The sequence below is a fragment of the Embleya sp. NPDC001921 genome (genome assembly GCF_053594475.1).
On sequence record NZ_JBSFEO010000015.1, the window covers coordinates 174,331 to 218,006 of the forward strand.

Sequence of the window (43,676 nt, forward strand, 5' to 3'; positions counted from 1 at the left end):
CAAGGGCGACGCGCTGTTCCTGCCGATGGGCGCGAGCAAGCCGATCCGCATGCAGGGCGCCTACGTCACCGAGGAGGAGATCGACGCGGTCGCCCGGCACTGCAAGGAGCAACTCCAGCCGGAGTACCGCGAGGAGGTCACCGCCGCGCCGGATCGCAAGAAGCAGGTGGACGAGGAGGTCGGCGACGACCTCGACCTGCTCTGCCAGGCGGTCGAACTGGTGGTCTCCACCCAGTTCGGCTCGACCTCGATGCTCCAGCGCAAGCTGCGGGTCGGCTTCGCGAAGGCCGGGCGGCTGATGGACCTGATGGAGAGCCGGGACATCGTCGGACCCAGCGAAGGCTCCAAGGCGCGCGAAGTGTTGATCAAACCGGATGAAATCGAGCAGATTATGGCCACGTTGCGCGGTGAATGATCTGACTTAAGTGATGATTGGTGTCAGTCGTGATGAATGACGCATAAGGGGCGAATCGTGTCGATCGGTCAGAGCCTCGCCGAGGCACGAGTGCGGGCCGGTCTCACTGTCGAACGGCTCAGTGAGGTCACCCGCATCCGGCAGGTCATCATCGAGGGCGTCGAACGGGACGACTTCGAACCGTGCGGCGGCGACTTCTACGCCCGCGGCCACATCCGCACCCTGGCCCGCGCGACCGGCCTGGATCCCGAGCCACTGATCGCCGAGTACAACCACACGGTCGGCGGCACCAGCACGCCCCGTCCGACCGAGATCTTCGACTCCCCCCGCAAATCGATCGAATACCGCCGGCCGAACTGGACCCTGGCCATGGGCGTCGCCGTGGTCATCGTGCTGATCTTCGCGTTCGTCCAGCTCGCCGGCGGTCGCGCCGACGACGACAAGAAGGAGACCGCGTCGCGGGTCGCGCCGCCCACGACCGCCCCCACCGCCCCGGCCCCGCCGCCCCCACCGCCTCCGGCCGAGCCGTCGACCAAGGCCCCCGAGTTCCCGGCCGAGGTGGTCGTCACGATCACCGCCGTCGACGGCCGTAGCTGGATTCGCGCGTTCGACGCCGACGACAAGCAGATCTTCGAGACGATCCTGGACAAGGGCGAGGCCAAGACGCTCACCGACCCCGAGCAGCTCAAGCTCCAGATCGGCAACTCCGGCGCCGCGCGACTGAACGTCAACGGCCGGGACCTGGGCCCGGCGGGCGAGGAGGGCGCCGTGGCCGAGCACACCTTCGTCCCCGGCGACCCCGTCCCGCAGATGCGGACGACCTCGTCGGCCGACCCCTCCCCGACGCGGGCGACCACGTCGGCCGACCCCTCCCCGACGCGCAGGAGTGCGTCGGCCGACCCTTCCCCGACGCGCAGGAGCGCGTCGGCCGACCCTTCCCCGGCCCGGACGACCTCGGCGGCCGGCGCTTCCCCTCGCTGACGAGCCATCGTGACCTCCCCGGAACCATCGGACGCTTCCCTGCGTCCGGTCCACGCCCGCGCCTGACGTAGGCTTTCCGGCATGCCCGCCCGCGATACCACCAGCCCCGCCGCCCCGGCCGAGAGCCCCTCCGCCCTGCGCACCGTCGCCCTGGTCACCCTCGGCTGCGCCCGCAACGAAGTGGACTCCGAGGAACTCGCCGGCCGGTTGGAGGCCGACGGCTGGTCCCTCGTCGAGGACGCCGCGGACGCGTCCGTCGTGATGGTCAACACCTGCGGTTTCGTCGAGTCCGCCAAGAAGGACTCGATCGACACCGTCCTGGAGGCCGCCGACCTCAAGGGCGAGGGCCGCACGCAGGCCGTCGTCGCGGTCGGCTGTCTGGCCGAGCGCTACGGCGACCAGCTCGCGGGCGCCCTGCCCGAGGCGGACGCGGTGCTCGGCTTCGACGACTACAGCGACATCTCCACCCGGCTGCGCTCGATCCTCGCGGGCGACGAGCACACCTCGCACGTGCCGCGCGACCGCCGCGCACTGCTGCCGATCACCCCGGTCGAGCGCCAGGCCGCCGACGTCGCGGTGCCCGGACACGGCGCACCCGAAGACCTCCCGGAAGGCGTCGCCCCGGCCTCCGGGCCGCGCGCGCTGCGCCGCCGGCTCGGCTCGGGCCCGGTCGCCTCGCTCAAGCTCGCCTCCGGCTGCGACCGGCGCTGCTCGTTCTGCGCGATCCCCTCCTTCCGCGGCTCGTTCCTCTCCCGCCGCCCCTCCGACGTGATCGCCGAGGCCCGCTGGCTGGCCGAGCAGGGCGTCCGCGAGATCGTCCTGGTCAGCGAGAACTCCACCTCCTACGGCAAGGACCTGGGCGACCTGCGCCTGCTCGAGACGCTGCTGCCGGAGCTGGCCGCCGTCGAGGGCATCGAGCGGGTCCGGGTCAACTACCTCCAGCCCGCGGAGATGCGGCCGACCCTGATCGACGTGCTCACCGGCACGCCCGGCGTCGCGCCGTACTTCGACCTGTCCTTCCAGCACGCCTCCGAGCCGGTGCTGCGCAGGATGCGCCGCTTCGGCTCGCGCGAGGCGTTCACCACCCTCCTGGAGCAGGCCCGGACCAAGGCTCCCGAGGCCGGCGCGCGCTCGAACTTCATCGTCGGCTTCCCGGGCGAGACCGAGGAGGACGTGGACGAGCTGGAGCGCTTCCTGATCGCCGCCCGACTGGACGCGATCGGCGTGTTCGGCTACTCGGACGAGGACGGCACCGAGGCGGCCGGCTACGCCGACAAGATCGATCCGGACGTGGTGGCCGCGCGCGTGGAGCGGATCTCCCGGCTGGCCGAGGAACTCGTCGCGCAACGCGCCGAGGACCGGATCGGCACCGAGGTGATCGTGCTGATCGAGGAACTCGGCGAGGACGGCACCGCCGAGGGCCACGCGCACCACCAGGCCCCCGAGACCGACGGCTCGACCACGGTGGTCGGCGAGGGCCTGCGGGTCGGCGACCTGGTCCGGGTCCGGGTCACCGACAGCGAGGGCGCCGACCTGCACGGCGAGGCGATCGACGTGATCGTGCCCGGGGGCGATCGGTGACGGCCGATCCGGCACCGCAGCGCCGGCGTCCGGCCGAGGCCGTCCGCGCCGCCGCGGCCAACCACCCGCCGAAGCCGGATCGACTCGGCGACCCCACCACCTCGGTGAGCGCGTGGAACGCGGCCAACGCGCTGACCATGATGCGGGTGGCCCTGGTGCCGGTCTTCGTCGTCCTGCTGCTCCAGGACGGCGGCCACGATCCCGCGTGGCGGGCCTGGGCCTGGGCCGCGTTCACCGTGGCCAGCATCAGCGACCTCTTCGACGGCAAGCTGGCCCGGATGCACAACCTGGTCACCGACTTCGGCAAACTGGTCGACCCGATCGCCGACAAGGCGCTGATGGGTGCCGCGCTGATCAGCCTGTCCGCGCTCGGCGACCTGCCGTGGTGGGTCACCCTCGTGGTGCTCGCCCGGGAGGTCGGCATCACCCTGCTGCGCTTTTGGGTGATCCGCCACGGCGTGATCCCGGCCAGCCGGGGAGGCAAGGCCAAGACCATGCTCCAGGGTGTCGCGATCGGCATGTACACACTGGTCATGACCGGCCCGCTGGCCAGCACGCGGGCCTGGGTGATGGCGGCCGCGGTGATCATCACCGTGGTGACCGGCCTGGACTACATCGTCAAGGCCGTACGACTGCGACGCGGCACGCCGGTGCCCGCCGGACAGGTCTGACGTCGGGACGGAACCCGACCACGGGGGGAGAGGGACCATGCGCGAATTGAAGGTCGAACTGGTCGCGGTGGGGGACGAGTTGCTCGTCGGCGACGTGGTCAACACGAACGCGGTCACCCTCGGCCGCCGGCTCACCGCGGCCGGGCTGCGAGTCACCGGCGTGTCCACCGTGGGCGACGGACTCGACGAGATGATCGACGTACTCGCCCAGGCGGTGCGGCGCGCCGACGCGGTGCTCGTCTCCGGCGGCCTCGGTCCCACCTCCGACGACCGCACGCGCGAGGCGATAGCCGCCGTCGCCGGGGTGGCGCTGCGCCGGGACCCGGCGATCGAGGACTGGCTGCGCCGCCGGTACCAGGGCCTGAACCGCACCCTCACCGCGCTCGGCCTGCAACAGGCGGACGTGCCCGAGGGCGGCCGCTCGCTGCCCAACCCCAACGGCAGCGCCCCGGGCGTGGCGATCGAGATCGGCGACGTGCAGGTGTACGCGGTGCCCGGCCCGCCGCACGAGATGATCGCGATGACCGAGGACCGGGTGCTGCCCGATCTGCTGCGCCGCGCGGGCAACCCGCCGATCCGGGCCCAGCGCCAGTTGCTCACCGCGTCGATCGGCGAGGGCGTGATCGCCGCGACACTGGAGCCGCTGGAGAAGGAACTCGCGGTCGCGGGCGCGGTCGAGGTGGCCTACCTCGCCACCGCCGGGCAGACCAGGGTCAAGCTCACCTCGACCGCTCCCGGCGGCGCGGACGCGGTCGACGCCGCCGCGGCACGGGCCCGCGAACTGCTCGGGAGCTGTGTGTACGGCGAGGCGGGCGACACGCCGGCCGGCGTCGTACTGGACCTGCTGCGCGAGCGCGGCGCCACCGTCGCGGTGGCCGAGTCGCTCACCGGCGGCCTGGTCGCCGCCGAACTGACCTCGGTGCCGGGCGCGTCCGCGAGCGTGCGCGGCTCGATCACCGCGTACGCCACCGACGTCAAGGCCGCGGTGCTCGGCGTGGACGCCGACCTGCTGGCCACCGAGGGCGCGGTTCACCCGGACGTGGCGGCGGGGATGGCCGAGGGTGTGCGGCGCCTGATGTCGGGTACCTACGGGGTGGCCACGACGGGGGTCGCCGGGCCGGACCCCCAGGACGGCAAGCCCGTGGGCACCGTGCACATCGCGGTGGCCGGACCCGAGGGAACAACCGTGCTTTCGTTGCTGTTCTCGGGCAGTCGGAGCAGGATTCGGGAGATGACCACCATCCGTGTCCTGGACCTGCTCCGGTGCGTCGTGGCGGGGCTGCCGGCCGAGCAGGACCCGTCGTGTACGGGGTGACCGGACTCCCCGACCGGCCGGGGAGAGCGCTCCGGTCGAGAACGCGCGGGACACGCGGAAGGCTGTGCGACGACGTCATGCGAATCGAGGTGGGAGTGGGCCGGAAACCCCATGGACCCTGGACACCCCCGCCGTCAAGGTTCCACGCCCTGAGTGAACAGGACCGTAAGGCGGGCACACCCGCGCGGTCGGGCAGGTACGGTGGGGCTGTGACCCCCCGAGCCGCCCTAGGAGGGAGCGACCGATGATCCTGCTCCGTCGCCTGCTGGGTGACGTGCTGCGGCGCCAGCGCCAGCGTCAGGGTCGCACCCTGCGCGAGGTGTCGTCCTCAGCCCGGGTATCCCTTGGCTACCTGTCCGAGGTCGAGCGCGGCCAGAAGGAAGCCTCGTCCGAACTGCTCGCCGCGATCTGCGACGCGCTGGACGTGCGCATGTCCGTGCTCATGCGGGAGGTCAGCGACGAGCTGGCCCTCGCCGAGCTGGCCTCGGCCGAGGCGATGCGTCCGGTCCTGGAACCGGTCGGCGCCGGCTTCACGCCGAACGAGCGCGCCGCCGCGGAACGTCAGAACAACGACCGGTCGTCGGGCACGGGCCCGATCTCCGCCGACAACGCGGTGAGCGTGGTGGTGGCGGCCTGACCACGACGACCCGTGGTGTGGTCTTTCCCACTCGGGAGCATCGATCGGCCGATTCGGGGCATCCGGTGTCAGGTACACCGGGTTCCCCGACCCGGTGGCGGATCGACACCAACCCGGAGGAGTCGCAGCACCATGGTCGTCGTCAAGAGCCCACTTTCCGAAGATGCGCGCAAGATCACCGGCGAGGCGCTTCAGGGTGCCCTCGTCGACCTGATAGACCTCTCGCTGGTCGCCAAGCAGACCCACTGGAACGTGGTGGGCCCGCGCTTCCGTTCGATCCACCTCCAGTTGGACGAGGTGGTCGCCTCGGCGCGCGCCTTCGCGGACACCGTCGCGGAGCGCGCCTCGGCGATCGGGTACAACCCGGACGGCCGGGCGGCGACGATCACGGCGGGCAGCGGTGTCCCGCAGCCCGACTCCGGCTGGATCAAGGACGCCGACGTGGTCGGCTACTTCGTCGGTGTGTACGGCGCGGTCATCGAGCGCATGCGCGAGCGGATCGCGGCCACCGAGGAACCGGACCCGGTCAGCCAGGACCTGTTCATCACGATCGCCGCGGATCTCGAGAAAATGAGTTGGATGTTCCAGGCCGAGAACCAGGCCTGAGCGACGCGCGGCCCCGGCCCCGTCTCCCGATCGTGGGAGGCGGGGCTTCGGCATGAGCGGGGTGCGGCGCGGGCGCGGGATCGTGGGTCGGACGGGGGCGGTTCGGGCCGCGGCCTACCAGGGCATCGCGATGCCGCCGTTGGGGCGCAGGATCTGGCCGGTGACGAACCTGGCGGCGTCCGAGGCGAGATAGGCCACCGCGTAGGAGATGTCGGTGGGCTCGCCGACCGTGCGCAGCGGGGCCATCCGGGCCATCGGCGCGGCCACGGCGGCCTTGCGCTCCTCGTCCTCGTTGCCGTCCGCGTCGGTCCAGTGCCGGCCGGTCATCCCGGTGACGATCCAGCCCGGCGCGACCGCGTTGACCCGCACGCCGCTGGGACCGACCTCGGTGGCCAGGGTCTTGGTCAACTGCACGACCGCGGCCTTGGCCGCGCCGTAGCACAGCAGGCCCGAGGTCGCGGTGTCCACGGCGCCGGAGGCCATGTTGACGATGCTGCCGAAGCCCTGCGCGGTCATCACGCGCGCCGCGGCCCGGCACCCGAAGAAGACTCCCTTGAAGTTGATCGCGAGGACCCGGTCGAGGTCGGCCTCCTCGGTCTCGATCACCGTGCTCGAGTGCATCACCCCGGCGATGTTGGCGAGCACGTCGAGCCGGCCGTGCGCGGCCACCGCGTCGCTGATCAGCGCGTCCACCCGGGCGGCCGAGGAGGTGTCCACGGCGGCGGCGGTCGCGGCGCCGCCGGCGGCCACGATCGCCTTCGCGGTCTCCTGCGCCCCGGCCTCGTGGATGTCCGCGCAGACCACGGTCGCGCCCAGGTCGGCCAGCACCTCGGCGCTGGAGCGGCCGATGCCCGAGGCCGCGCCGGTGACGACGGCGACCCGGCCGGTCAGATCGAGGGCTTCACGAAACACGGTTGGCCTCCCGGCGCTAGGCGTGCACAGCGCGCCGACCGTACGAGCCATCTGACGAACAGTCAATAAAGGCGTGGGGCAACGAGATCGGTGTCACCGCCGGCCCTCTTGGCGGTGGCACCAGCGGTGCGCGGCGCCGCCGCGGGGGAACACGCCGGCCGCCGCGAGGGCGTCGCACGGGTCGCTCTCGATCCGGTTGGACCGCCCGGTCGACGCACTCGTGCGGGCCGGCCGGGCCTCGCCCTTGTCGGCCCGCGGGCGTGGGCGGGCGGTCCGCGACGGGGGCGGCGGATCCGGATCCGGATCCTGCCCGGTCTCGGTGGGGGCCGCCGCCTCGGGCGGCTCGGACTCGGCCGAGCCGCCCGCCATCGCCGTGATCGCCGGCTCCGGCTCCACCGCGAACGGGGAGACCTCGGCGACGGGAGGGGGTTCCGGCACGGGCGCGAGCGGTGCGGCGGCGGTCGCGGCCGGGGGCGCCGGGCGCGGCGACGGGGTCGGCGCGGACACCGAGGTGCAGCCGACCGCGGCCACGAGCAGGACGGACAGCAGGACGGGCGACACCAGGGCGGGCACGATCCGGGGCGGGCTCATGCCCTGTACGACGAACCGCCCGGGCGTCGGTCACCGGGTGTACTCCCATCGGGTGACACCTGGCAGCGCGGGCACCAGAACGCGACCCGCGGCGGATCGCCCAGGTCCGCCCGACGGATCGAGGTGCCGCAGCGCGCGCACGGGCGACCGCCGCGCCCGTAGACCCAGTGCCGCCGGCCCGGTCGGGTGTCGCCGGTGGTGACGTGCCCGATCCGGTCGCGATTGGCGTACAGCAGGCGGTGCGCCAGGGCGACCCACGCGTGCGGGTCGCCGGCCGCCGCGACCGGGGTCCAGGGGGTGATGCCGCGCAGGAAGCACAGTTCGGCTCGGTAGACGTTGCCGATCCCGGCCAGGTTGCGCTGGTCCAGGAGCGCCTCGCCGATCGGCCGGTCCGGGCGTTCGGCCAGTCGGCGTGCGGCCTCGACCGGGTCCCAGTCCGGGCCCAGCAGATCCGGACCCAGCCCGCCGACCGCGGTCGCCTCGTCGGCGGTGCGCAGCAGTTCGACCACGGGCATCCGCATCCCGACGGCGGTCCGTGTCGCGTTGGCCAGCACCAGGCGGATCGCGTGCCAGGGCCGGGGGAGCGGGCGCGAGCCGGTGGGGTGGATCTCCCACGTGCCGTCCATCCGCAGATGGGTGTGCAGCGTGAGGTCGCCCTCGATCCGGGTCAGCAGGTGCTTGCCGCGCGGGACCACCGCCAGGACCGAGCGCCCGGTCAGGTCCACGGTCGCCAGGGCCGGCACGCGGAAGTCGGTCACGGTCAGCGGGCGGTCCACGAGGGCCGCGCGCAGCCGCCGCGCCACCTGATACACGCTGTCGCCTTCGGGCACCCCACCATTGTCCCCAACGGGCGGCGGCCGAGCCCGGGGCCGGCCTTCCGAGTCCCCCCGGACCCGTCGGTGCGGCCGAACCCCGGGGGTCGCGGCGCCGCGGGCGATGCCGCACAGGGACCGACGTCGCGAGCGCGCGGCCAGGAACACGTTCGCGACGCCGGATCCATGTGCTTCCGACCGTGACGCGTGCAGGGTCGCCACGGGCGGATGGTGCCGGTCGGCGTCACCGGGATCGCTCCCCGCGTCGCCTTCCGTGACCACGATCCTGCTGGACGTACATGACCGGGGTGTTTCGCGGACCGGGCGCTCGTGTAACGAAACGGTGTCACCCTCGCAGGCGCAGCCCCCTGGGGGTGGCATGGAACCCGGCCGCCTCCAGCGCCTTGCCCAGCGAGGAGGTGAGCACCTCGGCGCCGTCGGCCCGCTCCACCGTCAGCTTGCCCAGCGCGCCCGCGCGCACCGCGTGGGCCAGCGCCTCGGTGGCCGGGCCGACCCGGTCCGGGTCGTCGGTCCAGGACAACAACGTGCGCCCGCCGCGCTCGATGTACAGGATCGGCTCGCCGTCGAGCAGGATCACCAGCGCGCCCGCCTTGCGGCCCGGGCGGTGGCCGCCGCCGGTCTCGCCGGGACGGTCCGGCCACGCCAGCGCGGCGCCGTACGGGTTGGCCGGGTCGGCGGCGGCCAGCACCACCGCGCCGGGCACCTCGTGCGGCTCGCGGCGCTCGCTCGCGCCCTGGAGCGCGCGCAGCCGGTCCACCGCCCCGTCGGCGGCGAACTGGGCGGCGCCCAGGCCCTCCACGAAATAGCCCCGGCGGACCCGGCCGCCGTCCTCGAACACACTCAGCACCTTGTAGGCCGCGGCGAACCCGCCGGGACTGCCCTCGGCGACCACCGCGCCGCGGGTGACCACGCCGTGCCGGTCGAGCAGCGTCTCGGCCAGCGCGTGGGCGCGCCGGGTCGGGTCGGGCTCGGGTGCGGGGGCCAGCGACCAGCGGCCGGCCACGGTGGGCGGCCCGGTGCGCGCGGACGCGACCGGACGACCCCGGCTCAGTCCCGCGTACCGCCCGCGCGGGGTCGCCCGCCGGGCGCGATGCGCGGTGGAGCCGGACGTGCGCCCGGAGCCGAGCAGCGCGCGCAGCGGGGTGAGCGTGTCACCGGTGACCCGCCCGGACCACACCAGGTCCCACAGCGCCTCGGCGATCGCCGCCTCGGACGCCGGGGTCGGCAGGTCCAGCCGCTCGGTCAACTGCCGGAAGAACAGCGCGTAGCCGCCGGACAGCGCGGCCAGGATCGCGGTGTGCAGCGATGTCGTCTCCAGCGGCACCGGCGGCGGGAGCAGGTAGGGCGCGGCGTCCGCGAGGCAGAGCGAGAGCCAGCCGTCCTTGCCGGGCAGCGCGCCGTGTCCGGCCCACACCACCTCGCCGGCCGCGCACAACTCGTCCAGCATCGCCGGGTGGTAGTCGACCACGCGCGAGGGCAGCACCAGCTTCTCCAGCGCCGAAGCCGGCACGCTCGCGCCCTGGAGCTGCTCGATCACCCGGACCAGGCCGTCGGCGCCGCGCACCCCGCTCGCGCCGACGCCCTGCCACGCGGTCAGGAACCGGGCCAGCGCGACCGGCGGCACCGGTTCGACCTCGTGCCGCAGCGCCGCCAGCGAGCGCCGGCGCAACATCCGCAGCACCTCCGCGCCGCACCACTCCAGGCCGGATCCGCCCGGGCGGAACTCGCCGGAGACCACCTGCCCGCCCGCGGCCAGCCGCTCCAGCGTGCCCGTGGTCACCGCGACGCCCAGACCGAAGCGGGCGGCGGCCTCGCCCGCCCGGAACGGGCCGTGCGTGCGGGCGTGCCGGGCCAGCAGGTCGCCCAGCGGATCCTTGACCGGCTCGGTGAACGCCTCGGGGACGCCGACCGGCAGGGGAGTGCCCAGCGCGTCCCGCAGCCGGCCCGCGTCCTCGATGCCGGCCCAGCGCTCCTCGCCCGCGATCCGCACCCGGATCACCCGACGGGAGTCCTCCAGGCCGGTCAGCCAATCGCGCTCGAAGGCGCCCGTGGCGCGCGCCGCGACCTCGGCGGTGGTCAGCGGCCCGAGCAGCCGCAACAGATCGGCGACGCCCTCGGCGTCGCGCACCCGGCGATCCTCGGCCAGCCGCTGCAACTCGGCCTCGGTGCGCGCCAGCACCTGCGGGTCGAGCAGTTCGCGCAGCTCTGCCTGGCCGAGCAGCTCGGCCAACAGCCGCGAGTCGAGCGCGAGTGCCGCCGCCCGCCGTTCGGCGAGCGGCGAGTCGCCCTCGTACATGAACTGCGCGACGTAGCCGAACAGCAGCGAGCGGGCGAACGGCGAGGGCTCGGTGGTGGTGACCTCGACGATGCGCACCGCGCGGGTGGCGATGTCGCGCATCAGACCGGTCAGGCCGGGCACGTCGAACACGTCCTGGAGGCACTCGCGCATCGTCTCCAGGACGATCGGGAACGAGCCGTACTCACTGGCCACCGCGAGCAGTTGGGCCGAGCGTTGGCGCTGCTGCCACAGCGGGGTGCGTCGGCCCGGCATCCGGCGCGGCAGCAGCAGCGCGCGGGCCGCGCACTCGCGAAAACGGGACGCGAACAGCGCGGAGCCGCCGACCTCGGCGGTCACCAGCGGCTCCACCTCGGCCTCCTCGAACAGCGCGAAGTCCGGCGGCAGGGCACCCGCCGCGAGATCGTCGGGCTCCTCGCCGAAGGTCTGCTCGCCGAAGGGCATGCCGGTGTCCGGCAGCCGCAGCACGATCCCGTCGTCGCCGTGCATGGTCTGCACGTCCAGACCGGTGCGCTCGCGCAGCCGGGCCGAGATGGCCAGCGCCCAGGGCGCGTGCACCTGGGCGCCGAACGGCGAGTGCACCACCACCCGCCAGTCGCCCAGCTCGTCGCGGAAGCGCTCGACCACGATGGTGCGGTCGTCCGGGATGTGGCCGCATGCCTCGCGCTGCTCGCCCAGGTAGCCGAGCAGGTTGTCCACCGCCCACGGGTCCAGGCCCGCGGCGGCCACCCGTTCGCGGGCCCGGTCCGCCGGCAGCGCGCCCACCTCGCGGACGAACGCGCCCAGCGCCCGGCCCAGTTCCACCGGCCGCCCGAGCGCGTCGCCGTGCCAGAACGGCAGCTTGCCCGGCACCCCGGGAGCGGGCGAGACCAGCACCTTGTCGTGGGTGATGTCCTCGATCCGCCACGACGACGTGCCCAGGGTGAACACGTCGCCCACGCGCGACTCGTAGACCATCTCCTCGTCCAGCTCGCCGACCCGCGACTTCGCGTCGCCGGCGACCAGGAACACGCCGAACAGGCCCCGGTCGGGGATGGTGCCACCCGAGGTGACGGCGAGCCGCTGCGCGCCGGGGCGGGCGGACAACACCCCGCCCACCCGGTCCCACACGATGCGCGGGCGCAGTTCGGCGAACGCGTCCGAGGGGTAGCGGCCGGCGAGCATGTCCAGCGTCGCCTCGTAGGCCGACGCGGGCAGGGCGGTGAACGGCGCGGCCCGGCGGATCAGCGCGAGCAGCGCGTCCACGTCCCGGTCCTCGGTCGACACCATCGAGACGATCTGCTGCGCGAGCACGTCCAGTGGATTGCGCGGCCCGCGCACCGACTCGATCGCGCCCTCGCGCATGCGCTCGGTCACCACCGCGGTCTGCACCAGGTCGCCGCGGAACTTGGGGAAGATCACGCCCCGGGAGATCGCGCCCACCTGGTGGCCGGCCCGCCCCACCCGCTGCAGGCCGGAGGCCACCGAGGGCGGCGACTCGACCTGGACGACCAGGTCCACCGCGCCCATGTCGATGCCCAGCTCCAGGCTCGAGGTGGCCACCACGGCGGGCAGCCGGCCGGCCTTGAGATCCTCCTCGACCTGGGCCCGCTGCTCCTTGGACACCGAGCCGTGGTGGGCGCGCGCGAGCAGCGCGGGCGCGCCGCGGCTGCTTCCCGCCTGTGCCATCAGCTCGGCCGGCGACGCGTCCTCGGGGAGCTTGTCGCCGGTGGCGCGCTCGTAGGCGATCTCGTTCAGCCGGCCGCACAGCCGCTCGGCCAGCCGGCGCGAGTTGGCGAAGACGATGGTCGAGCGGTGCGCCTGGATCAGGTCGACGATGCGTTCCTCGACGTGCGGCCACACCGAGGCCTTGCGCTCGTTGCCGGCCTCGTCGAACTCGCCGGTGCCGCCGCCGAGCTCGCTCATGTCCTCGACCGGGACCACGACCGAGAGCTCGAACGTCTTGGCGGCCGGCGGCTGGACCACGCGCACGTCGCCGGTCGAGCGCAGCCAGCGGGCCACCTCGTCGACCGGGCGCACGGTCGCGGACAGGCCGATCCGGCGCGCGGGCCGCTCCAGGAGTTCGTCCAGCCGCTCCAGGCTCAGCGCCAGGTGCGCGCCGCGCTTGGTGCCGGCGACCGCGTGCACCTCGTCCACGATCACCGTGTCCACCCCGCGCAGCGCCTCGCGGGCCTGCGAGGTGAGGATCAGGAACAGCGATTCGGGCGTGGTGATCAGGATGTCCGGCGGCTTGGTCGCGAACCTGCGTCGATCGGCCGCGGGGGTGTCGCCGGAGCGCACTCCCACGGTGACCTCGGGCTCGGGCAGGCCCAGGCGTACGCAGGCCTGGCGGATGCCGGTGAGCGGGCTGCGCAGGTTGCGCTCGACGTCGACCGCGAGCGCCTTGAGCGGCGAGATGTACAACACCCGACAGCGCCGGCGCGGGTCGGCCGGCACCGGTTCGGCGGCGAGCCGGTCCAGCGCGGACAGGAACGCCGCGAGGGTCTTGCCGGACCCCGTGGGCGCGACCACCAGCGCGTCCTTGTCCTCGGCGATGGCGCGCCAGGCGCCCTCCTGGGCCCGGGTCGGCGCGTGGAAGGCGCCGGTGAACCACTCCCGGGTGGCGAGGGAGAAGCCGGCCAGGGCCGAGGCGGGGTCGTCGTGTGGCATAACTCCCCATGGTGCCGCGTGGCTCCGACATTCGCGGCGGACGACAAGCGGGCGACGAGGGGACGCGGCGCGACCGCGATACTGGTCGCATGGGACTCACCGACTTCTGGCGACGCATGCGCGCCCACTTCGGCGACTCGTACGCCGAGTCCTTCGCCCGCGACCACGTGATGTCCGAGCTGGGCGGGCGGACCGTGCACGAGGCCTTGGCCGCGGGCATCGAGGCCAAGGACGTCTGGCGCGGCGTGTGCGTCTCGATGGACCTGCCGACGACCAAACGGGCCTGACCCGCCGGGCGGCCCCCGACATGCCCAAATGGACATAACGTGACGCTCTAGTCTCTTCCTGTCATCGGACACGCATCGCGACACAGCGGTGCGGAAGAGTACAGGGAGCCCATGTGAGCACACCCGACACCCCCACCACACGGGTCGGGTCGCGCGATCGCATGCCGCCGTGGTTGCCGCGGGCCGTGTTCATGATCCTGGCGATGATCGCGGGCTTCCGGCTGCTCGGCTGGACGCTGGCCCACCTGCGCTCGCTGCTGATCGACCTGTTGCTCGCGTTCTTCCTCGCGCTCGCCTTCGAGCCGGCGGTGGACCGGATGGCCCGGCGCGGGATGCGGCGCGGTGCGGCCACCGGCATCGTGTTCGTGGTGGTCTTCGTGGCCTGCGCCGGCTTCCTGGCGGTGGTGGGCTCGCTGCTGGTGGACCAGGTGGTCGCGTTCGCGCGGCACCTGCCCGACTACCTCGACGACCTGGTCGCGTGGGTGAACCGCACCTTCGACACGGACCTGACCGTGGAGAAGATCCAGGGCGACATCTTCAAGGACTCCGGCACCGTCCAGGGCTACGCGGAGCGGGTGGCGAACAACGCGCTCGGTCTGTCCGCGAAGCTCGTGGCCGGCCTGTTCGAGTTGTTCACCATCGCGCTGTTCACCTTCTACTTCACCGCCGAGGGCCCGCGGATGCGCCGCGCGGTGTGCTCGCTGCTGCCGCCGGGACGGCAGGCCGAGGTGTTGCGCGGGTGGGAGATCGCGATCGACAAGACCGGTGGATACCTGTACTCGCGGGCCGCGCTCGCGCTGATCTCGGCGTTCGCGCACTACCTCCTGTTCCTGGTGCTCGGCGTGCCGTACGCGGTGCCGCTGGCGCTGTGGGTCGGCTTGATCTCGCAGTTCGTGCCGACCGTGGGCACCTACATCGCGATCGTGCTGCCCGCGCTGATCGCGCTGACGGTGAGCCCGTTGACCGCCGTGTGGGTGGTGGCGTTCGCCACCGCGTACCAGCAGTTCGAGAACTACCTGCTGCACCCGCGGATCACCGCGCGCACGGTGGAGATCCACCCGGCGGTCGCGTTCGGCGCGGTGATCGCCGGGGCCGCGCTGCTGGGCGCGGTGGGCGCGCTGATCGCGATCCCGATCGCGGCCACCGGGCAGGCCTTCGTGGGCGGCTACCTGCACCGCTACGAGATCCCCGAGCATCACCTGACGCCGGACGAGACCCGGCCCCGGCGCGGCCGGGGTCCGCTCATCCGACGGTGGCGGCGGGGCCGGCGGGATCCCGGGGATCCTCAGGACCAGAAGCGGAACAACCGGTAGCCGTCGCTCGCCAGGTACGGCGACACGTCCAGCGCGTCGGTGACGTGGTCGATCACGTCGTAGAACCAGCCGTTGACCGCCGGCGACCACAACAGCGCGAACAGGAACAGGATCGCGTACGGCGCGTACGGCGCGATGGCCCGCCGGAAGTCGTACGGCAGCCAGGGCTCGATCACGCCGTAGCCGTCCAGGCCCGGGACCGGCAGCAGGTTGAGCACCGCCGCGATCACCTGGAGCTGGATCAGGAACGAGAACGCGGCGACGAAGGTCGGGCTCGCGCCGTCCACCGCGCCGGAGGACAACACCAGGGCGAGCACGATCGCCAGCACCGCGTTGGTCAGCGGTCCGACCGCCGACACCATGCTGTTGCGCGCCCGGCCGCGGATCGCCGAGCGGTCCAGGTAGACCGCGCCGCCGCTGAGCGGGATGCCGCCGAGCAGCACGAAGATCGTCGGCAGGATGAAGGACAGCAGCGGATCGCTGTACTTGAGCGGGTCCAGGGTCAGATAGCCCTTGCCCACCACGCTGTCGTCGCCCGAGCGCAGCGCGGCGAACGCGTGCGCGAACTCGTGCAGGCACAGCGACACCAGCCAGCCGGACATCACCAGCAGGAACACCCCGGTGCGGGTGGCCGCCTCGGAGGAGCCGTCGTCGTGCCACGTGTACCAGGTCGAGGCGGCGCAGACCGCGACTATCGCGAGGAAGATCGGGCTCGGTCGCACGTGGCGCAGCGAGCCGGCCGCGGGGCGGCGGCCGTAGTCTCCGTAGGGGTGCGTCACGAACTGCTCCAGGTGCGGGAAAGGGGCCGTACGACCGGGAGTTCGATCGTACGGCCCCACCGCACGCTCAGTGGAACGTGTGCTCCGGGCCCGGGTAGGCGCCGCCGACCACGTCGCCCGCGAACGCCTTGGCCGCGTCGCCGAGCACGGCGCGCAGGTCGACGTACCGCTTGACGAACTTGGCGGTGTGGCCGGTGGTCATGCCGGCCATGTCGGTCCACACCAGCACCTGCGCGTCGCACCGCACACCCGCGCCGATGCCGATGGTGGGGATCTCCAGGTGCTCGGTCACGCGCGCGGCCAGGTCCTCCGGCACACACTCCAGGACCACCGCGAACGCGCCCGCGGCCTGCATCGTCTTGGCGTCGGCGAGCAACTGCTCGGCGCTCTCCGCGTCCCGACCCTGCACGCGGTAGCCGCCGAAGGCGTGCACCGACTGCGGGGTGAGCCCGAGGTGGGCCATCACCGGCACGCCCGCCGCGACCAGCGCCTCGACCTGACGGGCCGAACGCTGTCCGCCCTCGAGCTTGACCGCGCCGGCGCCGGCCTCCTTGAGCAGCCGCACGCCGTTGCGCAGAGCCTGCTCGGGGGACTCCTGGTACGAGCCGAACGGCAGGTCGGCCACGATCAGCGCGCGCTTGGTGCCGCGCACGACCGCACCGGTGAGCAGCACCATCTGGTCCATGGTGACCGGCACGGTGTTCTCGTAGCCGAGGTGGTTGTTGCCCGCCGAGTCGCCGACCAGGAGCACCGGAATGCCCGCGTCGTCGAATACGGAGGCGATCATCGCGTCGTACGCGGTGAGCATCGGCCAGCGCTCGCCGGCTCGCTTGGCGCGGGCGAGGTCGCGCACGGTGACCCGGCGCCCGGTTCCCTCGCCGCCGTACAGGGTCAGTCCCGGACCCTCGCCCGAAGCGGCTATCGGCTGCGCGGATGTGTTGCTGGACATGGTGTTCTCCCGACTCGAGGCGCTCGGACGGCGTCCCCGGACAACGCCATGGTGACACGCGCCGTAACAGGACAACAGGGGAGTCGGACGCCGGATTCCGGGTGATCGGCGGGCCGTCGGCGGGCACGCATTTGCCGAGGCTTTGCAATACGAGACGTTCTCGTTTCGTAAATTGGCCCTAGTCTGTGAGGCAACCCGAACCGGTCCCACGTGTTTGACGAATCGAGCTTCACCCGTGACTTCAGCGAACGTTCCTCCCATACGCACGGTCGACGAGCACATACATCGCCGCCGCTGGGCCATCCTCGGCGTCCTGGTGATCAGCCTGCTGGTCGTCGTCCTGGACAACTCGATCCTCAACGTCGCGATCAAGACCATCGCCGACCCGGAGAAGGGCCTGGGCGCCACCCAGAGCGAGCTCCAGTGGGCGATCAACTCCTACACCCTGGTCTTCGCGGGCCTGCTGTTCACCGCCGGCATCCTGGGCGACCGCTTCGGTCGCAAGCGCACCCTGTTGTTCGGCATGGTGATCTTCGGCCTCGCGTCGCTGCTCTCCGCCTACTCGCAAAGCCCCGGGCAACTGATCGCCGCGCGGGCGGTGATGGGCTTCGGCGGCGCGTTCGTGATGCCGGCCACACTCTCCATCATCAGCAACGTCTTCGAGCCGCACGAGCGGCCCAAGGCGATCGGCATCTGGTCCGGCGCGGTCGGTCTGGCGATCGCGATCGGCCCGATCACCGGCGGCGTGCTGCTCGACCATTTCTGGTGGGGCTCGGTCTTCCTCATCAACGTCCCGATCGTGCTGGTCGGCATCGTCGCGATGTTGCTCCTGGTGCCCGACTCGCGCGACCCCAGGCCCGGCCGGCTCGACCCGATCGGGGTCGCGCTGTCGATCGCGGGGCTGGTCTCGCTGGTCTACGGCATCATCCGGGGCGGCGACGCGGGCTGGGGCAGCGTCGAGGTGATCGGCACGATCGTGCTCGGCCTGGTCGTCCTCGCCTTCTTCGTGTGGTTCGAGAAGCGCAGCGACCACCCCGCGCTGGACGTCAGGTTCTTCCGCGACCCGGCCTTCTCCGCCGCGGCCGGCGCGATCGGCCTGGTGTTCTTCGCGCTCATGGGCGTGACCTTCTTCATGGCCTTCTACCTGCAGAGCGTGCGCGGCTACACCCCGCTGCGGACCGGTCTGCTGCTGCTCCCGCTGGCGATCGCGCAACTGATGTTCTCGGCCCGCAGTTCGGTGATGGTCAAGCGGTTCGGCGTACGCGCCGTCACCACCGGCGGCATGCTCGTGGTCGGCCTGAGCTTCCTGGCCTTCCTGGGCATGGACCGCACCTCGCCGATCTGGATCCTGTGCGTGGTGTTCTTCTTCCAGGGCGCGGGCATGGCGCACGTGATGCCGCCGGCCACCAACTCGATCATGTCCTCGCTGCCGCGCGAGAAGGCCGGGGCCGGCTCCGCGGTCAGCAACACCGTGCGTCAGGTCGGCGGCGCGCTGGGCGTGGCGATCCTGGGCTCGGTGCTTTCGTCGGTCTATCGGGACCGGATCTCCGGCGACCTGGACAAGCTCCCGCCGGACGTGCCCAAGGGCCCGGCCGGCGACTCGGTCGAGGCGACGCTCTCGGTGGCCGGCCGACTCGGCGACAAGGGAGCCGCGCTCGTGAACCCGGCCAAGGACGGCTTCATCGACGCCATGCACGCCGCCTCCATCGGCTCCGCCGTGGTCGCGCTGATCGGCGCGGTCGTGGTGTTCCTGTGGATGCCGCGCCCCGGGGCCGGGCAGACTGCCCCCGAAGCGGACCGAACCGAACGGTCCGCCGAGGAACCGCGCTCCGCGAAGGTCTGACATGCAGCCTGCGACATCCGCATCAGCGGCCGAACCCCTGCCCGACACCACGACCGAGCCCGGCGCGGCGGACAAGCCCCGCCGGGGTCGGCCGCGCAGCGAGGAAGCCGAACGGGCGATCCTGGACGCCACCTTGCGCCTGCTCGACGCGCACCGCAGCATCGCCGCGATCTCCGTCGAGGCGGTGGCCCAGGAGGCGGGCGTGGGCAAGGCCACCATCTACCGCCGCTGGCCCGGCAAGGAGGCGCTGATCGTCGCGGCGGTCGAAGCCGCCGAGGCGTCGCCGGCGGTGCTCGAGGGTCGCTCGCTGCGCGAGGATCTGATCCTGGTCCTGGAGCACATGCGCCTCCAGGCGGTGGACAAGCGCGGCGACGGTCTGATGGGGATGCTCTCCGGCGAGATACGCAGCCATCCCGAGCTGCACCGGCGCTATCACGAGGTGGTCGTGGAGAAACGCCGGGCGATCCTGCGCGGCCTGCTGCAACGCGGGGTGGATTCCGGCGAGCTGCGCGCCGACCTGCCGATGGAGGTCCTGATGGACCTGGTCACGGGCCCCATACTGGTACGCAAGCTGGTACGGGAGAACGCAAGTCTGGAACCGGAGCTGCCGGGCCAGATCGCGGACGCGCTGCTCGGCGGGATTCGCGCTCGCTCCTGAGCCCGATAGGGAACCTATCGGCCGCTTTCCGGCGTCCGTTTCGACGTAGGGGACGTTTTGTTCGTACGTTGACGCGGACACAGGTCGGGACTCGAGCCTGGGACTTCAGGAGGCAGCATGACGTGGCCCACCACGACGGACGCCGGAGCCGAGCCGCAGCCGGCCGGCGACGGAGGTCGTCGGCGAGGGTCGCGGTGGTCGTGGCAGGGCGTGCGGGACGGTGCGGTCGCCCTGTGGCGCACCCCGCCGTGGCGCCGCGGCCGAGTGATCGCCGTGTTCGCGGTGTTGGCCACCCTCCCGCTCGCGTTCCACCGGATGGTGCCCAACACCCCGGGCAACTGGGGCAGCTTCGTGGAGACCTTCCTGCCCTGGGGCGGCCTGGTCGTCCCGGTGCTGCTGGTCTGCGCGGCGATCCGTCGCTCGTGGACCGCGGTGGCCGCGACCATGCTGCCGATCCTGGTCTGGGTCACCATGTTCGGCGGCTTCTTCATGCCCGGCCGCGGCGGCGGCCCGCACGACCTGCGGGTGCTCAGCCACAACGTGAACGCGAGCAACCCCGACCCGGCCGGCACCGCCCGCTCGCTGCTCGGCGCGAACGCCGACGTGATCGCGCTGGAGGAACTGCCCGAGGGCGCGTGGAAGCTGTACGACGCGGTGCTCAAGAGCCGGTACCCGAACGTGCAGCACGAGGGCACGGTCGCGGTCTGGACCACGGCCGACTTCTCGATGAGCAAGGCCGAGGCGGTCGACGTCGGGATGGGCTTCACCCGCGCGCTGCGCACGGTGATCAAGACGCCCAAGGGCGACGTGGCCTTCTACGCCGTGCACCTCGCGTCGGTGCGCTTCGGCCCGAGCGGCTTCACGGTCGGCGACCGCAACGACACGATCGATCGGCTGTCCCGCTCGCTCGCGGTCGAGAGCGCGCCGCACGTGGTGCTGGCCGGTGACCTCAACGGCACCACCGACGACCGCGCGCTGCGCCCGGTCACCCGCTACCTCGCGGACGCGCAGGACGCGGCCGGTACCGGGATGGGCTTCACCTGGCCCGAGTCGTTCCCGATGGCCGCGATCGACCACATCATGTACCGGGGCATGGCCGCCGCCGACGCGAAGGTGCTGGGCGGCACGCCGAGCGACCACATGCCGATCCTGGCGGACCTGCGGCTGAGCTGAGCGGATCCGCGGCCGAGCCGAGCCGATCCCACGACGAAGGGCCCGACCGCATCGGTCGGGCCCTTCGTCGTGTCCGTGCCCCGCTCCCGGGGCCGCGCCTTCGGGGCGTGCTCGGCCGCTCCCGGGGTCGTGTTCAGCCGCTCTCGCGCCACCGGCTGGTGATCGGCAGTCGCCGGTCCCGGCCGAACGCCTTGAGCGAGATCTTGGTGCCCGGCGGGTACTGCCGACGCTTGTACTCGGCCGTGTCCACCAGCTTGAGGATCCGGTCCACCAGCTCCGGCTCGAAGCCCGCCGCCACGATCGCGTCACGGCCCATGTCCCGCTCGACGTAGTCGTCCAGGATGGCGTCGAGCAGTTCGTACGGCGGCAGCGAGTCGGTGTCGACCTGCCCCGGCCGCAACTCGGCGCTCGGCGGCTTGGTGATCGAGTTCTCCGGGATCGGGGCCGGCTCGCCGAGCCGCTCGGCCTCCGCGTTGCGCCAGCGCGACAGCCGCCACACCGCGGTCTTGGGCACGTCCTTGATCGGCGCGAAGCCGCCGACCGCGTCGCCGTACAGCGTGGAGTAGCCGCAGGCCAGCTCGCTCTTGTTGCCGGTGGCCAGGACCAGGTGGCCCTCCTGGTTGGACAGGCCCATCAAGGTGGTACCGCGCACCCGGGCCTGGAGGTTCTCCTCGGCCAGGCCGGTCAGCGCGAGCGCGCCCAGGTAGGCGTCCACCATCGGGGCGATCGGCACCTGGCGGTAGTTGAGCCCGATCCGCGCGGCGGTGTCGGCCGCGTCGTCCTTGGAGTGCTCGGAGGAGTAGCCGCTGGGCATCGAGACGCCGTACACGTTGCCGCCGCCCACCGCGTCCGCCGCGATCGCGGCGACCAGGGCCGAGTCGATTCCGCCGGACAGGCCCAGCAGCACCGACTTGAAGCCGTTCTTGGCCACGTAGTCGCGCAGCCCGGTGACCAGCGCGCGGTAGATCTCCGCGTCGTCGGACAGGGCCGGCGCGATCGAGTGCGCTGCGGCGGGCGCGGGCACCGGCGCGGCCTCCTCGGTGAGGATCACCTGGTGGATGGTCAGGCCGTCGGCCACCACGTCGCCCGCGCTGTACACGCTGTCGTCCACGGTGCGCTCGGGCAGGTCCAGGTCGGCGATCAACAACTCCTCGCGGAACTGCGCCGCGCGCGAGAGCACCCTGCCCTCGGCGTCCACGATCAGCGAGTCGCCGTCGAAGACCAGCTCGTCCTGGCCGCCGAAGGCGTTGACGTAGGCGAGCGCGCAGTTCGCCTCGCCGGCGCGGCGGCGGACCAGCTCCAGCCGCGAGTCGTCCTTGCTCACCTCGTACGGCGACGCGTTGATCGACAACAGCAGGCCGACCCGCGCGGCGCGCGCGGCGGCCACCGGGCCGCCCTCCTGCCACAGGTCCTCACAGACGGCGATCGCGATGTCGACCCCGCCGACCCGGGTGACCAGGAGCCGATCGCCCGGGACGAAGTAGCGGTACTCGTCGAACACGCCGTAGTTGGGCAGGTGGTGCTTGGCCGAGCGGGCCGCGACCCGGCCGCCGTGCAGCACCGCGACCGCGTTCTGCGGGGCGCCGGCCGGGCGGCCCAGCCGCGGCGTGGACACCCCGCACCGGTCCAGGTAGCCGACCACGACCGCGACCTCGCCCAGTCCCTCGGTGGCGAGCCGGGCGGCGAGCGCCTCCAGCGCGCGGCGGGATGCCTCGACGAAGGACGAGCGCAGCGCCAGGTCCTCGACGGGATATCCGGTGAGCGCCATCTCCGGGAAGGCCACGAGCGACGCGCCGCGCTCGGCGGCCTTCCGGGTGCGCCCCACGACCAGTTCGGCGTTGCCGTCGAGGTCGCCGACCGTGGGGTTGATCTGGCTGAGGGCGATGCGAATCCGGGTCACGCGATCCAATGTACCCGACCCTTGACGTCAAAGTGACGAATAATGGTCCGGGGCACCGCGACGCGCCGTGCGCACCGCGCTCGCGGCGCGATGGCGAGTGTTCGGCCGGCCGGAAAACCGCAGGCGAACGGCGGGCGAAAGGCGTACGCCCGAGCGAACCCGGGGCTCGGCGCGGAAGCACCCGGGAGATACCCTTGGCGCAGTTCAGCACCGGGCCCCGACGGCTCGCCCGACGGGATTCCCGGTGGGTGCGATGCCGCGCGAAGAAGGTATCCCGCAGGTCGCCCACGAGCGGTTATCGGGGTACAGGACCACGGGACGTACGCGCGCACGGCGGTACCTGTGCGCGAGCAAGGGCGCAACGCAAAGGGCACGTAATGTGCTGGAAACCCTGAAGCGGGATACTCGTGTGCCCCGCAGTGCCCTGCCGATCGCTCACAGGCCGTCCGACCTGCAAGGATAGGGAATTATGGATAAGCAGCAGGAGTTCGTGCTTCGCACCCTGGAGGAGCGCGACATCCGGTTCGTGCGACTGTGGTTCACCGACGTGCTCGGGTTCCTGAAGTCGGTCGCGGTGGCTCCGGCCGAGTTGGAGCAGGCGTTCGCCGAGGGCATCGGCTTCGACGGGTCGGCGATCGAGGGATTCGCCCGGGTGCACGAGTCCGACATGCTGGCGAAGCCGGATCCGGCGACGTTCCAGATCCTGCCGTGGCGGGCCGAGGCACCCGGTACCGCGCGGATGTTCTGCGACATCCTGATGCCCGACGGCTCGCCGTCCTTCGCGGACCCGCGCTACGTGCTCAAGCGCACCCTGGAGCGGGCCTCGGAGAAGGGCTTCACCTTCTACACGCACCCCGAGATCGAGTTCTTCCTGTTCAAGGAGAAGCCGGTCGACGGCCGTCCGCCGACCCCGGTGGACCACAGCGGCTACTTCGACCACACGCCGCAGCCGGTCGGCCAGGACTTCCGCCGCCAGGCGATCACGATGCTCGAGAACATGGGCATCTCGGTCGAGTTCAGCCACCACGAGGGTGCGCCGGGTCAGCAGGAGATCGACCTGCGCTACGCGGACGCGCTGAGCACGGCCGACAACATCATGACCTTCCGCCTGGTGGTCAAGGAGGTCGCGCTGGAGCAGGGCGTGCACGCGTCCTTCATGCCCAAGCCGTTCTCCGAGCACCCGGGTTCGGGCATGCACACCCACCTGTCCCTGTTCGAGGGCGACCGCAACGCGTTCTACGAGGCCGGCGCCGAGTACCAGCTCTCCAAGGTCGGCCGCTCGTTCATCGCGGGCCTGCTCAAGCACGCCGGCGAGATGGCCGCGATCACGAACCAGTGGGTCAACTCGTACAAGCGGCTGTGGGGCGCGTCGGCGCGCACCGCGGGGATGGGCGGCGAGGCCCCCTCGTACATCTGCTGGGGGCACAACAACCGCTCCGCGCTGGTGCGGGTGCCGATGTACAAGCCCACCAAGGGCCAGTCCACCCGGATCGAGGTGCGCCAGATCGACTCGGCGTGCAACCCGTACCTGGCCTATGCCGTGTTGCTCGGCGCCGGGCTCAAGGGTGTCGAGGAGGGCTACGAGCTGCCCGCCGGCGCCGAGGACGACGTGTGGGCGCTGACCGACGCCGAGCGCCGCGCGCTGGGCATCGCGCCGCTGCCGCAGAACCTGGCCGAGGCGATCGCGTTGATGGAGCGCAGCGAACTGCTGCCGGAGATCCTCGGGGAGCACGTCTTCGAGTTCTTCCTGCGCAACAAGCGGCACGAGTGGGAGGAGTACCGCCAGCAGGTGACGCCCTTCGAGCTGAAGCGGTACCTGCCGGTGCTCTGACACCCGGGCGCCGGTGCTTTCGGTGCTTTCGGTGCTCCCGGTGCTCCCGGTGCTCCTGGTGCGTTCGGTGCTCCCGGTGCTCCGAGCCCGACGCGAACGGCCCGACTCCCGGTGTGTCGGGAGCCGGGCCGTTTCCGGTGGTGCGGCGCGCGGGTGCTCAGGTCATCGGCGGGCCGAGGAGTTCGAGGATGTAGCGGACGTACGCGTCCTTGTCCTCGCCCTGGGGCAACAGTTGCGGCGCGCCCCGGCGGATCAGCGCGATGCCGACGGTCATCGTCAGCGCGGTCAGCGCGTGTCGGTAGGCGGCGTCGGCGGGCAGGCCGAGTTCCTCGGTGAGCCGGGCGCCGAACTCCAGGCGGCGGCGGGTGACCTGCTCCAGGATCGGGCCCACCACCGGGTGCTGGGCGTGGATCAGCAGCGTGGTGGTGATGTCCGCGCCGCTGGGCGCGGTGAACGCGTACTCGGTGAGTCGGCGCCCGCGCTCCACCGGATCCTCGATGCGTTCGGCGGCGGCCATCAGTTCCTCGGACTCGGCCACCCAGCGGTCCAGCGCTGCCTGGATGAGCGAGTCGCGGTCCTTGAAGTGCCAGTAGAAGCTGCCCTTGGTGGTGCCGAGGCGTTCCGCGAGGGGTTCCACCGCGACCGCGCCCAGGCCGCCCTCTCGCATCGCCTCCAGGGCCGCCCGAGCCCAGTCCTCTCGGCTGAGGGTACGGCGGCCGGGGCGAGCGGGCCGTTCCGGTTCGTCGTCTGATTGAACCCTCTCCGAGGGAACACCGTTGCGCATGGCACCTACGCTAACGTAGGGTGACGTCCCGTACGGTGGCGTATGGCAGCTCGTCGCTACGGAGGCCTCTTCGGGCCGTGGGACGGACGGCTCGCAGAGTGGAACTGTCGTCCGCCGCCGGGCGAGGGCGCGCCGCATTCACGTTCGCCGCGGTCGGGGGGCTCGGCGAGCCCCGTGCGGCGCGTCCACATTCCCAGTTCCGTTCTTGATCGATCAGCCGTTTGACCGGATACGCTCGGCCGGTGACCTCTGTGGATCAGCCCCGCGAACCGGCGGCCACCGACGGGCGCCTGGTCCGGCTCGGCTTCATCGACATCGCGGGCGCGGCACGCAATCTGCGTGATCCGGCCCTGCTCGGCGCCGGGGACGACTCGCTCTTCCTGGACGCCCTCGCCGCCACCGCCGACCCCGACCTCGCGCTGCTCGGCCTGGTCCGACTCGCCGAAGCCGCGGACGACGCCTCCGTTCTGCTCTCCACCCTCGCGTCCGCGAAGCCCTTCCGCGATCGCATACTGGGCGTTCTGGGAGTGAGCGCGGCACTGGGCGACCACCTCGCGCGGCACCCCGAGGACTGGCGCACCCTGGTCACCTACGACGTCCAGGACGCCCGACCCACCCCCGCCTACTTCCACGCCGTGCTCACCACCGCCACCGCCGGCCTGCGCGGCGACCCGGCGCTGGACGCGCTGCGGATCGGCTACCGCCGCTGCATGCTCTCGATCGCCGCCCGCGACGTGTGCGGCAGCGCCGACGAGCCGACCGTGGCCACCGAACTCGCCGACCTGGCCGGCGCCACCCTGGACGCCGCGCTCGACCTGGTCCGGCGCGAACACCCGGTCGAGGCCGAGCAGTGTCGGCTCGCGGTGATCGGCATGGGCAAGTGCGGCGGGCGCGAACTCAACTACATCAGCGACGTGGACGTGGTCTTCGTCGCCGAGGCCCCACCCGGCGTGCCCGAGGGGGTCGCGGTCGCCGCCGCCAATCGGCTCGCGGGCGCCCTGATGCGGACCTGCTCGGCGACCACCGTCGAGGGCTCGATCTGGGAAGTGGACGCCAACCTGCGCCCGGAGGGCCGCAACGGCCCGCTCACCCGCACCCTGGCCAGCCACCTGGCCTACTACGAACGCTGGGCCAAGACCTGGGAGTTCCAGGCCCTGCTCAAGGCCCGCCCGGTGGCCGGCGACCCGGCACTGGGCAAGAAGTACCTGGACAGCGTGTCCCCGATGGTGTGGACCGCCGCCCGCCGGGAGAACTTCGTCGCCGACGTGCAGGCGATGCGCCGCCGGGTGGTGGACAGCATCCCGGCGCGCGAGGTGGAGCGCGAGGTCAAGCTCGGCCCCGGCGGCCTGCGCGACATCGAATTCGCGGTCCAACTCCTGCAGTTGGTGCACGGCAAGTCCGACCCTTCGCTGCGCAGCGGCTCGACGCTGGACGCGCTCGCCGCGCTGTCCGCGGCGGGCTACGTGGGCCGCGACGACGGCGCCGCGCTGGACGCCGCGTACCGCTTCCTGCGCACGCTCGAGCACCGGATCCAGCTCTTCCGGCTGCGCCGCACCCACCTGATGCCGACCGACCCCGGCGAACTGCGCCGGATCGGCCGCTCGATGGGCATGCGCTCGAACCCGGTGGGCGAACTGGAGAAGGCCTGGAAACAGCAGACGTTGGAGGTGCGCCGGCTGCACGAGAAGTTGTTCTACCGGCCGCTGCTGGACGCGGTCGCCCGGCTCAAGGCGGGCGAGCAGCGGCTCACCCCCGAGGCCGCGCGGGCCCGCTTCGAGGCACTGGGGTACGCCGACCCGGCCGCCGCGATGCGCCACCTGGAGGCGCTCGCCTCCGGGGTCAGCCGGCGTGCCTCGATCCAGCGCACGCTGCTGCCGGTGATGCTGAGTTGGTTCGCCGACTCGGCGGATCCGGACGCCGGCCTGCTCGCCTTCCGGCAGGTCTCCGAGGCGCTCGGCAACACGCACTGGTACCTGCGCCTGCTGCGCGACTCCGGGGCCGGCTCGTCGGGGGCGGCGGCGGAGAACATGGCCCGCGTGCTCGCGTCCGGGCGGCTCGCGCCGGACCTGGTGCTGCGTGCGCCCGAGGCGGTCGCGATGCTCGGCGACGGGGACGGGCTGCGGCCACGCTCGCGGGCGGCCCTGGAGACCGAGATCCTGGCCGCGGTGGGGCGGGCGCCGGGTCCGGAGAGCGCGGTGCAGGCGGCGCGCAGCGTGCGTCGGCGCGAGCTGTTCCGGGTCGTCGCCACCGATGTGCTGGGTCGGCTGGACGTGGACGCCACCGGCAAGGCGCTCACCGATGTCAACGCGGCGACGCTGACCGGCGCGCTCCGGGCCGCCATAGACGCGTGCGAGCGCACCCGGGGGCCGATCCCGACCCGGCTCGCGATCATCGCGATGGGGCGGTTCGGCGGCTACGAGCAGGGCTACGGCAGCGACGCGGACGTGATGTTCGTGCACGAGCCGATCGAGGGTGCCGAGGAGGAGGTCGCGGCCCGCGCCGCGCAGTTCGTGTGCAACGAGGTGCGCCGGCTGCTGCAGATCCCGTCCACGGATCCGCCGCTGCTGATCGACGCCGACCTGCGGCCCGAGGGGCGGCAGGGTCCGCTGGTGCGCACGCTGGCGTCGTATCGCGCCTACTACGAGCGCTGGTCCAAGCTGTGGGAGAGCCAGGCGCTGCTGCGGGCCGACTTCACCTCGGGGGACGCGGACCTGGGCCGGCGGTTCCTGGAGATGGTCGATCCGCTGCGTTATCCGGCGGGTGGGATCGACGACACGCAGGTGCGGGAGATCCGGCGGATGAAGGCCCGGATCGAGGCCGAGCGGCTGCCGCGCGGCGCCGATCCCACCACGCACACCAAGCTCGGGCGGGGCGGGCTGGCCGACGTCGAATGGGTGGTGCAACTGTTGCAGCTCCGGCACGCGCACGCGGTGCCCGCGCTGCGGGTGACCGGCACCCGGCAGGGGCTCGCCGCGGCCCGGGACGCGGGCCTGCTCGACCCGCACGACGCGCGGATCCTGGACGACGCGTGGGTCGAGGCCACCCGGGTGCGCAACGCGGTGATGATCGTGCGCGGCCGGTCCTCGGACAGCTTCCCCTCCGATGTGCGCGAGCTGGGCGGGGTGGCCAGGCTGCTCGGCCACCGGCCGGACGAGACCGGCAGCCTGATCGAGGAGTATCGACGCGTGACGCGGCTCGCCCGGGCCGTGGTGGACCGGGTGTTCTACGGCGAGGACGAGACTTCGACCGGCCTGCGCTGAGGCCGCTCGCCGGCCTCGTCGTCGTGCTCCTCGTCGCGCGTGCCCACGCGCGGGCGTACGGGCCGCGCGTGCGGCACGGGCGCGGCGCGTGGGTCGTCCGGCGGGTACTGCGGGAAGCGGTACGCGGAGCGCCCGTTGAGCAGGCACTGCAGGCCGAAGGCGGCGGCGAGGGTGATCCAGCCGCCGACCGCGTCCAGCACGAAGTGGTTGCCGGTGGCCACGATCACGAACAGGGTGGTGATCGGGTACAGCACACCGAGCACCTTGGCCCACATCGGCCGCGCGAACATCACGATGGCCATCGCGCACCACGTCGACCAGCCGATGTGCATCGACGGCATCGCGGCGTACTGGTTGGAGACGTTCTTCATGTCGCCGGACGCCATCGAGCCCCACGTGTGGTGGACCAGGACGGTGTCGATGTAGCCCGCGCCCGGCAGCAGTCGGGGCGGGGCCAGGGCGTAGAAGAAGTATCCGAACAGGGCCAGGCCGGTGGTCAGGAACAACACCGTGCGCACGGCTCGGTATCGGCCCGGGTGTCTGTGGAAGAGCCACACCAGGACGCCGATGGTCACCACGAAGTGCAGCGTCGCGTAGTAGTAGTTCATCGACACGATCAACCAGGTGACGCCGTTCACGGCGTGGTTGACGCTGTGTTCGATGTCGATGTGCAGCGTCTTCTCGAAATCGAGCAGTTGCCAGGCGCGCTCCACGGCGACGTGTTGGCGCTCCGGCACCGCGTTGCGAACCAGCGAATAGACCCAGTAACTCAGCGCGATCAACGCCAGTTCGACCACGAATCGCGGACGACGCGGCGTGCTCAGATAGACACGCAATCGGGTCATCGTGGGGATCGGCTGCATGATTGTCCGTCCGGCTTCGTCGGTCACCCGTCGCCCCGACGGCGGCATGGTCTCTCGGCTCGGAATGCCCCCCATGGCTCAAGTCTGCCAGAGCCCATCCTTTCGTCGATCACCCTGTAGGGCCATCCGAGAGCGATCTTCTCCTTCTCGGGTGGGAGGAATCGGGGCGTAATGGGGGAGATCTCCGGGGGTGTTCGGTGTTCGGAGGCGAAGACCGCGGTCGGCCTCGGGGGTTTCGGGGGCGCGGGCGGTGGTGGCTCGCACGTGCGCGTGCCGCCCTCCGGTTCGTGGAGGGCGGCACGCGGTGTGCGGTCGCCGGGTGGTCGCAATGTGGTCGTTTTGTTGCTCTTCGTGTGCTCTTCGTGTGGTCTTCGGATGTTCTTCGTGTGCGCTTCGAGTGGTCGGCGCGAGTGGTCGTGTGGTCGTTGGTTCGGGTGGGATCGGCGGCCTCGACCGGGGACGGCGGGCCGGGAGGTGATCAGTGGGTCGGGACGGACTCGGGGGGATTGTCGGCGGGGGTGCTTCCCGCGGTCGTGGTGGACGGCTTGCGGAGGGTGACGGCGGCGATCAGGGCGCCGACGGCGGCGATCGCGGCGGCGCCGAGGAAGGCGGCGGAGAAGCCGTCGGTGAGGGCGTCGACGTCGCCGACCTCCCGGGCGCCGTGCGCGGCGGCGACGGCGGTCATCGCGGCCAGGCCGAGGGCCGAGCCGATCTGGTAGCTGGTGTTGACGATGCCGGAGGCGAGGCCGCCCTCCTCGGGCCGCGCGCTGGAGATCGCGGTGCCGAGGGAGGGGATGAAGGCCAGGGCCATGCCCGCGGCGGCGAGCAGAGAGGCGGGCAGGACGTCGACCCAGTACGAGCCGTCGGACCGGGCGAAGGACAGCCACAACATGCCGCCGGCGAGCGCGGCGAGGCCGGTGACCACGAGCGGGTTGGGGCCGAAGCGGGCGATCAGGCGCGGGGCGAGCACGATCATCATCACCATGATGGCGACGGTCATCGGCAGCAGCGCGGATCCGGAGGCGAAGGCGCCCAGGCCGAGCACCTGCTGCAGGTAGAGGTTGAGGAAGAACCACATCGGGATCCAGGCGCCGGCCATCAACAACTGGGCGAGGTTGGCGGCGGCCAGGCCCGGCGTACGCAGGATGCGCAGCGGCATCAGCGGTTCGGCCCGCTTGGCCTGGAGGAGCAGGAACAGCCCGACGAGCGCGATGCCGGCGGCGAGGACGAGCAGGGTCTCGGCGGAGCCCCAGCCGGTCTCCGGGGCGCGGACGACGGCGTACACGGCGGCGCCGAGGCCGGCGGTGACGGTGATCGCGCCGAGGAGGTCGATGCCGCCGCGGCGGGCGGGGGCGTCGGGCATCAGCGCCGGAGTCGCGACGAGGGCGAGGATCGCGACGGGGATGTTGACGTAGAAGACCCAGGGCCAGCTCGCGTATTCGGTGATCAGGCCGCCGAGGAAGACGCCGGCCGTGCCGCCGGCCGGTGCCGCCGCGCCGTACAGCGCGAACGCCTTGGTGAGCTCCTTGGGGTTGCCGCCGAAGAGCATCATCAACAGGGTCAGCGCCGAGGGTGCGATCAGCGCGGCCCCGACGCCCTGAACGGCACGTCCGGCGAGTTCGACCCAGACCTCGTTCGCGAGGCCCGCCCCGAGCGAGCCGACCCCCAGGATCGCCCACCCGGTGGAGAACATCCGCTTGGCACCGAAGAGGTCCGACAGCCGCCCGCCGAGCAGGAGCAGCCCGCCGAACGCGACGACGTAGGCGTTGAACACCCAGGACAGATTCTCCTGCGAGAACCCGAGATCGGTGCGCATCTCGGGCAGGGCCACGCCGATGATCGACGTATCCATGATGACCATGAACTGAGCCAGCGCAATCAGCGCGAGCGCCGCCCAGCGACGCGGATTCGGCTGGGGTTGAGACATCGTGATCACTCCGTAGATACATGTGGGGGGTATCGAGCGATCAGGAACATACCCTAGGGGGGTATCAATGACCAGGGGTTGAGCGGAAATACCTCACGGGGGTATGTGCGCGGCAGGGCTCGACCCCTCGGATTCCCCGCACCACCACTCCCGGCCCCGGTCCCCGGCCGGCTCCGCCTCGGGGCTTCACGACGAAACGGCCCCGCCCCCGCGTTCATCCGCAGGGGCAGAGCCGTTCCGTCGTGGGCGCGTGGCGCGTGGCGCGTGGCGCGTGGGCGCGTGGGCGCACCGCGACACCCGCGTCGAGCCCGCCGGCAGGCACACGAAGAAGGCCGTCGACCGCGCTATGGGCAGCGGTCGACGGCCTTGTCTTCGGGGGCGGGAACGCCCGGCTACTTCGGCTTAGATGTCGAAGTAGAGCTCGAACTCGTGGGGGTGCGGGCGCAGGCGGACCGGGTCGATTTCCTTGGTGCGCTTGTATTCGATCCAGGTGTCGATCAGGTCCTGGGTGAACACGCCGCCTTCGAGGAGGTACTCGTGGTCGGCTTCGAGGGCGTCGAGGACCTCGGCGAGGGTGCCGGGGACCTGGGGGACGGCCTGGTGCTCGTCGGGGGCCAGTTCGTACAGGTCCTTGTCGACGGGCTCGAGCGGCTCGATCTTGTTCTTGATGCCGTCGAGGCCGGCCATCAGCTGGGCGGCGAAGGCCAGGTACGGGTTGGCCGACGGGTCCGGGACGCGGAACTCGACGCGCTTGGCCTTGGGGTTGCTGCCCGTGATCGGGATGCGGATGCAGGCCGAGCGGTTGCGCTGCGAGTAGACCAGGTTGACCGGCGCCTCGAAGCCCGGGACCAGGCGGTGGTACGAGTTCACCGTCGGGTTCGTGAAGGCCAGCAGCGACGGGGCGTGCTTGAGCAGGCCGCCGATGAAGTAGCGGGCCGTGTCGGACAGACCCGCGTAGCCCTGCTCGTCATAGAACAGCGGCGAGCCGTCGGTCCACAGCGACATGTGGCAGTGCATGCCCGAGCCGTTGTCGCCGAAGATCGGCTTCGGCATGAAGGTCGCGGTCTTGCCGTTGCGCCACGCGACGTTCTTGACGATGTACTTGAACAGCATCAGGTCGTCGGCCGCGGCCAGCAGCGTGTTGAACTTGTAGTTGATCTCGGCCTGGCCGGCGGTGCCCACCTCGTGGTGCTGGCGCTCGATCTCCAGGCCCGCGGCCTCGAGCTCGAGGGAGATCTCCGCGCGCAGGTCGGCGAAGTGGTCGACCGGCGGGGTCGGGAAGTAGCCGCCCTTGTACCGGACCTTGTAGCCGCGGTTGTTCTCCTCCTGGCCCGTGTTCCAGGCCCCCGCCTCGGAGTCGATGTGGTAGAACGACTCGTTCGCGCCGGTCGCGAAGCGCACGCTGTCGAACACGTAGAACTCGGCCTCGGGGCCGAAGTACGCCGTGTCGGCGATGCCGGTGCCGGCGAGGTAGCGCTCGGCCTTCTTCGCGACGTTGCGCGGGTCGCGGCTGTACTCCTCATCCGTCAGCGGGTCGTGGATGAAGAAGTTGATGTTGAGCGTCTTGTCCTTGCGGAACGGGTCGAGCCGCGCCGTGGACAGGTCGGGGCGAAGCGCCATGTCCGACTCGTGGATCGCCTGGAAGCCGCGGATCGAGGATCCGTCGAACGCCAGCGTCTCACTCGGGTCGAACGTCTTCGCCGGGACCGTGAAGTGCTGCATCACGCCAGGCAGGTCGCAAAAACGAACGTCGACGAACTTGACGTCGTTGTCGGCGATGTATCGCGACACCTCTTCGGCGTTGTTGAACATCAATCCTCCTCGACCCGGCGCCAGGCGCGGGTAGTTGCGTTCGCGGGGAGCGGCCTCCTCCCCGGTGGCCACTAGGCCTCGAAGGTAGGCGCGAGCGGTTTCCCGTCGGTGTCCCTCGTGTTTCCGGGATGTTACGCACCCACCCGTACGGGCCGGCCCGTCTTTGCCCGGATGCATGCCCATGATCATCCTGTCCACACGCACCCCGGGGCGGGTGAATCGGCCCGGCTCGTCTACTTTGGAACGGTGGACGAGAACACGACCGCATCGCGGAACCAGGCCCCCGGAGCGGCGGGCGAAGACTTCGGCTACCGCGGCAAGCGTCTCGGGCTGCCCGAGGACGGACCCAACTCGCTCGCGCCCACCGGGCGCAGGTTGATCGCCCTGCTCATCGACTGGAGCATCTGCTACATCATCGCGCTGTCCTTCCTCGGCGGCGGCGACCTCAACGCCCTCGGGACGAGCTGGGGCACCCTGGCCGTGTTCGCCGCCGAGAACCTGCTCCTGGTGAGCACGATCGGCTGGACCTTCGGCAAGCGGATCATGGGCATCCGGGTGGTGTCGGTCACCCGCGACACGCTGATGCCGCTCGCGGTCCTGGTACGTACGTTCCTGCTGTGCCTGGTGATCCCGCCGGCGATCTACGACCGGGACGGGCGCGGGTTCCACGACAAGGCGGTCGGTACCGCGGTGGTGCGTGCGTAGTTCGTAACACGACGCGTGTCGACACAACGCGTGCCGATGCGCCCCCTGCGGACACGACCCCCAGGGACACGACGCGTGCGAACGGGCGCGGTCCGGACCCGGGGCACGACCACCCGGACCCGGTACGACAAAAGAGTGACGTACGACAACGAGCGGCGTACGACAAAAGAGCGGCGGCGATCCGGTATCGGATCGCCGCCGCTCTCGCGATCGGGCGGGGACGGGGTGCTGCCGCGTGGCGCGGTGGCCGTCGAGGGGTCAGCCGCGCGGGCCGCGCGGCATGCGCGCGCCCTTCGGCATCGGGCCCTTGGGCACCGGCATGTTCTTCATCAGGTCGCCGACCGCGCGCAGGCGGTCGTTGACCACCGCGACCTCGGGCTTGGCCATGGTCGGGCTCAACTTCATGATGTGCCGTTGCAGCTTGCGCAGCGGGACCTGGCCCTCCTCGTTGCCGACGATGATCGTGTGCACCACGGTGCTCGCCGCCAGGCGGGACATGCGCTTCTTCTCATCGGCCAGCAGTCGCGTCACGCGACCGGGCTGGCCCTCGCCCACCAGGATGATGCCGGGGCGACCCACGGCGCGGTGCACGACATCCTGCTGGCGGGTGATGGCCACGGTGGGGGTCACGACCCAGCCACGCTTGAGTGACTGCATGACCGCCAACGCCGCGCCGGGCTGGCCCTCCATCTGGCCGAGCACCGACTTCTCGGCCCGTCGTCCGAAGATGAAGGCCGCCGCGAGCAGACCCACGAGGGCACCGAAGATGCCCAGGTAGATCGGATGTCCCCACCAGAAGCCGATGGCCAGGAGTACTGCGAATACGCCCAGGCCCCAGGCCGCCACAATCAAGCCGACCCACGGATCGGCCTTCTTCGTCTGCTGGTAGGCGAGCCGGATCTGCTTCAGCCGGCCGCTCTTCTCGGATGGTTCCTTGCTCGCCATGTGAAAAGGATACTGGCGTGTCATCCACCCGGGACAATGGCTGCCGCCGGCTTGTCCGAACCTTCATGCGAGCGGCGCAGCGCCGCGGCCGTCCGACGGGAGACGAGCCCCCGGCGAACGGCCGAACGGTGTCGTGTACCGCCGGGCACGGACACCTGTGTCCACACCCGCGTCACGTGATGCCACACGTGTCGCGTGTCAGTGCGAACGGGTGCCCGGCGCCGGGTTGACCGGGGCGAGCCGGGCCAGGATGTCGGAGGCCTCGGCGCGGGCGCGGGCACGACTGCGGTCGGCACACACCGCGGCCCACGCGTTGCGCCGCGCGGTGCGCTGGCCACCCTCGAACATCAGCACGGTCTCGACCGCCCGGAAGACCCGGCCGACGGTCGCCCGCCGGGCGGCGGCGCCGCGATCGAACGCGCCCCGAAGCACCGAGGCGTTGCCCTGCTGCGTGTCCTGCATGTCGTCGTCCCCCTACCTGTTCTCGGTGCGAAGGCTCACCGCACTGCGGTCGACTCTCGCAACAATGTGTTACCAAACGATGACGTCGGGGTCAAACCGACGTGAAGGTCTGCACACCTTCGCCCGAAGCGGAGCGGGTTTCGCGTACTTCGAGGGCCTGGCGGTAGAGCCGGCCCGCGCGGTACGACGAACGGACCAGGGGGCCGGAGAGCACGCCCGCGAAGCCGATCTCCTCGGCCTCCTCGTTCAGCTCGACGAACTCCTCCGGGCGCACCCAGCGCTCGACGGGGTGGTGCCGCACGCTCGGCCGCAGGTACTGCGTGATGGTCAGCAGTTCGCAGCCGGCGTCGTACAGGTCCTGCATGGCCTGGCTGATCTCGGCGCGTTCCTCGCCCATGCCCAGGATCAGGTTGGACTTGGTGACCAGGCCGTCGGCCCGGGCCTGGGTGATCACGTCGAGCGAGCGCTCGTAGCGGAAGCCCGGCCGGATGCGCTTGAAGATGCGCGGCACCGTCTCGATGTTGTGCGCGAGCACCTCGGGACGGGAGGAGAACACCTCGGCCAGTTGGTCCGGCTGGGCGGTGAAGTCCGGGATCAGCAGCTCCACCCCGGTGCCCGGGTTCAGCTCCTTGATCTGGCGGACGGTCTCCGCGTACAGCCACGCGCCGCCGTCCGGGAGGTCGTCGCGGGCGACGCCGGTGATGGTCGCGTACTTCAGGCCCATCGCCTGGACCGACTCCGCGACGCGGCGCGGTTCGTCCCGGTCCAGCTCGGCCGGCTTGCCGGTGTCGATCTGGCAGAAGTCGCAGCGCCGGGTGCACTGGTCGCCGCCGATCAGGAAGGTCGCCTCGCGGTCTTCCCAGCATTCGTAGATGTTGGGGCAGCCGGCCTCCTCGCACACCGTGTGCAGCCCCTCGCGCTTCACGAGTTGCTTGAGTTCGGTGTACTCGGGGCCCATCTTCGCCCGGGTCTTGATCCACGAAGGCTTGCGCTCGATGGGAGTCTCGGCGTTGCGGACTTCCAGGCGAAGCAGCTTGCGGCCGTCGGGTGCGACAGCGGACACGCGCGACTCCCTCTTCTCGGGGCAGCCTGCGGGGCGGGACAGACTGCGATGGGCCCGACAGGATGGTCCGGGCCCCTGGTGGGGCGGTACGTCCAGAGTACGCCGAGCGGATCGGGCGTTCGGACGGCCCGTCAGGTGGCAACCGGGACGAACCGGGGTGGATTCCCCGGATGCCGGATTCGGTACGAGGCGTGCGTCACGTGGACCATGAGGCGTGCGTCACGCGGGCGTTCGAGCGCGTGTCACGCCGGCACGTGCGCGAACACGTCGGCGAGGTGCTTCTCGGCCAATGGCAGTATCTCGGTGACGGTGACCTCGCGGCCCAGTTCGCGGCTCAGCGAGGTGACGCCGGCGTCCTTGATGCCGCACGGCACGATCCGGTCGTAGTACGTCATGTCGGCGTCGCAGTTGATCGCGAAGCCGTGCATGGTCACCTTGCGCGAGACCCGGACGCCGATCGCGGCGAGCTTGCGGTCGTCGCCGCGCTGGCCCGCGTTGGAGGGCGCGTACTCCGGGCCGGCCAGGCGCGGGTCGAACTCGGGGTGCAGGCGCGGGTCGGGCCCGGCCGCGAGTCGGCTGTCCAGCCGCAGATCGAGACCGCCGGTCGGGGCGGAGCGCTCGGGGACCGCGTCGCCCAGGACCCAGACGCCGCTGCGGCCCTCGATCCGGGTGGTCGCCAAACCCAGGTCGGCGCAGACCCGGATCAGCGCCTCCTCCATCCGGCGCACGTGCGCGACCACGTCCACCGGCTCGGGCAGTCGCACGATCGGGTAGCCGACGAGTTGGCCGGGGCCGTGCCAGGTGATCTTGCCGCCCCGGTCCACGTCGACCACGGGCGTGCCGTCCATCGGGCGCTCGGAGGGGTCGGTACGGCGGCCCGCCGTGTAGACCGCGGGGTGCTCGAGGAGCAGGCACGTGTCGGCGGCGGCACCGCTCACCACCTGCTCGTGGACGCGGCGTTGTTCCTCCCACGCGGCCTCGTACGGAACGGCGTCGGCGCCGATGCCCAAGTGCACGAATCGCAAGAAGCTGGTCACGTCCACCAGCGTACGACGGGGCCGGATCTCACCGGTGGCCGGCGTCGAGCCCGCGTACGTGGCAGGTGACACCGGTGAACGTGCAGCCGATCGACTCGACGCGCCCGTACAGGCCGAACACGATCACCGCGCTGGCTCCGGGGGCCAACGGGCTCCGGCCGCGCGCGGTCGCGGTGCCGCGGTCGGTGCTGGTGCGCATGTCCTCGCCGTAGAGCATGGTGAAGCCGCTCTGCCGGCCCGTCGCGGTGAGGGTGAGGTCCCACGCGGGGAGCGGGTGCGCGGTGCGGTTGGTGATGACCACCGTGCCGTCGGCGCCCCAACCGGAGTCGCTCACCGTGGCGTCGACGGTGATGTCCTTCGGGCCGGTGGTGGCGGGCGGGGGCGGGACGGGCGGGGCGGCCGACGTGGGCGGCGCGCTCGAGCGGGTCGCCGGCGGGCTCGTGCCCGCGGTCGCGCTCGCCGAGGCGGAGGGGGAGCGGGTCGCCGACCTGGTCGCGCTCGCGGTCGTCGTGGTGGTCGCGCCCGGACTCGGCGAACCGGCCTCGGGAAACGCCGGCGCGGGCGCCGGCAGCGGCATGGTCACGTCGCGCGAGACCGGGCGGCCGCGGCCCTTGTCCCGATCCGAGCCGGCGAACAGGAAGACCCCGCTGGTGAGCAGCAGGCACACGATCGCGACCGCGGCCAGCGGGATCACGATCCCGCGAGCGGTGTCGTCGGGCTGCCGGGTCACGCGTGCGCTTCCTTCGAATCGATGTCGGGCGGTCGGCGCGAGGCCGTCGGCCGCGGTGGCCGGCCGCGAGCTTCGGCCGGGGTCGGTCACGCGGTTCGCCCGCGTGGGTGTCGATCATCCCATCGGGTGAACTGCCCCGCGCATGTTCCACCACGGGTCCGCGCACCGCAAGCGGCCCAGGGCTGGTGACGGCGCATCGGATCCGCCCGCCGGGTTCGGCAGGTTCTGCCGAACCCGGCCGCGCCGGGCCGCCGTCGAGGCGCCGTCGGGCCCGATTCGCCCCCCGATCGCCGGGCCGATCCCGGTAACTCGAAAGGGTCATTGTTGCGAGCGTTCGGGTTGTAGCGCTCCAGAAATCGCTAGATTCTCGCGCGATCACCCACCCACACCGAACCACCGCACCAGCGGGAGGCGTTCATCTCCATGGCAGCCAGGGTCGAGCGGCGCCCCAATCACCGGCTGGCGGCTCTTGTCGAGGAAGCCGGCTTCTCACATGCCGGTCTGGCCCGACGCGTTGACCAACTCGGTGCGGAACAAGGCATCGATCTCCGGTACGACAAGACCTCGGTGGCACGCTGGCTGCGTGGCCAACATCCGCGCGGGATCGTGCCGATACTGCTTGCCGAGGTCTTCACCCAGCGGCTCGGCCGCAAGCTCAGCGCCGAGGATCTGGGCATGGCCGGTTGCCGGCCTGACTATGCCGGGCTCGAATACGCGTCCGGCCCGCCCGAGGCGGTCGAGATCGTCACCGGCATGTGGCAGGCCGACTCGGCCCAGCGATCCGCCTTGGTGGAGGCCGCGTTCACGCCCGGGGCGCTGGTGGTGCCCAGCCGGGACTGGCTGATCGGCGCCGGCGACGAGCGGCCGGCCCGGCAGGACGGCGATCGGGTCGGGCTCGGCGACGTGGCCGCGGTGCGCGCCGTCGGCGAGGCGTTCCGGCGGTTGGACAACTCGTTCGGCGGAGGGCACGGCAGACAGGCGCTGGTGCGCTACCTCGACACCGAGGTGACCGCGATACTGCGCGGGACCTACGACTCGCGCACCGGCAGCGCGCTGTTCGGCGCCGCGGCCACGCTGACCCGGCTGGTCGGCTGGATGGCGTACGACGTGGGCGTGCACGGGATGGCGCAGCGGTACTTCGTCCAGGCGCTGCGGTTGGCCCAGGCGTCGGGGGATCGGGCGCTCGGCGGGTTCGTGTTGTCCACGATGAGTCGGCAGGCGGTCTACCTCGGGCACGGGCGCGAGGCGGTACAACTGGCGCGGGTCGCCCAGCAGGGCGCCTCGGTGGTGGCCACGCCCCGGGTCCGGGCGCTGTTCCACGCGGTCGAGGCGCGCGGGCACGGGCTGTTGGGGGACGCGCGGGCGTGCGGGGCGGCGCTGCTGCGCGCGGAGCAGGCGTTGGAGTGTGTCGCGGAGGGGGACGACGAGCCGGAGTGGGTCGCGTTCATGAACGAGGCGCAGCTCACCGACGATCACGCGCACTGCTACCGGGACTTGGAGGACTACGACAAGGCCCGCGAGTACGCGGAGCGGTCGTTGCGGCTGCGCGGGAGCGAGTACGCCCGCAGCCGGCTGTTCTGCCAGACCATCCTGGCCACCGCGTTGTTGGAGCTGGGCGAGGTGGAGCAGGCGTGCCGGGTGGAGGCGGAGGCGACCGAGCAGGCGGAGGGCCTGCGGTCGTCGCGGGCGGTGGACTACGTGCGCGAGTTCACGCATCGGCTGGCGCCCTACCGGGACGTGCCGGCGGTACGGGAGTTCGAGGCCCGGTCGGGGTGCTTCGTGCGCACGGCCTGAGGGCTTCCCGCCCACCGGCCCACCCGTCGCGCAAGGCTCGAAGGTGGTGGATTTCGGGCCTCGGGTGGGCGTGATGGGCCCATCGGCCCTCTCAGGCCGCCAGGACGCCCAGGTCGGCGAGGGCGGATCGGGCGGCTCGGCGACCCGAGGCCAGGGCGCCCTGGATGGAGCTGGAGTCGCGATGGTCGCCGCAGACGTACAGGCCGCCGATCATGCGGACCGGGCGGCGGAAGTTGTGGCCGGGCTCGACCACCGGGACGGCGCGCGGGATATGACAGGTGGTCAGGTGCGCCCACTCGGTGGTGGGCGTGTCGTACACCACGGCCAGCCGTTCGCGGACCCGCAGTTCGAGCTTGGCCGGCTCCGAGCCGTCGTGGCCCAGCACGGTGGTGGCGATCAGCGCGCGCCGGTCGGGCGCGTACGTGGGCGCGACCTGGCTGACCACCGCGGTGTGCGTGAACGGGCCGCGGGCGTCGGCCTCCACGAGCAGTGACGCGTCGGGCCGGGGAGCGGCCCGCGCCACGTGGTAGAGCGTGGTCACCGGGTGGAACTCGGGCATCCGCAGGCCCGGCAGCAGGGCCACCGCCGTGGTCGGATCGGTGGCCACGACCACCGCGCCGGCGCGGATCTCGCCCGCCACGTCGGTCAGTACGCGGTCGGCCGAGACGGACAACACCCGCACGCCGTAGCGCACCGCGCCGGTGGGCAGGCCGACCGCGAGTTGCCGGGGCACGGCGGCCATGCCGCGCGCGGGCAGCGCCACCCGACCGCGCAGGAACGAGCGCAGCGTCAATTCGGCGAACCGGCTCGACGTGCCCAGCGCCGGATCGTGCAACAGCGCGCTGAGCAGCGGGCGCAGCGTACGGCGGGTCAGGTCCGGCGGCAGCGCGCGCATGAGCGGCGCGTCGACGGCGGCCGTCTCGGCGGCGCTCATCACCCGGGCGACCGGGGAGGACGCGGTCCGGGCCAGCAGCGCGGCGAGTCGGGCGCGGTCGGTGCCGTTGCCGTTGCGCAGACCGCCGAGCGCGTCGCGGACCCGGCGGACGTCGCCGACCCGATGCGTACGGCCGTCCTCGTGGAGCAGCACGCCGGGCTGGAACGCGCGCAACCCGAGTGCGGCGACGTCCAGTTGCCGGCCCACCTGGGGCCACGAGGTGGTCAGCGACTGGAAGCCGTGATCGACCCGGAAGCCGTCCACGAGGTCGGTGCGCACCCGCCCCCCGGGTCGGTCGGCGGCCTCCAGGACCGTCACCGGAACCCCCGCCGCGGCGATGGTCCGTGCCGCGCTCAAGCCGGCCAGACCGGCTCCCACCACGATCACCTCGGTTCGACGCACGTCGACCACGGTCGTCCTCCCGTCCCCCTGCCCACGGCCGCAGGCGCCGCGGAGTCGGTTTCGTCGCCTACTGGTCATACCCAGCGAAATGCCGAAAGACCGTTGCGATACACGGGAGTTGGTGAGGTTCGGCGGGTGTGCGACCCGCCGACCCGGTGTGCCCGTTACCGACCGGGCGGCCGCATCCGCCCGGTCGACGCCGCGTCCGGTGGCCCGGGGCAGGGGCCGAACCGGTGTCGCCGTTCGTCCCGTCAGCGCTCCAGGGCCGCGGCGATCGCGGTGTCGATGGTGGGGTGTCGGAAGGTGAAGCCGGAGTCGAGCAGGACCCTGGGAAGCACACGTTGGCCGGTGAGGATCTCGCCGGCGAAGTCGCCGAGGACCGCGCGCAGGGCGAAGGGGGGCACCGCGAGGACGGTGGGGCGGTGCAGGGCCCTGCCCATGGCCTTGGTCGCCTCCGCGTTGGTGACCGGGTGCGGCGCGGTCAGGTTGACCGGGCCGGCGAGGTCGGCGCGGTCCAGGACGTGGCGGATCGCGGCGACCTCGTCGACCAGCGAGATGAAGCTCCAGTACTGCCGGCCCGAGCCGAGCCGGCCGCCCAGACCCGCCTTGAACAACGGGAACATCCGGCCCCACGCGCCGCCGGACCGGGAGACCACCAGGCCGGTCCGCAGGTGGGCGACCCGGATGCCCGCCTCCAGGGCCGGTGCGGTGGCGGCCTCCCACTCGGTGCACAGTTCGGCCAGGAAGCCGCTGCCGGGCGGGGACGACTCGGCCACCTCGCGATCGCCGGTGTCGCCGTAGCAGCCCATCGCGGAGCCGGCCAGGAGCACGCGCGGGGCGGGCTCGAGGGCGGCCAGCGCGCGCGAGACGGCCTCGGTGCCCAGGACCCGGCTGTCGCGGAGTTCGCGCTTGTACGCGGCCGTCCAGCGCTTGTCCCCGATGCCCGCGCCGGCCAGGTGCACCGCCGCGTCCACCGGGCCGAGCGAGGCGGTGTCCACGGTGCCCGCGTGCGGGTCCCAGCGCACCTCGTCCGGCCCGCGGGGAGGCCGGCGGACCAGCCGGACCACGTCGTGGCCGTCGGCGGTCAGCGAGCGGACGAGAGCGGAACCCACGAGGCCGGACGAACCGGTGACGGCGATACGCATGGGAACATCCTTGCCCACCGGGCCCCGGACATGGCGAAGGCGGCCCGGACGCGATGTCCGGACCGCCTTCGAAACGTGCCTGCGGCGGTGCGTACGCACCGCCGCGGTGCGTCCTACAGGCCGAGGTCGCCCTCGAAGGCGCCTTCCTCCAGGCGGGTCTTCACCGTCTGCAGGAAGCGGGCCGCGTCCGCGCCGTCCACCAGGCGGTGGTCGTAGGACAGGGCCAGGTACACCATCGAGCGGACCGCGATGACCTCACCGAGCGTCGGGTCGTTGACCACGACCGGGCGCTTGACGACCGCGCCCGTGCCGAGCATCGCGACCTGCGGCTGCGGGAAGATCGGCGTGTCGAACAGCGCGCCGCGCGAACCGGTGTTGGTCAGCGTGAACGTACCGCCGGCCAGCTCGTCCGGGCTCACCTTGTTGGTGCGGGTGCGCTCGGCCAGGTCGGAGATCTTGCGCGAGAGGCCCGCGATGTTCAGGTCACCCGCGTTGTGGATGACCGGGACCATCAGGCCGCGGTCGGTGTCCACCGCGATCACCAGGTGCTCGGCGTCGTGGTAGGTCACCGTGCCCGCGTTCAGGTCCATCGACGCGTTCAGCACCGGGTGGACCTTGAGCGCCTCGACGGCCGCCTTCGCGAAGAACGGCATGAACGACAGCTTGACGCCCTCGCGCGCCACGAAGTCGTTCTTGGCCCGGTCGCGCAGGCGGGCGATGTTGGTGACGTCCACCTCCACGACCGTGGTGAGCTGGGCCGAGGTCTGCAGCGACTCGACCATGCGCTTGGCGATCACCGTGCGCATGCGCGAGAGCTTCTCGGTCCGACCGCGCAGCGGCGACGGCTCGATCGGAGCCGGGGCCTTCGCGGCGGGCGCGGCCGAGGCGGCGGCCGGAGCCGATGCCGCGGCGGCGGCCTGGGCCGCCTGCTGCTTGCGGGCCGTCTCCAGGACGTCCTGCTTGCGGATGCGACCACCGATGCCGGTGCCCGCGATCGAGCCCAGGTCCACGTTGTGCTCGGCGGCCAGCTTGCGCACCAGCGGCGTGACGTACGCGCCGTCGGCCTCGGCCGGCGGGGTGAGCTGCGGGGCCGGAGCGGCGGCGACCGGAGCCGGAGCCGGAGCGGGCGCCGGAGCCGGCGTGGGCGCGGGCGCCTGGACCGGAGCGGCGGGCGCCGGAGCGGGAGCCGGTGCGGCGGCGGCCGGAGCCGGAGCCTGCTGAGCCGGTGCGGGCGCCGCCGGAGCGGGCGCCGCGGCCGGCGCGGAACCGGGCGCGCCGATGACGGCCAGCTCGGCGCCGACCTCCACCGTCTCGTCCTCGGCGACGCTGATCTTCAGCAGCACGCCGCCGATCGGCGCGGGGATCTCGGTGTCGACCTTGTCGGTCGAGACCTCCAGGAGCGGCTCGTCGGCCTCGACCGTGTCACCCTCCTGCTTGAGCCAGCGGGTGATGGTGCCCTCCTGCACGCTCTCGCCGAGCGCGGGCAGCAGCACCGGGGTGCCCTGCACGTCGCCGGCGGGTGCGGCCGGCGCCGCGGCCGGAGCGGGCTCCTGGGCGCCGGCCGCTCCGGCGGCGGGCGCCGCCGGAGCGGCC

The 43,676-nt window shown here is 72.2% G+C and carries 35 protein-coding genes (1 of these 35 running past the window's edge); 16 read left to right on the plus strand and 19 right to left on the minus strand.

Annotation, left to right across the window (positions count from 1 at the left end; all coding sequences use genetic code 11):
• From ACWCPW_RS19645 to ACWCPW_RS19675, 7 genes are all read left to right on the plus strand, one after another.
• Positions 1 to 415, plus strand: partial view of a DNA translocase FtsK gene (locus ACWCPW_RS19645; protein ID WP_449762839.1) — the final stretch only. 2,093 nt of this gene lie to the left of the window's left edge; only the last 415 of its 2,508 coding nucleotides appear in the window; its start codon lies off the left edge, out of view; it ends in the stop codon at positions 413 to 415.
• Positions 416 to 472: 57 nt separating this feature from the next.
• Complete coding sequence (locus ACWCPW_RS19650) at positions 473 to 1,396, plus strand: RodZ domain-containing protein (RefSeq protein WP_449762840.1); 924 nt, start codon at positions 473 to 475, stop codon at positions 1,394 to 1,396.
• Positions 1,397 to 1,477: 81 nt separating this feature from the next.
• Positions 1,478 to 2,977 carry a 30S ribosomal protein S12 methylthiotransferase RimO gene (rimO, locus tag ACWCPW_RS19655; protein WP_449762841.1) on the plus strand — a complete coding sequence of 500 codons (1,500 nt, stop codon included), beginning with the start codon at positions 1,478 to 1,480 and terminating at the stop codon, positions 2,975 to 2,977.
• Complete coding sequence (gene pgsA / locus ACWCPW_RS19660; RefSeq protein WP_449762842.1) at positions 2,974 to 3,648, plus strand: CDP-diacylglycerol--glycerol-3-phosphate 3-phosphatidyltransferase; 675 nt, start codon at positions 2,974 to 2,976, stop codon at positions 3,646 to 3,648. The genes rimO and pgsA overlap by 4 nt, the downstream gene beginning before the upstream one ends.
• A gap of 37 nt (positions 3,649 to 3,685) precedes the next feature.
• Positions 3,686 to 4,963: a CinA family nicotinamide mononucleotide deamidase-related protein gene (locus ACWCPW_RS19665; protein WP_449762843.1), complete on the plus strand. Its 1,278-nt coding sequence runs from the start codon at positions 3,686 to 3,688 to the stop codon at positions 4,961 to 4,963.
• Between the two features lie 244 nt (positions 4,964 to 5,207).
• Positions 5,208 to 5,600 (plus strand): helix-turn-helix domain-containing protein, encoded by a 393-nt coding sequence (locus ACWCPW_RS19670; RefSeq protein ID WP_395862211.1) that lies wholly within the window; start codon positions 5,208 to 5,210, stop codon positions 5,598 to 5,600.
• A 132-nt stretch (positions 5,601 to 5,732) separates the two neighbouring features.
• Positions 5,733 to 6,206, plus strand: a complete 474-nt coding sequence (locus ACWCPW_RS19675) for a Dps family protein (RefSeq protein WP_449762844.1) — start codon at positions 5,733 to 5,735, stop codon at positions 6,204 to 6,206.
• 114 nt (positions 6,207 to 6,320) lie between these two features.
• Here the strand turns inward: ACWCPW_RS19675 and ACWCPW_RS19680 are convergent, their stop codons facing one another.
• From ACWCPW_RS19680 to ACWCPW_RS19695, 4 genes are all read right to left on the minus strand, one after another.
• Entirely contained in the window at positions 6,321 to 7,118 is a 798-nt protein-coding gene (locus ACWCPW_RS19680; RefSeq protein WP_449762845.1) for an SDR family NAD(P)-dependent oxidoreductase, read from the minus strand.
• Between the two features lie 93 nt (positions 7,119 to 7,211).
• Entirely contained in the window at positions 7,212 to 7,709 is a 498-nt protein-coding gene (locus ACWCPW_RS19685) for a hypothetical protein (RefSeq protein WP_449762846.1), read from the minus strand.
• Positions 7,706 to 8,539 carry a DNA-formamidopyrimidine glycosylase family protein gene (locus ACWCPW_RS19690; protein ID WP_449762847.1) on the minus strand — a complete coding sequence of 278 codons (834 nt, stop codon included), beginning with the start codon at positions 8,537 to 8,539 and terminating at the stop codon, positions 7,706 to 7,708. The genes ACWCPW_RS19685 and ACWCPW_RS19690 overlap by 4 nt, the downstream gene beginning before the upstream one ends.
• Before the next feature lie 328 nt (positions 8,540 to 8,867).
• Positions 8,868 to 13,487, minus strand: coding sequence for an ATP-dependent helicase (locus tag ACWCPW_RS19695; RefSeq protein ID WP_449762848.1), 4,620 nt, complete (start codon positions 13,485 to 13,487; stop codon positions 8,868 to 8,870).
• A gap of 89 nt (positions 13,488 to 13,576) precedes the next feature.
• Here ACWCPW_RS19695 and ACWCPW_RS19700 point away from each other — a divergent pair, with 89 nt between their 5' ends.
• On the plus strand, positions 13,577 to 13,774 hold the full coding sequence (locus tag ACWCPW_RS19700; RefSeq protein ID WP_360304842.1) for a DUF3046 domain-containing protein: 198 nt from the start codon (positions 13,577 to 13,579) through the stop codon (positions 13,772 to 13,774).
• Positions 13,775 to 13,887: 113 nt separating this feature from the next.
• A complete protein-coding gene (locus ACWCPW_RS19705; RefSeq protein WP_449762849.1) occupies positions 13,888 to 15,087 on the plus strand; it encodes an AI-2E family transporter in 1,200 nt (399 codons plus the stop codon).
• On the opposite strand, the gene ACWCPW_RS19710 is transcribed toward ACWCPW_RS19705, so the two are convergent.
• Both ACWCPW_RS19710 and panB read right to left on the minus strand, forming a co-directional pair.
• Positions 15,060 to 15,866 carry a site-2 protease family protein gene (locus ACWCPW_RS19710; protein WP_449762850.1) on the minus strand — a complete coding sequence of 269 codons (807 nt, stop codon included), beginning with the start codon at positions 15,864 to 15,866 and terminating at the stop codon, positions 15,060 to 15,062. The genes ACWCPW_RS19705 and ACWCPW_RS19710 overlap by 28 nt on opposite strands.
• 67 nt (positions 15,867 to 15,933) lie before the next feature.
• Entirely contained in the window at positions 15,934 to 16,815 is an 882-nt protein-coding gene (gene panB, locus ACWCPW_RS19715; RefSeq protein WP_449762851.1) for a 3-methyl-2-oxobutanoate hydroxymethyltransferase, read from the minus strand.
• A 235-nt stretch (positions 16,816 to 17,050) separates the two neighbouring features.
• Between panB and ACWCPW_RS19720 the strand changes: the two genes are divergently transcribed.
• The 3 genes from ACWCPW_RS19720 to ACWCPW_RS19730 all read left to right on the plus strand — a co-directional run bounded on the left by ACWCPW_RS19720 (position 17,051) and on the right by ACWCPW_RS19730 (position 20,489).
• A complete protein-coding gene (locus tag ACWCPW_RS19720) occupies positions 17,051 to 18,658 on the plus strand; it encodes an MFS transporter (protein ID WP_449762852.1) in 1,608 nt (535 codons plus the stop codon).
• 1 nt (position 18,659) lies between these two features.
• Positions 18,660 to 19,316: a TetR/AcrR family transcriptional regulator gene (locus tag ACWCPW_RS19725; RefSeq protein ID WP_449762853.1), complete on the plus strand. Its 657-nt coding sequence runs from the start codon at positions 18,660 to 18,662 to the stop codon at positions 19,314 to 19,316.
• Positions 19,317 to 19,433: 117 nt separating this feature from the next.
• The gene (locus ACWCPW_RS19730) at positions 19,434 to 20,489 is read left to right on the plus strand and encodes an endonuclease/exonuclease/phosphatase family protein (RefSeq protein ID WP_449762854.1); all 1,056 of its coding nucleotides are present in this window, start codon (positions 19,434 to 19,436) and stop codon (positions 20,487 to 20,489) included.
• 133 nt (positions 20,490 to 20,622) lie between these two features.
• On the opposite strand, the gene ACWCPW_RS19735 is transcribed toward ACWCPW_RS19730, so the two are convergent.
• Positions 20,623 to 22,389 (minus strand): NAD+ synthase, encoded by a 1,767-nt coding sequence (locus tag ACWCPW_RS19735; protein ID WP_449762855.1) that lies wholly within the window; start codon positions 22,387 to 22,389, stop codon positions 20,623 to 20,625.
• A gap of 469 nt (positions 22,390 to 22,858) precedes the next feature.
• Between ACWCPW_RS19735 and ACWCPW_RS19740 the strand changes: the two genes are divergently transcribed.
• The gene (locus tag ACWCPW_RS19740; RefSeq protein ID WP_449762856.1) at positions 22,859 to 24,220 is read left to right on the plus strand and encodes a glutamine synthetase family protein; all 1,362 of its coding nucleotides are present in this window, start codon (positions 22,859 to 22,861) and stop codon (positions 24,218 to 24,220) included.
• 157 nt (positions 24,221 to 24,377) lie between these two features.
• On the opposite strand, the gene ACWCPW_RS19745 is transcribed toward ACWCPW_RS19740, so the two are convergent.
• Positions 24,378 to 25,004: a TetR/AcrR family transcriptional regulator gene (locus tag ACWCPW_RS19745; protein ID WP_449762857.1), complete on the minus strand. Its 627-nt coding sequence runs from the start codon at positions 25,002 to 25,004 to the stop codon at positions 24,378 to 24,380.
• Positions 25,005 to 25,246: 242 nt separating this feature from the next.
• On the opposite strand from ACWCPW_RS19745, the gene ACWCPW_RS19750 reads away from it, so the two are divergent.
• Positions 25,247 to 28,264 carry a bifunctional [glutamine synthetase] adenylyltransferase/[glutamine synthetase]-adenylyl-L-tyrosine phosphorylase gene (locus ACWCPW_RS19750; RefSeq protein WP_449762858.1) on the plus strand — a complete coding sequence of 1,006 codons (3,018 nt, stop codon included), beginning with the start codon at positions 25,247 to 25,249 and terminating at the stop codon, positions 28,262 to 28,264.
• On the opposite strand, the gene ACWCPW_RS19755 is transcribed toward ACWCPW_RS19750, so the two are convergent.
• From ACWCPW_RS19755 to glnA, 3 genes are all read right to left on the minus strand, one after another.
• Complete coding sequence (locus ACWCPW_RS19755) at positions 28,228 to 29,109, minus strand: phosphatase PAP2 family protein (RefSeq protein ID WP_449762859.1); 882 nt, start codon at positions 29,107 to 29,109, stop codon at positions 28,228 to 28,230. The genes ACWCPW_RS19750 and ACWCPW_RS19755 overlap by 37 nt on opposite strands.
• Before the next feature lie 496 nt (positions 29,110 to 29,605).
• On the minus strand, positions 29,606 to 31,054 hold the full coding sequence (locus ACWCPW_RS19760; protein ID WP_449762860.1) for an MFS transporter: 1,449 nt from the start codon (positions 31,052 to 31,054) through the stop codon (positions 29,606 to 29,608).
• A 402-nt stretch (positions 31,055 to 31,456) separates the two neighbouring features.
• Positions 31,457 to 32,866, minus strand: a complete 1,410-nt coding sequence (glnA, locus tag ACWCPW_RS19765; RefSeq protein ID WP_395862245.1) for a type I glutamate--ammonia ligase — start codon at positions 32,864 to 32,866, stop codon at positions 31,457 to 31,459.
• 246 nt (positions 32,867 to 33,112) lie between these two features.
• Between glnA and ACWCPW_RS19770 the strand changes: the two genes are divergently transcribed.
• Positions 33,113 to 33,571, plus strand: a complete 459-nt coding sequence (locus ACWCPW_RS19770) for an RDD family protein (protein WP_449762861.1) — start codon at positions 33,113 to 33,115, stop codon at positions 33,569 to 33,571.
• A 258-nt stretch (positions 33,572 to 33,829) separates the two neighbouring features.
• Here ACWCPW_RS19770 and ACWCPW_RS19775 read toward each other — a convergent pair whose 3' ends face one another.
• The 5 genes from ACWCPW_RS19775 to ACWCPW_RS19795 form a co-directional block, all read right to left on the minus strand.
• Positions 33,830 to 34,516: a DUF4191 domain-containing protein gene (locus ACWCPW_RS19775; RefSeq protein WP_449762862.1), complete on the minus strand. Its 687-nt coding sequence runs from the start codon at positions 34,514 to 34,516 to the stop codon at positions 33,830 to 33,832.
• A gap of 198 nt (positions 34,517 to 34,714) precedes the next feature.
• A complete protein-coding gene (locus ACWCPW_RS19780) occupies positions 34,715 to 34,978 on the minus strand; it encodes a hypothetical protein (protein ID WP_449762863.1) in 264 nt (87 codons plus the stop codon).
• Positions 34,979 to 35,069: 91 nt separating this feature from the next.
• Positions 35,070 to 36,041: a lipoyl synthase gene (gene lipA, locus ACWCPW_RS19785; RefSeq protein ID WP_395862254.1), complete on the minus strand. Its 972-nt coding sequence runs from the start codon at positions 36,039 to 36,041 to the stop codon at positions 35,070 to 35,072.
• 242 nt (positions 36,042 to 36,283) lie between these two features.
• Positions 36,284 to 37,078, minus strand: coding sequence for a lipoyl(octanoyl) transferase LipB (gene lipB, locus ACWCPW_RS19790; protein WP_449762864.1), 795 nt, complete (start codon positions 37,076 to 37,078; stop codon positions 36,284 to 36,286).
• A gap of 28 nt (positions 37,079 to 37,106) precedes the next feature.
• Complete coding sequence (locus ACWCPW_RS19795) at positions 37,107 to 37,808, minus strand: hypothetical protein (RefSeq protein ID WP_449762865.1); 702 nt, start codon at positions 37,806 to 37,808, stop codon at positions 37,107 to 37,109.
• Between the two features lie 423 nt (positions 37,809 to 38,231).
• On the opposite strand from ACWCPW_RS19795, the gene ACWCPW_RS19800 reads away from it, so the two are divergent.
• The gene (locus ACWCPW_RS19800) at positions 38,232 to 39,602 is read left to right on the plus strand and encodes a regulator (RefSeq protein WP_449762866.1); all 1,371 of its coding nucleotides are present in this window, start codon (positions 38,232 to 38,234) and stop codon (positions 39,600 to 39,602) included.
• 91 nt (positions 39,603 to 39,693) lie between these two features.
• Here the strand turns inward: ACWCPW_RS19800 and ACWCPW_RS19805 are convergent, their stop codons facing one another.
• The 3 genes from ACWCPW_RS19805 to sucB all read right to left on the minus strand — a co-directional run.
• A complete protein-coding gene (locus tag ACWCPW_RS19805) occupies positions 39,694 to 40,938 on the minus strand; it encodes an NAD(P)/FAD-dependent oxidoreductase (RefSeq protein WP_449762867.1) in 1,245 nt (414 codons plus the stop codon).
• A gap of 251 nt (positions 40,939 to 41,189) precedes the next feature.
• Positions 41,190 to 42,083 (minus strand): TIGR01777 family oxidoreductase, encoded by an 894-nt coding sequence (locus tag ACWCPW_RS19810; protein WP_449762868.1) that lies wholly within the window; start codon positions 42,081 to 42,083, stop codon positions 41,190 to 41,192.
• Positions 42,084 to 42,196: 113 nt separating this feature from the next.
• Positions 42,197 to 43,676: 2-oxoglutarate dehydrogenase, E2 component, dihydrolipoamide succinyltransferase (sucB, locus tag ACWCPW_RS19815; protein WP_449762869.1), on the minus strand; the 1,480-nt coding region annotated here is incomplete at its 5' end.

Coding starts and splice junctions, on each gene's coding strand:
- ACWCPW_RS19700 (WP_360304842.1), top strand. CDS start 13,577: ATGGGACTCACCGACTTCTGGCGACGCATGCGCGCCCACTTCGGCGAC.
- ACWCPW_RS19670 (WP_395862211.1), top strand. CDS start 5,208: ATGATCCTGCTCCGTCGCCTGCTGGGTGACGTGCTGCGGCGCCAGCGC.
- ACWCPW_RS19725 (WP_449762853.1), top strand. CDS start 18,660: ATGCAGCCTGCGACATCCGCATCAGCGGCCGAACCCCTGCCCGACACC.
- ACWCPW_RS19740 (WP_449762856.1), top strand. CDS start 22,859: ATGGATAAGCAGCAGGAGTTCGTGCTTCGCACCCTGGAGGAGCGCGAC.
- glnA (WP_395862245.1), bottom strand. CDS start 32,866: ATGTTCAACAACGCCGAAGAGGTGTCGCGATACATCGCCGACAACGAC.
- rimO (WP_449762841.1), top strand. CDS start 1,478: ATGCCCGCCCGCGATACCACCAGCCCCGCCGCCCCGGCCGAGAGCCCC.
- ACWCPW_RS19780 (WP_449762863.1), bottom strand. CDS start 34,978: ATGCAGGACACGCAGCAGGGCAACGCCTCGGTGCTTCGGGGCGCGTTC.
- ACWCPW_RS19745 (WP_449762857.1), bottom strand. CDS start 25,004: ATGCGCAACGGTGTTCCCTCGGAGAGGGTTCAATCAGACGACGAACCG.
- ACWCPW_RS19685 (WP_449762846.1), bottom strand. CDS start 7,709: ATGAGCCCGCCCCGGATCGTGCCCGCCCTGGTGTCGCCCGTCCTGCTG.
- ACWCPW_RS19665 (WP_449762843.1), top strand. CDS start 3,686: ATGCGCGAATTGAAGGTCGAACTGGTCGCGGTGGGGGACGAGTTGCTC.
- ACWCPW_RS19695 (WP_449762848.1), bottom strand. CDS start 13,487: ATGCCACACGACGACCCCGCCTCGGCCCTGGCCGGCTTCTCCCTCGCC.
- ACWCPW_RS19760 (WP_449762860.1), bottom strand. CDS start 31,054: ATGTCTCAACCCCAGCCGAATCCGCGTCGCTGGGCGGCGCTCGCGCTG.
- ACWCPW_RS19755 (WP_449762859.1), bottom strand. CDS start 29,109: ATGACCCGATTGCGTGTCTATCTGAGCACGCCGCGTCGTCCGCGATTC.
- ACWCPW_RS19775 (WP_449762862.1), bottom strand. CDS start 34,516: ATGGCGAGCAAGGAACCATCCGAGAAGAGCGGCCGGCTGAAGCAGATC.
- panB (WP_449762851.1), bottom strand. CDS start 16,815: ATGTCCAGCAACACATCCGCGCAGCCGATAGCCGCTTCGGGCGAGGGT.
- ACWCPW_RS19675 (WP_449762844.1), top strand. CDS start 5,733: ATGGTCGTCGTCAAGAGCCCACTTTCCGAAGATGCGCGCAAGATCACC.
- ACWCPW_RS19730 (WP_449762854.1), top strand. CDS start 19,434: ATGACGTGGCCCACCACGACGGACGCCGGAGCCGAGCCGCAGCCGGCC.
- ACWCPW_RS19800 (WP_449762866.1), top strand. CDS start 38,232: ATGGCAGCCAGGGTCGAGCGGCGCCCCAATCACCGGCTGGCGGCTCTT.
- ACWCPW_RS19810 (WP_449762868.1), bottom strand. CDS start 42,083: ATGCGTATCGCCGTCACCGGTTCGTCCGGCCTCGTGGGTTCCGCTCTC.